General features: G+C 63.6%; 58 protein-coding genes (2 of these 58 only partly in view). 26 read left to right on the top strand and 32 right to left on the bottom strand.

Translation table 11 applies throughout. The annotated features are described in order from the left end of the window. From NCS28_RS20510 to phnG, 8 genes are all read right to left on the bottom strand, one after another. Positions 1-549: the 5' portion of an MFS transporter gene (locus tag NCS28_RS20510; RefSeq protein WP_250515604.1), read on the bottom strand. 816 nt of this gene lie to the left of the window's left edge; 549 of the gene's 1,365 nt are visible here — the first part of the coding sequence; its start codon is at positions 547-549; the stop codon falls past the left edge of the window. Positions 550-826: 277 nt separating this feature from the next. Further along, positions 827-1,960, bottom strand: a complete 1,134-nt coding sequence (locus NCS28_RS20515; protein WP_250515605.1) for an alpha-D-ribose 1-methylphosphonate 5-triphosphate diphosphatase — start codon at positions 1,958-1,960, stop codon at positions 827-829. Next, complete coding sequence (gene phnL / locus NCS28_RS20520; RefSeq protein ID WP_250515606.1) at positions 1,954-2,721, bottom strand: phosphonate C-P lyase system protein PhnL; 768 nt, start codon at positions 2,719-2,721, stop codon at positions 1,954-1,956. Before phnL ends, NCS28_RS20515 begins: the two co-directional genes overlap by 7 nt. A gap of 10 nt (positions 2,722-2,731) precedes the next feature. Further along, on the bottom strand, positions 2,732-3,502 hold the full coding sequence (gene phnK / locus NCS28_RS20525; RefSeq protein WP_250515607.1) for a phosphonate C-P lyase system protein PhnK: 771 nt from the start codon (positions 3,500-3,502) through the stop codon (positions 2,732-2,734). Next, positions 3,499-4,353 carry an alpha-D-ribose 1-methylphosphonate 5-phosphate C-P-lyase PhnJ gene (locus NCS28_RS20530; protein WP_250515608.1) on the bottom strand — a complete coding sequence of 285 codons (855 nt, stop codon included), beginning with the start codon at positions 4,351-4,353 and terminating at the stop codon, positions 3,499-3,501. The genes phnK and NCS28_RS20530 overlap by 4 nt, the downstream gene beginning before the upstream one ends. Beyond that, positions 4,350-5,450 carry a carbon-phosphorus lyase complex subunit gene (locus NCS28_RS20535; protein WP_250515609.1) on the bottom strand — a complete coding sequence of 367 codons (1,101 nt, stop codon included), beginning with the start codon at positions 5,448-5,450 and terminating at the stop codon, positions 4,350-4,352. Before NCS28_RS20535 ends, NCS28_RS20530 begins: the two co-directional genes overlap by 4 nt. After that, positions 5,450-6,073, bottom strand: coding sequence for a phosphonate C-P lyase system protein PhnH (phnH, locus tag NCS28_RS20540; RefSeq protein WP_250515610.1), 624 nt, complete (start codon positions 6,071-6,073; stop codon positions 5,450-5,452). Before phnH ends, NCS28_RS20535 begins: the two co-directional genes overlap by 1 nt. Then, positions 6,070-6,552 (bottom strand): phosphonate C-P lyase system protein PhnG, encoded by a 483-nt coding sequence (gene phnG / locus NCS28_RS20545; protein WP_250515611.1) that lies wholly within the window; start codon positions 6,550-6,552, stop codon positions 6,070-6,072. The genes phnH and phnG overlap by 4 nt, the downstream gene beginning before the upstream one ends. Positions 6,553-6,714: 162 nt before the next feature. Here phnG and phnF point away from each other — a divergent pair, with 162 nt between their 5' ends. The 3 genes from phnF to phnN are packed head-to-tail and all read left to right on the top strand — an operon-like array spanning position 6,715 to position 8,719. Then, positions 6,715-7,473 carry a phosphonate metabolism transcriptional regulator PhnF gene (phnF, locus tag NCS28_RS20550; protein WP_250515612.1) on the top strand — a complete coding sequence of 253 codons (759 nt, stop codon included), beginning with the start codon at positions 6,715-6,717 and terminating at the stop codon, positions 7,471-7,473. Then, complete coding sequence (locus NCS28_RS20555; RefSeq protein ID WP_250515613.1) at positions 7,470-8,162, top strand: DUF1045 domain-containing protein; 693 nt, start codon at positions 7,470-7,472, stop codon at positions 8,160-8,162. The genes phnF and NCS28_RS20555 overlap by 4 nt, the downstream gene beginning before the upstream one ends. Next, positions 8,159-8,719, top strand: coding sequence for a phosphonate metabolism protein/1,5-bisphosphokinase (PRPP-forming) PhnN (gene phnN / locus NCS28_RS20560; RefSeq protein ID WP_250515614.1), 561 nt, complete (start codon positions 8,159-8,161; stop codon positions 8,717-8,719). Before NCS28_RS20555 ends, phnN begins: the two co-directional genes overlap by 4 nt. 10 nt (positions 8,720-8,729) lie before the next feature. Here the strand turns inward: phnN and phnE are convergent, their stop codons facing one another. The 3 genes from phnE to phnC all read right to left on the bottom strand — a co-directional run bounded on the left by phnE (position 8,730) and on the right by phnC (position 11,389). Then, a complete protein-coding gene (gene phnE / locus NCS28_RS20565; protein WP_250515793.1) occupies positions 8,730-9,464 on the bottom strand; it encodes a phosphonate ABC transporter, permease protein PhnE in 735 nt (244 codons plus the stop codon). An 83-nt stretch (positions 9,465-9,547) separates the two neighbouring features. After that, positions 9,548-10,519, bottom strand: a complete 972-nt coding sequence (gene phnD, locus NCS28_RS20570) for a phosphonate ABC transporter substrate-binding protein (protein WP_250515615.1) — start codon at positions 10,517-10,519, stop codon at positions 9,548-9,550. A gap of 33 nt (positions 10,520-10,552) precedes the next feature. Continuing rightward, the gene (gene phnC / locus NCS28_RS20575; RefSeq protein ID WP_250515616.1) at positions 10,553-11,389 is read right to left on the bottom strand and encodes a phosphonate ABC transporter ATP-binding protein; all 837 of its coding nucleotides are present in this window, start codon (positions 11,387-11,389) and stop codon (positions 10,553-10,555) included. Between the two features lie 227 nt (positions 11,390-11,616). Between phnC and NCS28_RS20580 the strand changes: the two genes are divergently transcribed. Beyond that, on the top strand, positions 11,617-13,005 hold the full coding sequence (locus tag NCS28_RS20580) for a dihydrolipoyl dehydrogenase (protein WP_250515617.1): 1,389 nt from the start codon (positions 11,617-11,619) through the stop codon (positions 13,003-13,005). 142 nt (positions 13,006-13,147) lie between these two features. After that, positions 13,148-13,891 (top strand): Pr6Pr family membrane protein, encoded by a 744-nt coding sequence (locus NCS28_RS20585; RefSeq protein WP_250515618.1) that lies wholly within the window; start codon positions 13,148-13,150, stop codon positions 13,889-13,891. Between the two features lie 57 nt (positions 13,892-13,948). On the opposite strand, the gene NCS28_RS20590 is transcribed toward NCS28_RS20585, so the two are convergent. From NCS28_RS20590 to NCS28_RS20630, 9 genes are all read right to left on the bottom strand, one after another. After that, positions 13,949-14,257 (bottom strand): EthD family reductase, encoded by a 309-nt coding sequence (locus NCS28_RS20590; RefSeq protein WP_250515619.1) that lies wholly within the window; start codon positions 14,255-14,257, stop codon positions 13,949-13,951. A gap of 50 nt (positions 14,258-14,307) precedes the next feature. Next, positions 14,308-15,240 (bottom strand): MBL fold metallo-hydrolase, encoded by a 933-nt coding sequence (locus NCS28_RS20595; protein WP_250515620.1) that lies wholly within the window; start codon positions 15,238-15,240, stop codon positions 14,308-14,310. Continuing rightward, complete coding sequence (locus NCS28_RS20600; protein ID WP_250515621.1) at positions 15,237-16,103, bottom strand: quinoprotein dehydrogenase-associated SoxYZ-like carrier; 867 nt, start codon at positions 16,101-16,103, stop codon at positions 15,237-15,239. The genes NCS28_RS20595 and NCS28_RS20600 overlap by 4 nt, the downstream gene beginning before the upstream one ends. 20 nt (positions 16,104-16,123) lie before the next feature. Next, the gene (locus tag NCS28_RS20605) at positions 16,124-16,969 is read right to left on the bottom strand and encodes a quinoprotein relay system zinc metallohydrolase 2 (protein ID WP_250515622.1); all 846 of its coding nucleotides are present in this window, start codon (positions 16,967-16,969) and stop codon (positions 16,124-16,126) included. Positions 16,970-17,052: 83 nt separating this feature from the next. After that, positions 17,053-18,027, bottom strand: a complete 975-nt coding sequence (locus tag NCS28_RS20610) for a LysR family transcriptional regulator (RefSeq protein WP_250515623.1) — start codon at positions 18,025-18,027, stop codon at positions 17,053-17,055. A gap of 216 nt (positions 18,028-18,243) precedes the next feature. Beyond that, a complete protein-coding gene (locus NCS28_RS20615; protein WP_502801223.1) occupies positions 18,244-18,990 on the bottom strand; it encodes a hypothetical protein in 747 nt (248 codons plus the stop codon). Continuing rightward, entirely contained in the window at positions 18,987-19,898 is a 912-nt protein-coding gene (locus NCS28_RS20620) for a substrate-binding domain-containing protein (RefSeq protein ID WP_250515624.1), read from the bottom strand. Before NCS28_RS20620 ends, NCS28_RS20615 begins: the two co-directional genes overlap by 4 nt. A gap of 44 nt (positions 19,899-19,942) precedes the next feature. Then, entirely contained in the window at positions 19,943-20,362 is a 420-nt protein-coding gene (locus NCS28_RS20625) for a c-type cytochrome (RefSeq protein WP_250515625.1), read from the bottom strand. Between the two features lie 105 nt (positions 20,363-20,467). Further along, positions 20,468-22,276 carry a methanol/ethanol family PQQ-dependent dehydrogenase gene (locus tag NCS28_RS20630; protein WP_250515626.1) on the bottom strand — a complete coding sequence of 603 codons (1,809 nt, stop codon included), beginning with the start codon at positions 22,274-22,276 and terminating at the stop codon, positions 20,468-20,470. A 334-nt stretch (positions 22,277-22,610) separates the two neighbouring features. Between NCS28_RS20630 and NCS28_RS20635 the strand changes: the two genes are divergently transcribed. From NCS28_RS20635 to NCS28_RS20675, 9 genes are all read left to right on the top strand, one after another. Next, positions 22,611-22,994 (top strand): 4a-hydroxytetrahydrobiopterin dehydratase, encoded by a 384-nt coding sequence (locus NCS28_RS20635; RefSeq protein ID WP_250515627.1) that lies wholly within the window; start codon positions 22,611-22,613, stop codon positions 22,992-22,994. A gap of 806 nt (positions 22,995-23,800) precedes the next feature. Then, the gene (locus NCS28_RS20640) at positions 23,801-24,832 is read left to right on the top strand and encodes a beta-ribofuranosylaminobenzene 5'-phosphate synthase family protein (RefSeq protein WP_250515628.1); all 1,032 of its coding nucleotides are present in this window, start codon (positions 23,801-23,803) and stop codon (positions 24,830-24,832) included. A gap of 57 nt (positions 24,833-24,889) precedes the next feature. Then, entirely contained in the window at positions 24,890-25,819 is a 930-nt protein-coding gene (locus NCS28_RS20645) for an NAD(P)-dependent methylenetetrahydromethanopterin dehydrogenase (protein WP_250515629.1), read from the top strand. After that, positions 25,816-26,991 (top strand): ATP-grasp domain-containing protein, encoded by a 1,176-nt coding sequence (locus tag NCS28_RS20650; protein WP_250515630.1) that lies wholly within the window; start codon positions 25,816-25,818, stop codon positions 26,989-26,991. The genes NCS28_RS20645 and NCS28_RS20650 overlap by 4 nt, the downstream gene beginning before the upstream one ends. After that, positions 26,988-27,986, top strand: coding sequence for a methenyltetrahydromethanopterin cyclohydrolase (gene mch, locus NCS28_RS20655; protein WP_250515631.1), 999 nt, complete (start codon positions 26,988-26,990; stop codon positions 27,984-27,986). The genes NCS28_RS20650 and mch overlap by 4 nt, the downstream gene beginning before the upstream one ends. Beyond that, a complete protein-coding gene (locus NCS28_RS20660; protein ID WP_250515632.1) occupies positions 27,983-28,921 on the top strand; it encodes an ATP-grasp domain-containing protein in 939 nt (312 codons plus the stop codon). The genes mch and NCS28_RS20660 overlap by 4 nt, the downstream gene beginning before the upstream one ends. Beyond that, complete coding sequence (locus NCS28_RS20665; protein ID WP_250515633.1) at positions 28,908-29,777, top strand: triphosphoribosyl-dephospho-CoA synthase; 870 nt, start codon at positions 28,908-28,910, stop codon at positions 29,775-29,777. The genes NCS28_RS20660 and NCS28_RS20665 overlap by 14 nt, the downstream gene beginning before the upstream one ends. Positions 29,778-29,948: 171 nt before the next feature. Next, a complete protein-coding gene (gene fae, locus NCS28_RS20670; RefSeq protein WP_250515634.1) occupies positions 29,949-30,458 on the top strand; it encodes a formaldehyde-activating enzyme in 510 nt (169 codons plus the stop codon). Positions 30,459-30,531: 73 nt separating this feature from the next. Then, positions 30,532-30,921, top strand: a complete 390-nt coding sequence (locus tag NCS28_RS20675; protein ID WP_250515635.1) for a hypothetical protein — start codon at positions 30,532-30,534, stop codon at positions 30,919-30,921. A gap of 107 nt (positions 30,922-31,028) precedes the next feature. On the opposite strand, the gene NCS28_RS20680 is transcribed toward NCS28_RS20675, so the two are convergent. Beyond that, the gene (locus tag NCS28_RS20680) at positions 31,029-31,532 is read right to left on the bottom strand and encodes a dihydroneopterin aldolase (RefSeq protein ID WP_250515636.1); all 504 of its coding nucleotides are present in this window, start codon (positions 31,530-31,532) and stop codon (positions 31,029-31,031) included. 298 nt (positions 31,533-31,830) lie between these two features. On the opposite strand from NCS28_RS20680, the gene NCS28_RS20685 reads away from it, so the two are divergent. From NCS28_RS20685 to NCS28_RS20695, 3 genes are read left to right on the top strand one after another with little or no spacing between them, the layout of a single operon-like run. Beyond that, entirely contained in the window at positions 31,831-33,873 is a 2,043-nt protein-coding gene (locus NCS28_RS20685) for a sigma-54-dependent Fis family transcriptional regulator (RefSeq protein ID WP_250515637.1), read from the top strand. Beyond that, a complete protein-coding gene (locus tag NCS28_RS20690) occupies positions 33,870-34,469 on the top strand; it encodes a flavoprotein (RefSeq protein WP_250515638.1) in 600 nt (199 codons plus the stop codon). Before NCS28_RS20685 ends, NCS28_RS20690 begins: the two co-directional genes overlap by 4 nt. Further along, positions 34,448-35,848, top strand: a complete 1,401-nt coding sequence (locus NCS28_RS20695; protein ID WP_250515639.1) for a DUF6513 domain-containing protein — start codon at positions 34,448-34,450, stop codon at positions 35,846-35,848. The genes NCS28_RS20690 and NCS28_RS20695 overlap by 22 nt, the downstream gene beginning before the upstream one ends. Here NCS28_RS20695 and NCS28_RS20700 read toward each other — a convergent pair. The 8 genes from NCS28_RS20700 to NCS28_RS20735 form a co-directional block, all read right to left on the bottom strand. Then, positions 35,845-36,393 (bottom strand): thioredoxin family protein, encoded by a 549-nt coding sequence (locus NCS28_RS20700; RefSeq protein ID WP_250515640.1) that lies wholly within the window; start codon positions 36,391-36,393, stop codon positions 35,845-35,847. The genes NCS28_RS20695 and NCS28_RS20700 overlap by 4 nt on opposite strands. A 28-nt stretch (positions 36,394-36,421) precedes the next feature. Further along, positions 36,422-37,459 carry a class II fructose-bisphosphate aldolase gene (fba, locus tag NCS28_RS20705; RefSeq protein WP_250515641.1) on the bottom strand — a complete coding sequence of 346 codons (1,038 nt, stop codon included), beginning with the start codon at positions 37,457-37,459 and terminating at the stop codon, positions 36,422-36,424. Positions 37,460-37,488: 29 nt separating this feature from the next. Continuing rightward, positions 37,489-39,531: a transketolase gene (tkt, locus tag NCS28_RS20710; protein WP_250515642.1), complete on the bottom strand. Its 2,043-nt coding sequence runs from the start codon at positions 39,529-39,531 to the stop codon at positions 37,489-37,491. Between the two features lie 36 nt (positions 39,532-39,567). Then, complete coding sequence (locus NCS28_RS20715; RefSeq protein ID WP_250515643.1) at positions 39,568-40,440, bottom strand: phosphoribulokinase; 873 nt, start codon at positions 40,438-40,440, stop codon at positions 39,568-39,570. A 50-nt stretch (positions 40,441-40,490) separates the two neighbouring features. Continuing rightward, positions 40,491-41,585 (bottom strand): class 1 fructose-bisphosphatase, encoded by a 1,095-nt coding sequence (locus NCS28_RS20720; protein WP_250515644.1) that lies wholly within the window; start codon positions 41,583-41,585, stop codon positions 40,491-40,493. Between the two features lie 17 nt (positions 41,586-41,602). Beyond that, the gene (gene cbbX / locus NCS28_RS20725) at positions 41,603-42,517 is read right to left on the bottom strand and encodes a CbbX protein (RefSeq protein ID WP_250515645.1); all 915 of its coding nucleotides are present in this window, start codon (positions 42,515-42,517) and stop codon (positions 41,603-41,605) included. Between the two features lie 15 nt (positions 42,518-42,532). After that, the gene (locus NCS28_RS20730) at positions 42,533-42,949 is read right to left on the bottom strand and encodes a ribulose bisphosphate carboxylase small subunit (RefSeq protein WP_250515646.1); all 417 of its coding nucleotides are present in this window, start codon (positions 42,947-42,949) and stop codon (positions 42,533-42,535) included. Positions 42,950-43,081: 132 nt separating this feature from the next. Further along, a complete protein-coding gene (locus NCS28_RS20735; RefSeq protein ID WP_250515647.1) occupies positions 43,082-44,572 on the bottom strand; it encodes a form I ribulose bisphosphate carboxylase large subunit in 1,491 nt (496 codons plus the stop codon). A 392-nt stretch (positions 44,573-44,964) separates the two neighbouring features. Between NCS28_RS20735 and pqqA the strand changes: the two genes are divergently transcribed. The 3 genes from pqqA to NCS28_RS20750 all read left to right on the top strand — a co-directional run bounded on the left by pqqA (position 44,965) and on the right by NCS28_RS20750 (position 46,435). Next, positions 44,965-45,039 (top strand): pyrroloquinoline quinone precursor peptide PqqA, encoded by a 75-nt coding sequence (gene pqqA / locus NCS28_RS20740; RefSeq protein WP_008354335.1) that lies wholly within the window; start codon positions 44,965-44,967, stop codon positions 45,037-45,039. Positions 45,040-45,117: 78 nt separating this feature from the next. Continuing rightward, the gene (locus NCS28_RS20745) at positions 45,118-45,684 is read left to right on the top strand and encodes a DUF447 domain-containing protein (protein WP_250515795.1); all 567 of its coding nucleotides are present in this window, start codon (positions 45,118-45,120) and stop codon (positions 45,682-45,684) included. A 37-nt stretch (positions 45,685-45,721) separates the two neighbouring features. Next, on the top strand, positions 45,722-46,435 hold the full coding sequence (locus NCS28_RS20750; protein WP_250515648.1) for a (5-formylfuran-3-yl)methyl phosphate synthase: 714 nt from the start codon (positions 45,722-45,724) through the stop codon (positions 46,433-46,435). Positions 46,436-46,533: 98 nt separating this feature from the next. Here NCS28_RS20750 and NCS28_RS20755 read toward each other — a convergent pair whose 3' ends face one another. From NCS28_RS20755 to NCS28_RS20765, 3 genes are all read right to left on the bottom strand, one after another. Further along, positions 46,534-47,121: an amino acid kinase family protein gene (locus NCS28_RS20755; RefSeq protein WP_250515649.1), complete on the bottom strand. Its 588-nt coding sequence runs from the start codon at positions 47,119-47,121 to the stop codon at positions 46,534-46,536. 84 nt (positions 47,122-47,205) lie between these two features. Continuing rightward, the gene (locus NCS28_RS20760) at positions 47,206-48,336 is read right to left on the bottom strand and encodes a hydantoinase/oxoprolinase family protein (protein WP_250515650.1); all 1,131 of its coding nucleotides are present in this window, start codon (positions 48,334-48,336) and stop codon (positions 47,206-47,208) included. Then, on the bottom strand, positions 48,333-49,373 hold the full coding sequence (locus NCS28_RS20765) for an ATP-grasp domain-containing protein (protein WP_250515651.1): 1,041 nt from the start codon (positions 49,371-49,373) through the stop codon (positions 48,333-48,335). Before NCS28_RS20765 ends, NCS28_RS20760 begins: the two co-directional genes overlap by 4 nt. 13 nt (positions 49,374-49,386) lie before the next feature. Between NCS28_RS20765 and NCS28_RS20770 the strand changes: the two genes are divergently transcribed. The 6 genes from NCS28_RS20770 to NCS28_RS20795 form a co-directional block, all read left to right on the top strand. Beyond that, positions 49,387-50,121: a HisA/HisF-related TIM barrel protein gene (locus NCS28_RS20770; protein WP_250515652.1), complete on the top strand. Its 735-nt coding sequence runs from the start codon at positions 49,387-49,389 to the stop codon at positions 50,119-50,121. 253 nt (positions 50,122-50,374) lie between these two features. After that, a complete protein-coding gene (locus tag NCS28_RS20775; protein WP_250515653.1) occupies positions 50,375-51,637 on the top strand; it encodes a molybdopterin-binding domain-containing protein in 1,263 nt (420 codons plus the stop codon). Next, a complete protein-coding gene (locus NCS28_RS20780; RefSeq protein ID WP_250515654.1) occupies positions 51,634-53,328 on the top strand; it encodes a formylmethanofuran dehydrogenase subunit A in 1,695 nt (564 codons plus the stop codon). Before NCS28_RS20775 ends, NCS28_RS20780 begins: the two co-directional genes overlap by 4 nt. A 3-nt stretch (positions 53,329-53,331) precedes the next feature. Beyond that, positions 53,332-54,273 carry a formylmethanofuran--tetrahydromethanopterin N-formyltransferase gene (gene fhcD / locus NCS28_RS20785; RefSeq protein ID WP_250515655.1) on the top strand — a complete coding sequence of 314 codons (942 nt, stop codon included), beginning with the start codon at positions 53,332-53,334 and terminating at the stop codon, positions 54,271-54,273. After that, on the top strand, positions 54,270-55,091 hold the full coding sequence (locus tag NCS28_RS20790) for a formylmethanofuran dehydrogenase subunit C (RefSeq protein WP_250515656.1): 822 nt from the start codon (positions 54,270-54,272) through the stop codon (positions 55,089-55,091). The genes fhcD and NCS28_RS20790 overlap by 4 nt, the downstream gene beginning before the upstream one ends. Positions 55,092-55,137: 46 nt before the next feature. Further along, a protein-coding gene (locus tag NCS28_RS20795) for a cytochrome b (protein ID WP_250515657.1) crosses the window boundary here: on the top strand, positions 55,138-55,260 show its 5' portion. 450 nt of this gene lie beyond the right edge of the window; 123 of the gene's 573 nt are visible here — the first part of the coding sequence; the start codon lies at positions 55,138-55,140; its stop codon lies off the right edge, out of view.

Consider the following 55,260-nt stretch of genomic DNA (forward strand, 5'->3'; position numbering starts at 1 on the left):
GAGCATCAGCACGCTGCGCCAGCCGAAGTGCGGAATCATCCACGCCGCGAGAAAGCCGCCGAATGCCGCGCCGAGCGGAAAGCCGCAGAACATCAGATTGATGAGCGTTGCGCGGCGGTTGTCGGGGCAGAACTCGCTCATCATCGTGACGGCGTTCGGCATGGCCGCGCCGAGACCAACGCCGGTGATGAAACGCAGCGCCGTCAGTTGCGTGATGTCCGCGGCGAACGACGACGCGAGACACGCGACGCCGAAAAGCAGCACCGACGAAAGCAGCATCGCGCGGCGGCCGAGCTTGTCCGACAGCGGCCCGGAAAGCAGCGCGCCCGCGGCGAGCCCGAAGAGCGCCGCGCTCAGAACGGGCGCGAGCGCGGGCCGGCTGATGTGCCATTCGTTGACGAGCGAAGGCGCGATGAAACCGATCGCGGCGGTATCGAAACCATCCAGCAGGACGATCACGAAGCACATCACGAAGATGAGCCACTGAAACGGCGAGAACGGATGCTCGTTGATGAACGTCTGTACGTTCACGGCAGGACTTCTACTCACTTCATTCCCTTTTCTATGATGGACACGCGCCTTTCGAGGTCGCAATCCTGAAACTGAAACCGCTTCCCGCCGGCGTTTTTATCGTTGTCGTGCGAGCCGCAGACCCGGGTCGTCGCATGGAAATCGGCGTGAAATGTTCGTTAGACGAACAGCGATTCACATAGCGAACACGCGTGTGAGCGTACTGAAGAAGCTTGCGCTTCGTCAACGCGGGCTTACCCGCGTATGACGAAGCGCTGACGTGTGGCTGTCGGAGAAGGAAAAGAAGCGCCGCGCGTCAGGCTACGCGCCGTCCCGCGCGATAGGTTTCGCGCGGAACCTGCAGGCCGTCCACAGACGCGACGCGCACGAGGTCCGCGCGCAGGCCCGTCGTGATCGCGCCGCGGTCGGTCAGACCGGCCGCATGCGCCGGCGCCCACGACACCGTCGCGACCGCGCGCGGCAGCGGCCAGCCCGCCTTGGTCACGAGATCGAACACGGCGATCAGCAGACTCGACGGCACGTAGTCCGACGACAGAATATCGAGCAGCCCTTCGCGCGCCAGTTCGAGCGCCGACACGTTGCCCGAATGCGAGCCGCCGCGCACCACGTTCGGCGCGCCCATGATCGTCGCGATGCCGTGCTCGCGCGCGGCGCGGGCGGCGTCGAAGGTCGTCGGAAATTCGGCGAGCGCGATGCCGTCGCGCGCCGCTTCCTCGACGTGCTCCACGAGCGTGTCGTCGTGGCTCGCGAGCGAAATGTTCAAGCCCTTGCAACGCGCGACGATATCCGCGCGATGCTTCGCCGCATAACGCGCCTGATGTTCCGCCAGTTCGGCGAGGATCTTGTTCGTGTGCTCGTCGCTCCATTTGCCGTGACGCTCCTGATACTTGCGCCACTTCTCGTGGTCCTGCCATTGGCGCTGCCCCGGCGTGTGATCCATCACCGACGCGAGCCTGAAAAGCGGATGCGACGAGAGCGAATCGAATACTTCGACGACATCCGTCGTGCCCACTTCGCAACGCAGATGCAGAAAGTGATCCGCGCGCAAAAGATCGCGCTCGACGAATTTGCCGATCGACTTCGCGCATTGCACCTGAAGCTCCCGGCCGCGCACGCCGTCTTCGGGACGCGAACCTACGCCGAGCGCATCGAACACGGTCGTGATCCCTGCGGACGCCACCTGCGCATCATGGACGATGATCGCCGCTTCGTGATTCCACAGCACGCCCGGACGCGGCGCGAGATGCTTTTCGATGTTGTCCGTATGCAGTTCGACGAAGCCCGGCAGCATGTAATCGCCGTCCCAGTCCACGGCTTCGCGCGCCGCCGTATTGCCCGGCGCGATCTCCGCGATGCGTCCGTCCTCGACACGCACGGTGCCCGTGAACTCCTCGTCGCGCGTCACGATGCGCGCATTCTTGATCAGCATGTCTGCAACACTCCCGAATCGTTTTGAACGGATGCGGCGCTGGCGTTTTCGAGCCGCACGATGCGGGTCGCGACGCGCTCGCGCGTGTCCTCGTCATGAAAGATGCCCACGATCGCCGCGCCTTGCCCGCGCGCATCGACGATCAGATCGGCGACCACGTCGCGGTTTTCGGCATCGAGCGACGCGGTGGGCTCATCGAGCAGCAAGAGCGGATGCGCCGCGATCAGCCCGCGCGCGATGTTCACGCGCTGCTGCTCGCCGCCCGAGAACGTCGCGGGCGCGAGCGCCCACAGGCGTCGCGGCACGTTGAGGCGTTCGAGCAATGCGCTCGCGCGTTCGCGCGCTTCGTCTTCATCGACGCCGCGCGACACGAGCGGCTCCGCGACGAGATCGAGCGACGACACACGCGGGATCGCGCGCAGGAACTGGCTGACATAGCCCATCGTCGTATTGCGCAAGCGAATGATCTCGTGCGGCGCGGCTTGGGTCAGCACGATATGGCGCGATGCACGGCTATCGTCGCGAATCGCGATGGCGCCGCGCGTCGCGAGATAGTTGCCGTACATGCAGCGCAGGAACGTGCTCTTGCCTGCACCGGATGCGCCCGCGAGCACGACACATTCGCCGCGTTCGACATCGAGCGAAACGCCCGACAGCGCGGCGATACGCACGCCGCCCTGCTGATGCAGCGTGAAAGTCTTTTCGATGCCGCGGGCCTGCAGCATCAGCTTGTCGTTCGTGACAAAGGCATTCATGGTCATGTCTCGCACCTCAAACGGGCAGCACGGACGCAACGAGCGTCTGCGTGTAAGGATGTTGCGGATCGTCGAGCACCTGGTCCGTGAGACCGCTCTCGACGACGCGTCCGTCCTTCATCACCATCAGCCGATGCGCGAGCAGCCGCGCGACGCCGATGTCGTGCGTGACGATCACCGCGGCCAGATGCAGCTTGCTCGTCAACGTGCGCAGAAGATCGAGCAGACGCGCCTGAACGGACACATCGAGGCCGGCGGTCGGCTCGTCCATGAACACGAGGCGCGGACCCGTCACCAGATTACGCGCGATCTGCAAGCGCTGTTGCATCCCGCCCGAAAACGCGGAAGGCAATTCGTCGATGCGCGCCGCATCCAGTTCGACGCGGCTCATCCAGTCGGCGGCGGTGTCGCGCAGGCGGCCATAGTGGCGCGCGCCGATCGCCATCAACGGCTCGCCGATGTTCGCGCCCGCCGATACGTTGCGGCGCAGGCCGTCGCGTGCGTTCTGATGCACGAAGCCCCATTCGGTGCGCGACAGAAGACGCTTGCGTGCTTCGGCAAGCGTCAGCAGATCGAGCGCTTCGCCTTCGCGCGTGGTGTACATGAGCGCGCCGCCGTCGATATCGCTGCGCAACGCGAGCGCATTCAGCAAGGTCGATTTGCCCGAGCCCGATTCGCCGACGATGCACAGCACTTCGCCCGGATAAACCTCGAGATCGATATCGACACAACCGCCGCGTCCGTCGTAGCGCTTCGTCAGGCGCGTCGCTTTCAGCAGTGCATTCATCGCACCACCTCTTCATGGTCGCGACGGCTGTGACAGTAATCGCTGTCGGAGCAGACGAACATGCGCGTGCCCTGATCGTCGACGATCATTTCGTCGAGAAAGCTATCGTGCGAACCGCACAGCGCGCAGGCGTGTTCCCACTTCTGCACGCTGAAAGGATGATCCTCGAAATCCAGGCTCTTTACCTTCGTATAAGGCGGAATCGCATAGATGCGCCGTTCGCGGCCCGCGCCGAAGAGCTGCAATGCGGGGTTCATGTGCATCTTCGGATTGTCGAACTTCGGGATCGGCGAGGGCGACGTGAGATAGCGGTCGTTCACCAGCACCGGATAGTCGTAGGTCGTAGCAATGCTGCCGTGCTGCACGATATCCTCATAATATTTCACGTTGATGAGGCCGTAGTCCGCGAGCGCGTGCAATTTGCGGCACTCGGTCACGCGCGGCTCCAGACGGAACAGCGGCTCGGGCATCGGCACCTGATAGACGATGATCTGCTTGTCCGTCAACGGCGTCTCGGGAATGCGGTGACGCGTCTGCACGATGGTCGCATCGGCGGTGCGCGTGGTGGTCGCCACGCCCGCGGTGCGCGCGAAGAAGCGGCGAATGTTCACCGCGTTCGTCGTCTCGTCGGAGCCTTGATCGATGACCTTCAGCGTATCGCTCTCGCCGATGATCGCCGACGTCACCTGCAAGCCGCCCGTGCCCCATCCATACGGAAGCGGCATTTCGCGCGACGCGAACGGCACCTGATAACCCGGCACCGCGACTGCCTTGAGCAGCGCGCGACGAATCATGCGTTTGGTCTGCTCGTCGAGATACGCAAAGTTATAGCCTTCGGTGATCGCGTTCATGCCGCATTCTCCTTGTTGTCATCCGCGCCATGCGCCGCGCGCAGGCGGCGAAGCAATTCCAGCTCGGACTGAAAATCGACGTAATGCGGCAATTTCAGGTGCTGCACGAAGCCGGACGCTTCGACGTTATCGCTGTGATACAGCACGAACTCGGGATCCTGCGTGGGCGAGCCGACGGACTCGCCCAGTTCCTCGGCACGCAATGCGCGGTCCACCAGCGCCATCGCCATCGCCTTGCGCTCCGAATGACCGAAGGCGAGGCCATAGCCTTGCGTGAAGGTCGGCGGCACGTCGCCGCTGCCCGCGAACTGGTTGATCATCTGACACTCGGTCACTTCGATATCGCCGATATCGACCGCGAAGCCCAGTTCATCGACGACCATTTCCACCGACACTTCACCGTGACGAATCTCGCCCGCAAACGGATGACTGTGTGCATAGCCGCGCTGCGTCGCATAGCCGACTGCAAGCAGAAAGCCTTCGTCGCCGCGCGCGAGATTTTGCAGACGCGTCGAACGATCGGCGGGAAACGACAGCGGCTCGCGCGACAGATCGCCCGGTGGCGGCGCGTCAACGTGCGCGCGTTCCTGCTCGATGAGGCCTTCCTTGTCGAGCATGGACAGCACGCGCGGCATCGCGCTCTCATCAAGCGTCTTATCAGCGATAGTCGCATCGCTGACTCGTTCGCCTTGCGCGAGCAAGGTGAAATCGAGCAGGCGCTGCGTGTAATCGTAGGTGCCGCCAAGCATCTGGCCGCCGGGGATGTCCTTGAACGCCGCCGAGATGCGGCGCTCGACGCACATCGCTGCCGTATCGATCGGCAGCGTGTAGCCGAAGCGCGGCAATGTCGTGCGATATGCGCGCAGCAGAAAGATCGCTTCGACGAGATCGCCTGCCGCCTGCTTGATCGCGAGCGCGGCGAGGTCTTCATCGTAGATGGAGCCTTCTGTCATCACGCGCGCGACGGCAAGACGCATCTGCTCCCGAATCTGCGCGACGGAAAGCTCGGGCACGGCGACATCGCCGCGACGCTTCCTCGCGAGCACGTCCCATGAACGTTCGATGGCGCGTTCGCCACCCTTGACCGCGACGTACATCAGTTCACCTCCACGTGCGTCGTGCGCGGCAGGCCGACGAGCGAGCCCCCCGCGACGAAGTAGCAATCGATGCCGCAAGGAAAGAGCGCCGTGAGCGCCGCCCGCTCGCGCCAGAACTCGCGCGACAGGCCCGCAATGCCGACCGTGCGCGAGTCCGCAATACCCGGACCGCGCCATGCGAGCGGCTCGCCTTCGGTGAGCGACGGCACGCGGATGAACAAGGTCGCGGAATCCTCGGGCGATTCGGGATCGCCGTGCGAGAACGCATCGAGCGAAGGCATGTCACGCGCGTCGTCGATATAGGCAAACGCTGCCTCGCGGCGATCGCGCGTCAAGGTTGCGCTCGCGTGGAAGCGCAGCGCATCGCCGAGTACGTCGTCTTCACGTTCGATGAAAACCGGCGTCGAATAATCCGTCAGCGCGAGCAGCGATGCAAACGCCGCGAGCGGCACGCGTCCGGCGAGCGCATCGCGCATGGCGTGATTGTTCGGCAGCGCGGCGTCGATCGCGACGATGCTGCCCGGACGCGACAACGCATCGAGCAACGCGCGGAACACGCGCTGCGCGTCGTGCACCGTGTCGTTGAAGCCGGGCACGAGCCGGGTCATGTCGATTCTCATCATTCGCCTCTCACCATCGTGAAGAACTCGACCTTGGTCGCGGCCGCTTCGGTTTGCTTGCGGCGCCGTTCATCGGCGATACGCGCGGCCAGCGGTGCGACCAGTTGCGTCTGCAACTTGGCCGCATAGCGAGGCATCTGCAGAAGCGCGTCGGCGAGCGCGGCGAGCGTCGCGCGCTCCTTGTCGCGGCCCATGTGCACGGCGACGCCGACCGGCGCACTGCCGTCGTCCAGCATGAGACGCAGCGTGGCGCGCGTGACGGTCGTTTCGCCGAGATTGAACGCATCGCCCGTGCCGCCGATGCGCCCGCGCACCATCGCAAGCCCGATATCCGGCGCGCGCAGCCACTCGTAATCGGGCGCCTTCGCGCCTTCGAGCGCCGCGTCGAGCGCCTGTTTCAGCGCGTCGCGCGGCGTGCGCGCCAGCACCGCCATCCATTCGCGGCGCGCCCGAATGTCCCGCGACTCCATTGAATTGCTCATCGCTTTCCCTATGTTCGAAAGGATTCGGTCGTCATATGCTACTCGTCGTCTTATCTAGTCGTCTAGACGTTTGGTCATGTAGTGAGGCTTTCACATTTCCATCACGAGTTGCGCACTACAATCCGATAGAACGATATTCAAACCGACAGGAATGACAGCGCAATGACATCCACTGAAAATGCCGCGCCGCTACATGCGGTCGAGCGCGGCGCGGGGGTCGCGGTCTGGCGGCAGATCGAGCAGATCCTCGCCGCCGAGATCGCCGCGAAGAGCTTCGGCGACGAAGGACGTCTGCCGAGCGAGGCCGAGCTCGCCAAGCGCTTCGACGTGAATCGTCATACGGTGCGCCGCGCGATGCTGCGGCTCGCCGCGACGGGCCTCGTGAGCGTCGAGCAGGGGCGCGGCACGTTCGTGCAGCCGGGCGCGATCGACTATCAGATCGGACGCCGCACGCGTTTCACCGAGAACCTGCGCCGCCAGAAGCACACGTCGGCGGGCGTCGTGCTGAGCTCGGAACGCGTGAAGGCCGATCCGGCCGTCGCGAAGGCGCTCGGCGTGCGCGCGGGCACGCTCGTCTATCAGATCGAGACGCGTCACGATTCCGACGGCATTCCGATGACCTACGCGCGCAACTGGTATCCGGCCGCGCGCTTCAGCGACCTACCGGCGGCCATCGAAGCGGCGGGCGGCGTCAGCGCAGCGCTGGAGACGTTCGGCGTGAAGGATTACACGCGCAAATGGAGCCGTATCGGCAGTGTGCTGCCTTCGTCGGACGTGGCGCGACGCCTGCAGATCAATCGTCAGCAGCCGGTGCTGTGGGTCGAGAACGTCGATGTCGACGAGGACGGCGTGCCGATCAAATACGGCATCACGCATTTCGCGGCGGATCGCGTGCAGTTGATGGTCGAGCACGATCTATGAACGCCGCCGCACATCCGCGCGTGGCGCTCTATTACGCGCCGCCCGCATCGTCCGCATGGTGGCGCGACGGTTGCGAATGGCTCGGGCGAGATCCCGAAAGCGGACGCGAGACCGCGACGGCCGCGCATGACGTGACGCGCGCGCCGCGTCGTTACGGCTGGCACGCGACGCTCGTCGCGCCCTTTCACATGGCGCCCGGCGTCGAGCTCGCGGACGTGCTCGCGAGTGCTCGCGCGTGGGCCAGCGCCGTGCCGCGCTTCGAGATGCGCGTAAAGGCCGCCGAAATGGGCCGATTCGTCGCGCTGCGGCCCGCCGAAGCCAGCGGCGACGCGACGCTTCGCACGCTCGCCGCCAGCGCGCTGCAAGCCCTTTCAGCGCTGCGCGCGATGCCTTCGCAGGAAAGCATCGAACGTCGTATCGGGGAAGGCATGAGCGCGCGGCAGATCGAGCTTCTGCGAACGTGGGGGTATCCGTATGTGTTCGACGAATATCGCTTTCACATGACCCTTTCCGATTCGCTCGACGACGCGAACGCGCGCGCGTCGATCGTATCGCAATGGATGCGGCGCATCGACATGCTCGGGCCCTTGCCAATGCATGGCGCGGCGCTTTTCATCGAACCTGAGCCGGGCGCGCCCTTCACGCTATGGCAGCGCCTGCCGTTCAACAACGCACAGGATGTGGCATGACCGAAGTCGATGGCACGAAACTGATCTACGTGATGGGACCATCGGGCGCGGGCAAGGACTCGCTGCTCGGCTTCGCGCGCGAACGCATCGGCGCGCAGGTGATGTTCGCGCATCGCTACATCACGCGCGCGGTGGCGGACGGCGAGAACCATATCGCGCTGACGCATGACGAGTTCACATCGAGGCTTTCATATGGCCTCTTCGCGATGCATTGGGAAAGTCTCGGGCTGCGCTATGGCATCGGCATCGAGCTGGATGCGTGGCTCGCGCGTGGCGTGTCCGTCGTCGTGAACGGCTCGCGGCAACATGCGGGAGTCGCGCTCGAGCGTTATCCCGACGCGCGCTTCGTGCATATCGATGCAGCACCCTCGGTTCTGGCCGCGCGTCTCGCGCGTCGCGGACGCGAGGATGCGCGGCAGATAGAAGCGCGTCTTGCGCGCCGCCCCGCGTTCGAATTGCCGTCGCACGCGAACGTCGTGAAGATCGACAACTCCGGCATGCTCGCCGACGCGGGCACGCAATTGCTCGACGTGCTCGCGTCGGCGGGCGGCATCTGACTCGGATGACTCAGATCACGCGCTCGCGCACCCAGCCCGACGCGAGATCGATCAACGACACGATCACGATGACGATCAGCATCACCGCCGACGTCTGCGCATAGTTGAACGAGCGAATCGCCTCGTACAGCACGACGCCGATCCCGCCCGCGCCCACCATGCCGACGACCATCGCGGAGCGCACGTTCGACTCGAACCGATACAGCGCGAACGAAATCCACAGCGGCAACACTTGCGGCAGCACGCCGTAGACGATTTCATCGAGACTGCTCGCGCCGGTCGCGCGCACGCCTTCCGCGGGCCTCGAATCGACGGCCTCGACCGCTTCGGCGAAGAGCTTGGCGAGCACGCCTGTCGTATGCACCCACAGCGCAAGGACGCCTGCGAATGGTCCAAGCCCGACCGCGACGATGAACAACATCGCAAAGACCATTTCGTTGATCGCGCGGCATGCGTCCATCAGGCGACGCACCGGTTGCGAGATCCACACCGGCGCGATGTTCTGCGCCGAGAGCAAGCCGCACGGCACCGCGCATATCAGCGCGAGCGCCGTGCCCCACACCGCGACCGCGAGCGTCACGATCATTTCATGCGCATACGTGCGCCATTCGCTGAAGTCGGGCGGAAAGAAGTCGCGCGCGAACTGGCTCATGTTGCCCGATGCGCCGAGCAGATCGAGCGGGCGCATGTCCGCGCTCTTCCACGACAACCCGAGCACGGCGATGACGGCGATCCAGCCGAACATCGACGTCCAGCTGCGCTTGGGCGCGCTCGCCTTCACGGGCCGGACGACGCCGGCCTCGAACGTGGTTACGTCGAGCGGCTTCATTACTTTGCCGCCGTGCTGTCGAGCGCGGCGATCTTTTGATCGAGCGCTGCGATCTGCGCCTTCTTGTCGTCGGCGTCGAGATGCGCATCGTTCTGTACTTGCTCCTTCTTCTGAAAGAGCGCCATCTGACGAATGGGCACGAGTTGGGCGTTCGACGAATCCGCGAAGCCTGAGTAACCCGAGATCGACGCCATCACGGCCTGCTCGCGCGGATCTTTTTCAGCGTAGTGATCGAAGAAATTGCGCAGCTTATCCTTCGTCGCTTGCGGCAGATCGCGGCGCCACACGAGCGGGTCCGACGGAATCAGCGGCGACTTCCACAGCACGCGCACTTTCGGATACAGCTCCGGATGCTGCGTCTTGATGGTGTCGAGCATGTCGGTGTTATTGGTCGCGACGTCGATCTTGTCGTTCACGACCGCGAGCATGTTCGCCTCGTGACTCGACGGCAGCACGCTCTTGAACGCGCGTTTTGCATTGATGCCGTTCTTCGCGAAGAGATAGTACGAAGGCACGAGCGTGCCCGAAGTCGAGTTCGGATCACCGAAGCCGAGATTGATGTCCTTCGTGTTCTTCAGCACCTGATCGAGCGACTTCCACTTGCTGTTCGCGTTCGTGATGAGCAGCGAGTAATAGCCCGCTTCGCCGTTCTTGTACTTAACCTTCGCGAAGACTTCGCCGTTCGAACGATCGACCGCTTCGATTGCCGACGCATTGCCGAAGAAGCCCATCTGCACCTTGTTGAAGCGCATTGCTTCGATGATGCCCGCATAGTCGGTCGCGAAATAAGCCTTCACATCGAGACCGGTCTGCTTGTTCAGATCGTCGATGAGCGGCTGCCAGCGCTGCTTGAGCGCGGCGGACGAATCCGTCGAGATGATGCCGAAGTTGATCGTCTCGGCAAGAACGTTCTGCGTCAGAAGGCAAGACGCGAGCGCGGCGCCAGCCAGGAAGAAACGGGCTGTTTTCATGATGCGATCCAGGGTTGATGTCGGGTTCGAAATTCAAATGCTCGCGGCCGATGCGAATGCCGGCGAAGCTTGCGTGTTTGCGATTTTCGCGCTGTGATGCGTGAGCAGTTCTTCCGCCGACGAGCCGTACAGCTCGCGCAGCACGGCGGGCGTGAGGCGCTCGCTCGCGCCGTCGAACACGACGCGGCCATCGCGCAACGCGATCGTGCGCGGGCAATACTTCATCGCGATATCGACCTGATGCAGCGACACGACGACCGTCAGCTTGTGCTCGCGGTTGAGCTTGTGCATCAACTCCATGACGCGGCGCGCGGATTCGGGATCGAGCGATGCGATCGGCTCGTCGGCGAGCACGATGCGCGCGCGCTGCACGAGTGCGCGTGCCAGTGCCGCGCGTTGCTGCTGACCGCCGGAGAGATTGCTCGCGCGTTCGAACGCGTGCTCTCCGATGCCCATCGCGGTGAGCGATTCCATCGCAAGCGAACGCTCGCCGCGCGGAAAGCGGCCCGCGAGGCGCCGCCACAGCGACACGCGCGACAACGCGCCGATCAGCACGTTGGTCATCACCGAAAGGCGTCCGACGAGATTGAACTGCTGAAATACGAAGGCGACGTCGCGGCGGATCGAACGCACTTCGCGCACGATCTTGCCGTTCTGCTGGATCGGCCGGCCGAGCAGCGTGACGTGCGACGGCGCGGGGTCGGATGCCGTGAAGCCGGCGATGTGGCGCAGGAGCGTCGACTTGCCCGATCCCGATGCACCGATGAGCGCGACCATCTCGCCCTCTTCCACGCGCAGATCGACGGAGTCGAGCGCCTTGCGGCCATTCCTGAACGTCTTGGTGAGACGCTCGATGCGAATTGCGTCCATAGCTTCCCTCGATGGGCGCGCTTAAACGGCGCGCTGAAACGTTCGGGAGATTCTAGGAAGCGAACATGACGAGACAGTGACGCGCATGAGACGTCTAGATGAATACATGACTTAGGCCGGCCGTCGTCTGAGACGATCGAGCGGGAAATCGATCCGAACGAGCATTCACGTTTCGCGTGCCGCGCGCCATGATGATTGCAAACGCAACAACCATTCGGGAGTTCATCATGAACACGATCCATACGGATGTCGCCATCATCGGCGCGGGCAGCGCGGGACTTTCCGCGTATCGCGCGGCGAAGGCGGCGGGCGCTTCGGCGGTTCTCATCGAAGGCGGCGCGCACGGAACGACGTGTGCGCGCGTCGGCTGTATGCCTTCGAAGCTGCTCATCGCGGCGGCCGATGCCGCGTATCACGCGAGCCACGCGGATGCATTCGGCGTGCATATCGACGGCGCGGTGCGCATCGACGGACGCGAGGTCATGGCGCGTGTGAAGCGTGAGCGAGATCGCTTCGTGAGCTTCGTCGTCGCGGGCGTCGACGCGATGCCCGACGCGGACAAGCTCACCGGCTACGCGCGTTTCATCGACGACAGCTTGCTGCAAGTGGGCGAGCACACGAGGGTGCGTGCGAAGAGCGTTGTGATCGCGACGGGATCGAGCCCCGTCATGCCCGCGATGTATCGCGCGCTCGGCGATCGCGCGGTCATCAACGACGATGTGTTCGCGTGGGACGACTTGCCGAAGCGCGTCGCGGTTATCGGCGCGGGGGTTATCGGGCTGGAACTCGGTCAGGCGTTGGCGCGGCTCGGCGTGCGTGTGTCGGTGCTGGGGGCGCGCGGACGCGTCGGGCCTCTGAGCGATCCGGATGTACGTGCTTATGCCGAACACTTGTTCGGCGATGCGTTTCATTTCGAGCCGCGTGCGTCAGTCGAAGCGGCCTCGCGCGAGGGCGACGAAGTGCGGCTGCGTTATGTTTCAGGTGCGGGCGAGTTGATCGAGGATACGTTCGATTACGTGCTCGTGGCCGCGGGACGCAAGCCGAATGTCGGCGGGCTTGGTTTGCAAAATACGTCCCTTACGCTCGATGAAAACGGCTTGCCTGTGTATGACGCGCTGACCTTGCAGGCGGGCGCGCATCCGGTGTTCATCGCGGGCGATGCGAACGGCGTGCTGCCCCTGCTTCACGAAGCCGCCGATGAAGGCCGTGCGGCGGGGACGAATGCGGCGCGTTATCCGCATGTCGTTGCGGTCGAGCGTCGCGCGCCGATCGCGATTGCGTTCACGGACCCGGGTATCGCGATGGTCGGTGCGCGGTATGTGGATCTGACGCAAGGCGCTTTCGTGACGGGCGAAGTGAGCTTCGAGGATCAGGGGCGCAGCCGGGTGATGCTGAGGAATCGCGGGCTGATGCACGTGTATGTCGATCGCGCGAGCCGGCGCTTTGTCGGGGCGGAATGGATCGGGCCGGATGCGGAGCATATCGCGCATCTGCTTGCGTGGGCTTTGCAGATGAGCCTCACGGTCGATGAGATGTTGCGGATGCCGTTTTATCATCCGGTGGTCGAGGAAGGGCTGCGGACGGCGTTGCGGGATGCGGTGGGGAAGCTTGGTTGAACGTTTGAGGTGGAGGTAAGCGTCGAAGCCGCGCAGCTTTTCTCGCGTGCACGTGTGAAGCGTTTTCGAACACACGCGGCCGTATCCAGCGCAAGCACTCCGGCATTACCGGCCACGGTCGCCACACACGTAAAATGGCGTCATGCCGAATGCACTTTCCCCACCCCCTCAGCAAGAACCCGAGTTGCCGCTTCACACGCCGAGCACCGCATCGCTCGCGGTCGCGGCAGCCATCGCGATGATCGCGTGGCTCGCGTTCGCCGCGCAGACGGATATCACCATCGCGCGCGTCGTGCATCGCGGCCTTACCGTGTTCGACGGCATCGCTCGCATGAGCAGCTATCTGACGAATCTGACGGTGCTGCTGACCGCGCTCTGCTTCACATGCGTGGCGACGCGCGCACAATTCCCAATCGCGCGATTCTTTCGCAAGCCGACGGTGGTGACGGCGGTCGTCGTATATATCGTGTTCGTCGGCATCGCCTATAACGCGTTGCTGCGATATCTATGGACACCATCGGGTTATCGCGCGCTCGTCAACGAATCGCTGCATACGATCGTGCCCGCGCTCGCGGCCTTGTACTGGTTCCTGTTCGTGCCGCGCTTTCATCTCTCATTGCGACGATGTGCGCTGTGGCTCGTCTATCCGCTGTCTTATCTTTGCATCACGTTATGGCGTGGGAGACTTTCCGATTTCTATCCCTATCCGTTCATCGACGTCTCGGAGCTAGGCTATGAGCGCGTGCTCATCAATGCCGCGATGCTCGTGGTCGCGTTTCTCGTGTTGATGAGCGTATTTCTCGCGATCAATCATCGGCGCGAAGATCTGAGCGTGGCGGATCCGGAGACCGAATCCGTCGACTCGTCTTCCGGCCGGATCGATTAGGTTTGCACGCGCCTGTCACTGCCCGAATGCCGATGCGTCCCCAAGGTGCAAGCGGTGTCAGGCTTCTTTCGAATCGAACATCAATAGCTCGACGCCGGCCTGCGCGAAGTTGGCGAGATCGCCGGCGGTCTTCTGGCCTTCGGGCGAGCCGAGCGCGCTCTGTATCGCTTCGAGCGAATTGAACTGCAGCAACGCGACGAGGTGATACGGCGACTCGCCCGATGCGGACACGACCGGCCCCGTGCTGATCTCATAGCGCCGCAAGCCCGGCAACGTCTTCGCGAGCGGCGCATGGGTCGAAGCATAGTATTCGTCGAATGCCTTCGGGTCGGACGGATTCTTGTATAGCGCTACGAGCTGGGCCATCGTCGTGTCTCCTGGTGTTGTACGGCGTGAAGGAAGCGTGCGGCTACGCGTTAGGGCTTTTCGAGTTGAAGATAGATGCGCTGCACGTTCTGCGGCTGCGCGATCGCATAGAGCTTGTCGTTCCTGAACGCGGGGACTTGCACGGTATGCATCGCCTCGGTGAGGCCGACGCCGTTCTTGTAAGCCTGCTTCACCGATGCATCCAGCTCGCGAAGATAATCGCCCGTGCGCATGATGTCGTCGCCGCGCAAGGGCGCACCGAAACCGGGGACGATCATCTTCAAATCGAGCGCGTGCAAGTTCTCCAATGCGCCGAGCCAGCCGGGAATCTGCTCGTTGCGCAATTCGGGGATGCGTCCGTTCGAGACGAGCCCGCCCGCGAAGAGCACGCCGGTTTGCGTATCGAGCACCGCCAGATCGCCGGGCGTGCTCGCGGGCCCGAAGTGCAGCAGTTGCAGCTTGCGCCCGCCGCTCTCGATTTCCGTCGTGCCGTTCACCGTTTTCTCGGGCACCGTCACGCGTGAGCCGGCCATTTCATCTTCGCCGAGCGTCTTGCGCAGATTCGCGAGGCAGATCGAGCAGCGCTCGCGAATCAGTTGCGCGGCGCGCGCGTGCGCGAGGATCGGCACGTCGTCGTCACGAAACGCGGCCGCGCCGAACACGAACTCGGGCGCCTGATGCGTGATGATGACGAGCTTCACAGGCAGCGGCGTGACCTTGCGGATGGCTTCGATCATCGCGCGGCCATAGCGATACGACGGCCCCGTGTCGATCACCGTCACGCCATCCGTTCCGACTATGAAGCCATTGTTCGCCACGATGCCGCGATTCGCGGGTGCGACCGCATCGTTATCGCCGATGAACGCGTACACGCCTGGCGCGATCGCGACGGGCGCGGGCATGCCGCTCATCGCCGCGTGCGCGAACGTGCTCAGCGCGAAGAGCAGCGTGCAGACGAACGCCCGCCATCGGCGCGCCGTCATTTCATCGCCGATGTTTGCGCGCCGCCCGGTTGCGCGCTGACCGCCACGGCGCCGTCCCACTGCTTGTTCTTCGTATCCTCGATATGCGCCTTCAATTCGCCGTTCCCGCCCGCCACGAAATAGAAGCGGAAATTCGGGTTCTCGCTAATCGAAAAATTGACGTTCGCGGTCATCACGGGTTTATCGGCATACGTGACCGACACCTTGCGAACGAAATACGCCGAAGCATAGTTGCGCGTGATCTGGTTCATCGCCATGCCGGTGCGGTTCGGATGGCGCACCATCAGTTGCACGAGCTCGGGCTTGCCCGCGACGGCCTGCCCTTCGGCCTGAATCTTCACTTGTCCCGCGGCGCGTTCGGCGGCGTCGTCGTCCTTGTCGGCGGGCGCGGAGCAGCCGCCCGATGCCTTCACGAAGCGAACCGCGCTATAGAGCTTGCCGTCGTTCGTCTCGGCAATCACGCGCATGAACGTGTAGTCCTCCACGCGCACGCGCGTCTCGATCGTCGCGAGTCCGCTCTCCGGCGTGAACTCGAACGAGCCTGCATACGGCTCGGGATTCTCGTCGATGAAAAGATAGAGCGTTTTGATGTAATGCGTGGGCGTCTGCGGGAATTGCGCGTTGACCGCGATCGGCACGACAGCGGCGTCCGCTGCGCGCGCGGGCGCATCGAGCTTGATGACCGCATCGCCATGCGGGTCGATCGCGCGGCCCTTGAACGTGCCTTCCTTGAAGTCGAGCCAGCGCGCCACCTTGTCGGGATCGTCGTCCGGCTGCGCCGCTTGCGCGGCATACGGCGCGAGGACCGCTGCGGCGAGACTCGCGATCGTCATCGCGCGCGCGCCGGACCATGTCGTCTTCATGATGTCCCTCCAATGCTGCACTACTGCTCCCACTCGAGCTCCGCATAAGCGGCCGTCACATTGCGACGGTGATAGATGTCGACGAGGAGCCACTTGTCCTTCCCGTCGATGCCGATGCTATCGACGGCCTGCCGGATCGTTTCGCCGTTCTTGATGGCCGCACGCACATCGCGCGCCAGATCGGCGAGATAGCGTTCCTCGGCATCGAGCGATTGCGGCCACGGCGGATCGAGCGGACCGTGTCCCGGCACGACATGACGCGGATTCATCTGCCGAATGCGGGCGATGTCGTCGAGCCAGCCGGTCACGCTGCCATCGATCACGGGAATGCAGCGAACGAATAAAAGATCGCCCGTCCACAACGTGCCGCTCTTCTCATCGTATACCGTCAAATCGTTGTTGGTATGCGCGGTTTTCCATGTGCGCAGCGTAAGCGTGCGTCCGCCGATGTCGAACGTGCCCACGCCGTCGATCGTCTTCGTCGGCGCGACGATCTCGCTGCCCGCCGCCGCGCTGCCGAGTTCGCGATTCAGCGCGCGCATGTAGTTGTCCGCACGCGATGCTTCGGCTTGCGCGAGCGCCGCGCTGCCGACGAACTGCGGATGATCGCCCTTGAATGCCGCATTGCCGAAGATGTGATCCGGATGCATGTGCGTGTTGATGACATAGCAGACCGGCAGCGGCGTGACCGCGCGTATCGCCGCGCGCAGCGCGCGGCCTTCGGCGAGCGTGCCGCCTGTATCGATCACCGCGACGCAGCGTGTTCCCACAATGAAGCCCACGTTCGCGATATCGCCGCCATTTTCTGGCGTGGCGACATCGTCGTGACCGCGATGCGCGTAATTGCCCGGCGCGATCCGCTGCATTGAGAGCGCGGTCTCGCCACACGCGATAGTTGCGCATGCAAATAGTATGACGAACACGGCATGACGTGATGCGGATGCGAAGCTCATCGGACGCTGTCCGCTTCGGCGAGGCGTCTGGGTCTGCGCAGCCCGAACTGCGCATATTCGCGCTCGAGAAACGGCTCGGCGTTTTCGAGGAGGAAGCGGCGAAACGCGAGACACGTAGGCGAGAGTTGTTTCGAACGTGAATGCACGAGTTGCCAGGTCCGTTCGACGGGCGTGCCGTTCACATCGAGCACGGCGATTTCACCGGTGCGTAATTCGAGCGACAACGTGTGCAGCGAGATGAGACTCACGCCCATTCCTGCCATTACGGCCTGCTTGATGGTCTCGTTGCTGCCGAGCGTGACGCTGTGCGCGGGCACGAAAAGGTTTTGCCGGAACACATGCTCGACGACCGCGCGCGTGCCCGAGCCTGGCTCGCGCAGGAGGAACGTATCGTTCGCGAGTTCCTGCAAATCGAAGGCCTTTGCATGACACAACGGATGCGAAAGCGGCGCGACGATCACATGCGGATGATAGGCAAGCGGCTCGGCCGTCGTGCCGAGTTCGGGCGGCGGCCGGCCCATGATGGCGAGGTCGGTCGCATTGTCTTGCAGCAAACGCAGAAGCGTTTCGCGATTGCCGACGGAGAAATGCACGTCGACTTTCGGATACTGCTGCCTGTAGAGCGCAAGGAGCTTGGGGGCGAAGTATGTCGCCGAGCTGACGATGCTTACCGCGATCGAGCCGCTGTCGGCTTGCGTGAGGGACATCATCGCGTCTTCGGCGTCTTTTATTTCGCCGAGTATGCGGGTTGCGTGATGCGAGAGTCGTTCGCCTGCTTCCGTCAGGGCGAGACGGCGAGCGACGCGTTCGAACAACGGCAGACCGATGGCCTCTTCCAATTGGCGGATTTGCATCGATACCGCCGGTTGCGTCAGGTGCAGTTCCTCCGCTGCGCGGGCGAAGCTCGGACAGCGGCTCGCTATCACGAAGATTTGTAGCTGGCGCAAGGTTAGGGAACGGATGAAATTCACAGTGGGGGTTGGGGGAATGGGGTTCGCTTGTGGTTCTATGGAATCCTGAATTGGTATCGGTCTATTTGCCCTGCCCTCCTCGGGGCGGGGGTTACTTTCTTCGGCTAGCGTGTCTATACACAGCAGCAACGAAAGTGACTGCGCCCCGCACAGGGGCATCGCCAATAAACCAAAAACAAAACGGGGCCCGGCGACAAATCCAAAAAAAACAAGACCTCACCGACTAGCCCGCGGCGCATTCGCCGCTTTCCCCGGCTGCCCCATATTCTTCACCGTCCCCTGATAAGCAATCGTCTCCTTCTGCATAGGATGGGCAAAATCATTCCCTTCCCCCGGCACTTCGGTGCGAATCAAGAGCAACCGCCCGGGCACGTCATCGGCCATGACGAACGTATAACGCTTACCTGTGTACTTGGCAAAACGCTCCGCATTAGGATCGTTCAAATACGGCTGAATGACGATCTGCCGAGCCTTCTCATGCTTGCCGAGCCCGAGCGATTCGCTCGACACCGGGGTAATCGCCGGCCCCGCCGCAAGCGCCATCCGCACGCGCTGCTGAAAATAGCGCCGCTGACCGCCCGTCAGTTGCTCCATCTCCCCGATGTCATGCTCCAGAAAATAGATGATCGCCGGATTGCACGGCAGCCCGCCCGGCACATTGACATCGCCGGTACGATCCGACACATGCGCATCGTTCTTGCTGTTACCCGGACTCACGACGAGCACGCGCAGCGTATCCTTCACCCTCGACGGCGGCCCGGAATAATCCACCGCGTAATCGAGTTCGGTCTGCGGCTCGACACCGTTCATATGCGGCTGCATGAAGAGCAACTGCTCGGCCGGCTTGATATCGGCGGCCGGCGCCGAAGCCGGAGCATCCGCCGCCATCGCACCGACCGACATCGTCAACGCAGCGCAAGCAACGGCCCATGCGCGAAGCGAACCCGCGTAAGTTCGCTTCATTGCGCGCTTACCGGCTGCAACGGCAGCAATGGAACCTGATAGCTCGACAGTATCTGATCGATCTTCGGCTGATTCGCCGCGATCCAGTTATCGACCTTGTCGCGCCACGCCTTTTCGCCGTATCGCACGCCCATCGAGATTTCGTAATCGAAACGGATCGACTGACCCGCGGGGAACGGCACGAGGCGCACCTTGTTATCGGAGCGATTCGCGAAGTAGCCCGCGATCGGCCCCCATACGAAAGCCGCATCGACGTTGCCTTGCGCCAGATCGCGTTCGATCATCTCGCCCGGAAACGCTTCGGGATCGCCGCTTTGCCCCTGATACGACACCGCCTGACTGATCAGATCATGGCTGAGCAGCCAGTCTGTCGCGGGGCTCTTCACGAAGATGCCGAGCTTCATCTTCTTCAACTGCTCGGGCGGCAGATTCATCAGGTCCGACGGCGATTTGATGCTCGCGTATTCGGGCTTGTTCGGAAACACCATCGCGTAAGTGGAATGCAGATACGGACGCGTGGTCGCGGTGAGCTCGTAGCCCTTCGGCACGCCGATGATCAGATCGCATTTGAAGCGCTCGGTCTGCGGCACTTTCTCGCGCAATGTATTGCGCACGAAGCCCATGCGCTGCGGCCAGTATGTGTATTCGAGCTTGTAGCCGAAATCGCTCGCCATCTGACTCGCGATCTTGTTCTCGTAACCCTCACCCTTCTTGTTCGAGAGCGGCATGTTGTTGGGATCGGCACATACGCGCAGCACGCCGTCCACGCCATCGTTGTTCGGCAGGTCGGGGGGCGGGCCGCCCGCGCCTTGTGCGAACGCCTGTTGCGCCGAGAACGTCGCGAATGCCGCGCATAGCGCAGCGATGAATCGGAACGAAGCGGCGCGGCTTGCATTACGATCAGACATCGACACCTCCGGGAAATAGAGCAATCATCGGTGATGCAACGTCCTTATTTTGCATCGATTGCCTGCAGGTCGCCCGGGTTGATCTTGCCGTCGGAGCGTCCCTTCAGATAGGCGAAGAGGTTCTCCCAGTTCTTCTGCATCATCTGACTGGAACTGAAATCGGGCATGCCCTTGTCCACGCGGCCGCCGAATACCGTGCGATGGAACTCGTTCTTGTCCAGCGTCTTGAAAGCATCGATCAGCGACGGGCCGACCATCCCTTCCTGCTTCGCGCCGTGACACCGTTCGCACGCCAGCGCGCGCCAGGTCTTCCAGCCTTGCAGCGTGTCGCTGTCGACCTTGTTGCCATCGACGACCTTGTACGCGACCGGCTTCATCTGTCCCGTGCCCGAAGGCGTCTGGGCAAGCGAAGCGGACGACGCACCGAGCGTCATCATCAGCAGCAAGAGTAAGCGGCCTTTCATACGTCTGACTCCTTGAGCATGTCTTGTATATGGGGTATTTCGACGCGGCGGCCATTGAGGCCGCCGCGCATTGCCGCGATCAACAGAAGTGCGAACCGAAGCGCATCAACCCGGGATCGCGAAGATGAACAACGTGCCGCCGAGCGCCGTGTACTTCGCGAGGTCCTTATAGCCGCCGACCGCGCCCAGACCTTCCGTCGACTTCTCGAGACCCGCCGCCATGCCGATGCCGGCCCAGCCGCCGATACCCGAGTACACGCCGACATACTGCTTGCCCTGGTACTGGTACGTGAACACGTTGCCGATCACACCGGACGGCGTCTTGAACTTCCACAGCTCCTTGCCGTCCTTGATGCGCACTGCCTTGATATAGCCTTCGAGCGTGCCGTAGAACACGACGCCGCCTGCGGTCGCGAGCGCGCCGGACCATACCGAGAACTTCTCCGGCTTGGACCACACGATCTTGCCCTTGGCCGCATCCCACGCGATGAAGTTGCCCATCGCGCCGTTCTCGTTCGGGCCCGGATACATCGAGAGCGTTGCACCGACGAACGGCTGACCCGACACGTAATCGACCTGGAACGGCTCGTAGTCCATGCAGACGTGATTCGTCGGCACGAGGAACAAGCTGGAGTTCGGATCGAATGCGGCCGGTTGCTGGTCCTTCGAGCCGAGCGCCGCGGGGCAGATGTTTTTGACGTTGTGATCGGGACCGGCCTTCTGCGTCGAATAGCTCGCGTTGCGGATCGGCAGACCGCTCTTCAGATCGACGCTGTCGGCCCAGTTCACCGCCGGGTCGTACTTCTGCGCGACGAGCAGTTCGCCCGATTCGCGGTTGAGCGTATAGCCGAAGCCGTTGCGGTCGAAGTGAACGATCGCGGGCACCTTCTTGCCGCCGATGTTCAGATCGGAGAGGATCATCTCGTTGACGCCGTCATAGTCCCACTCGTCGTGAGGCGTCATCTGATAGACCCACTTCGCTTTGCCGGTGTTGAGATCGCGCGCGAAGATCGTCATCGACCACTTGTTGTCGCCCGGACGTTGCGTCGGATTCCACGTGCCCGGATTGCCCGAGCCGTAGTACACAAGATTGAGCTTCGGATCCCATGCGTACCATCCCCATGTGGTGCCGCCGCCGTACTTCCACTGATCGCCCTGCCAGCTCTTGAGCGACGAGTCCGCACCGACAGGCGCCATCTTGCCGTCGGTCCAAGTCATCGTGGCTTGCGGGTCCATCAGCATTTCGTTGTCGGGACCGGTGCTGTAGGCCTTCCAGACTTCCTTGCCGTCCTTGATGTTGTACGCGATGATCCGTCCGCGCACGCCGAACTCGCCGCCGGAGATGCCGGTCAGCACCTTGTCGCCGAACACGTGCGGCGCGTTGGTGTTGGTTTCGCCCTTCTTCGGGTCGCCGTTCTGCGCGGTCCAGACGACGTCGCCGGTTTTTGCGTCGAGCGCGACGAGCTTCGTATCGGCTTGCTGGAGGAAGATCTTGCCGTCGCCATATGCAAGGCCACGGTTGACCGTATCGCAGCACATCACCGAGATGACCTGATTGTCCTGTTTCGGCTGGTATTGCCAGATGAAGGTCTGATCCTTCAGGTTGATGGCGATAACCTTGTTGGGAAATGGCGAGTGGATGTACATCGTGTCGCCAATGACGAGCGGCGAACCTTCATGGCCGCGCAGCACACCGGTCGACATGGTCCAGGCAACCTGTAGCTTGCCGACGTTGTTTTCGTTGATTTGCTTGAGCGTGCTATAGCGGTGATTCGAGTAATCGCCCGCTTGCGCCGCCCAGTTCGAGGGATTCTTGATCAGGCTGTCCAGTTGCGAGTCGGCCTGGGCCACATATGAATTCAGGCCAGCCGTCGCGACCACCGCCAGTCCAAGAACCAGGGTGCGTAAGTTCATGTCTCCTCCAGAATGGTGATGCCTCCGACCCAGGGATGACCACGCTACCAGGTTGCATCGTGCGCGCCTTCAAATGCAGGTAACGAGCTTCGCTTGGGGTCCGGTACATAGCCGGACTCTTGCGTAGAGAGGCCAATTGCATATTCCATGCCGGTTTAACTGCAATGCTTTAAAACGGGAATTGGGCGGGGGAAGGTGTCGTGAGCGGACAGGTTCTTGTCGGGTGGCGACACATACTGTGTCAAATACGCGAAAAAGATCATGTGACATGACGCGATGCAGCATGTTTTTATCGGCGCATACTAGGGTTCTTCTTTTAGGGAGCCTTTTTGCCATGGCACAAGCCGAGAAGGTTTATTCAGACGATGAAATCAAGCAGCGTTTGACGGGCGCGCTCAAGCATTGGTATGTGGAAGATGGGTGGCTTCGGCGCAAGTTCAAAACCGAAAGCTGGAAAGGGACGCTCATGGTCGTCAATACCGTGGGGCATCTCGCGGAAGCGGCGTGGCATCATCCGGATCTCACCGTTTCTTATGCTTTTGTCGTCGTCAAGCTCAAGACGCATTCGGCTAAAGGCATTACGGATAAGGACTTTGCTCTGGCTTCTAAAATCGAAGAAGTTATCCAGTGGCAGCCGGGGAAGGAAGATGGGCCTCTTGATGGGACGCCTTCCGATGATCAGCGGTTTCGCTATATCAAGTATGACGAGGCTTCGTAGGGCTTTTTTGCTTTCGGCGGGACCCGTTTTGGTGTTGGTCTATTAGCACTGCCCCTTTGCGGGGCGGCAGTCGCTTTCTTTGCTGCTGCGAAGAACGGCTTTCGCCGGATCCCGTTTTGTTTGTGGTCTATTAGCACTGCCCCTATGCGGGGCGGCAGTCACTTTCTTTGCTGCTGCAAAGAAAGTAACCAAAGAAAGCAGCTCGATAGGCCCGCGGTCACACGCAGTTTGGCCATGCTTGCCAAGTGACCGTGGGCTGCCTAAGTGTCGCCCTCAAAGGTTTAACCGGGCTTGGATCGCGCACGGTCTGTCGCCTCGCGTCGCATGGCCGAGCGGTTCAGCACCAAATGGCTCCGGCCCGCTTCGCGGCCGTTGGGTCAATCGGTCCGTCGGTCCTTCCTTGTGGGCGCTTCCATTTCGCTGCATGTGCGATAGGTTGGTTTCCCTGGTAGACCCGGCGGCAGCGCGTAGCGCTGTGCCGGTGCTATTTGGTGCTGAACCAGCTTCTTACGAGTACTAGCTTGTCAGACCGTGCGCGAGCCAAGCCCGGTTGGGCCTATGAGGGCGACACTTAGGCAGCCCACGATCGGCTGGCACGCGTGGCCAAACTGCGTGTGACCGCGGGCTTAACAAGCTGCTTTCTTTGCAGCAGCAAAGAAAGTGACTGCCGCCCCGCACAGGGGCAACGCTAATAAACCAAAATGAATACGGGATCAGGCGAAAAAAAACCCAAACCCTCCTGGTACAGGATTTGCCTATCCAAAAGGCCGCAAAAAAAAACCGCGCTTAAGAGGAAGCCCACACCGATGCCGACCACCTCCCGACGCATATCGCCCGCGGCGATCACAGTGGAATCCCCATCGCGCTTGCATCTCGGCTTCATCGATCCGAACGGTTCGCTGGGCCGCGTCTTCGGCAGTGCGGGACTTGCCATCGACGTTCACGGCACGCGTATCACCGCGCGGCACGCACAGACATCGCAACGCAACGCGATGATCGAAGGCGCCGCAACCGACGCCCAGCGCGAACGCATCGAACATTATCTTGCGCAACTCGAAGCGGCCTTCGGCAACGGCCCGACGATCGACATCGAAATACACGAAACACCGCGCCCTCACACGGGCCTGGGCTCGGGCACCCAACTGGCGCTCGCGCTAGGAACCGCATTCGCCCGCGTGCGCGGCCACGCGGCCACCACCGCCGACATCGCAAGAATCCTCGCGCGCGGCGCGCGTTCCGGCATAGGCATACACGGCTTCGATCACGGCGGGCTGATCGTCGACGGCGGACGCAACGCCTCCACCACGACACTTCCCCCGCTCATCGCGCGTCAGCCGTTCCCGGAAGCATGGCGGGTGCTGCTCATCGACGACACCTCGCGCGAAGGCCTGCACGGCGACGAAGAAAAACGCGGCCTCGCATCGCTCGCGCCCTTCCCCGCGACGCTCGCTGCGCATCTCTCACATCTCGTACTGATGCGCATTCTTCCCGCCGTCGCCGAAAGCGATTTCGACACCTACGCCGACGCCATCTGCGACCTGCAGCAGACCATCGGCGAATACTTCGCGCCCGTGCAAGGCGGCGTGTTCGCCAGTCCCGCCGTCGCGCGGGCGCTCGAAGCCGTCGCCGCCGAGACGAAGGCGGGCATCGGCCAGACGTCGTGGGGTCCGGTCGGCTTCGCGTTCGTCGCGAGCGCGCAGGACGCCGAACGCGCGCTCGCGGCGGCGCGACGCGGCTCGCCGGGCGTGCCGCTCACGTTCACCGTCGCCGCGGGACGCAATCGCGGCGCGACGTGGCGCGCGGCCGATCATCGTCATCACGGCGCGAACGCGGCCTGAGCACGCAGCGCGCATCGACCGATTCAATCGACATCAACGCCCAACGAGTCCATTGCCATGCCCGAAGCCACCGAAAGACCCTACGTCCTGCACATGTTCACCAGCACGCCGCAAATGAGCCCGTTCGACGTGAACATGGCCGCCGACGCGGGCTATCAGATCCTCGTGCCCTACTGCAATGTCGACGAGGACAGCGTCGTGCAGCTCACGCAGGACGCGATCTTCTCGCGCGGACCAAAGGGCGTGTCGCGCACCGGCATCTTCATCGGCGGACGCGACGTGATGCTCGCCGCCGACATGCTCGAAAAAGCCCGCAACGCAATGGTCCCGCCCTTCGAAGTCTCCGTCTTCGCCGATCCGAGCGGCGCATACACGACGGCCGCCGCCCTCGTCGCGCTCGCGGAAAAGCATTTGCGCGCCGCGCATTCGGTCGATCTCGGCGGCAAGCGCGTGCTGATACTCGGCGGCACCGGCGCGGTCGGGCGCGTGGCCGCGGCGATGGCCGCGTCGCTCGGCGCGGATGTCGCAGTCGCGAGCCATTCGAGCCATTCGCGCGCGACGCAGGTGAGCGACGAGATCAATCGCCGCTTCGATATCGCGACTTCGGGCGTCGCGACCGGCTCGCCGGAGCAACTGCATCGCGAACTCGCGCGCGCGGAAGTGGTGTTCGCCACCGCCGTGGCGGGCGTGCAGATAATGACCTCCGCCGATCTCACGCACGCGAAGAACGTCCTCATCGCCGCCGATGTCAACGCCGTGCCGCCCGAGGGCATCGCCGGCGTCAACGTGATGGACGACGGCAAGCCGCTTGCGGGCGCCGCGCGCGCGGACGCGGTCGGCATCGGCGCACTCGCGATCGGCAACGTGAAGTATCAGGCCGAGCATCGGCTCTTCCTGCGCATGCGCACGGGCGGCAAGCCCGTCTATCTCGGCTTTCCCGAAGCGTTCGACGAAGCCCGCGCAATCGTCGGCGGACAAAACTCATGACTTCAGCCGATGCCGCCCGCGCGCCGCGCATCGCCGTTGCGGGATTGTCGGCGCGGCTCGTGGCGCAATCGGCGGCGCGCGCGGGGCTGAACGTCGTCGCGCTCGATATCTTCGGTGACCGTGACACGCGCGAACACGCGGGCATGTGGTTCGATATCGGCGGCACTGGGCTTTCGATCGATCGCGCGCGTCTCTACGATGCGCTCGAACGCGCGGCGCGCCTGCCGCGCATGCTCGGTCTCATCGTGACGAGCGGCCTCGAACCGCTCGCGGGCGAACTCGCGCGCGCGCCGCGCGTGCCGCGTTTCATCGGCAACGGGGCGCAAGCGGCGGCGGTGCGCGATCCGCGGCGTTTTTTCGCGTTGCTCGACGAGGAGCGGATCGCGCATCCGGAAATGCGCTACACGCCGCCCGCGGATTGCAACGGCTGGCTCGTCAAGCGCTCGGACGGTTGCGGCGGCACGCATATCGAATGGGCCGTCGATGTCGAGCGCGTCACCGCCGACGCGTATTTCCAGCGGCTCGCGCAAGGCCGATCGATGTCCGCGCTCTTCGTCGCCGCCCATCGGGAGGCCGCGGTGATCGGCTTCGCGGAGCAACTGACGGTCGAGGCGGGACGCCTGCCCTTCGTGCACGCGGGCTCCCTCGGGCCGGTGCAGTTGCCGCGGCACATCGCGGCGCGCATTGTCGAGGCCATCGACAGGATCGTCTGGCAAACCGACCTGAGCGGCCTGAACAGCATCGACTTTCTGCTCGACGGCGACACCTTCAGCGTGCTCGAAATCAACACGCGCCCGTCCTCGACAATGGCGCTCTACGAAGCCGCATGGCCCGACGCGTGGCCGCGCGGCTTGATCGGCGCGCATCTGGACGCGTGTCTGCACGGGGAGTTGCCGCACGCGCCCGACACTGCTACGCGAACGCCGCCGCTTTATGCGGGGCAGCGCGTCGTGTTCGCGCGCGAAGGCTTCACCGCATCGCGCGCGTTCAGCGACGCATGCTTCGACGATCCCGCGTGCCATGACGTGCCGCTCGCCGGCGCGCGCATCGAAGCGGGCCAGCCGGTCTGCACGATGACCGTGTCCGCGCCCGCGTTCTCCGACCTGCGCGACGCGCTGGACCGCGAGCGTGTGCGCATTCTGCAACGCATCGGGACCCTATCGACATCATGACTTCGACTTTTCAGGCGGATGGCGCGTTGAGCGTCAACGCATCGAGCGCGCGGCTCGTCGCGCGTCTCATCGACGATGCCGCGCGCCTTCACGTCGATGTGACGCGCACGGACGGCGGCACCGTCATCGTCGATGCGGGCGTGAACGCTAAAGGCAGCGCCGAGGCCGGCGTGCTGATCGCGCGCATCTGCATGGGCGGGCTCGGGCGCGTGGCACGACGCGTCGCCTTCGATAGCGCGCCGCTCTGGCCGGGCTTCATCGAGGTGCATACGAGTAATCCGGTCCTTGCATGCCTCGCGAGCCAGTACGCGGGCTGGAGCCTGTCGGCGACCAAGGAGCAGACGGGCGGCAAGAAGTTCTTCTCGCTCGGCTCGGGGCCGGCGCGCGCGCTCGCGTGCAAGGAGCCGCTCTTCGACGAACTCGGCTATCGCGACCGCCACGATCGCGGCGCGCTCGTGATGGAAGTGGATCGTCTGCCGCCGCAGGTCGTCATCGACAAGGTGCTCAACGATTGCGGCCTCGCGCCGGAACGACTCGTGATCGCCGTGACGCCGACACAGTCTGTTGCGGGCACGGTGCAGGTCGTCGCGCGCGTCGTGGAAGTTGCGCTGCACAAGACACACGTGCTGGGCGTCGATCTCGCGGAAATCGTCGAAGGCAGCGGCAGCGCGCCGCTTCCGCCGCCCGCGCCCGACGCCATCGCCGCGATGGGGCGCACCAACGACGCGATTCTCTACGGCGGCCGCGTGCATCTGACCGTGAAGGGCGATGCGGTCGCGAAGCGCCTCGCCGCCGAATTGCCGTCGTCGAATGCGCGCGACTACGGCCGTCCGTTCGCCGACATCTTCACGTCGTTCAACTACGACTTCTATCAGATCGACGCGGCGCTGTTCGCGCCCGCCGAAGCGTGGGTGTCGAGCCTGGAGAGCGGCGCGACGTATCACGGCGGCAAGGTCGATAAAGCGCTGCTGGATAAGCAATGGAGCGCGTCATGAGCGTGCCGGGATTGCGTGTGGCCGTCATGACCGATGAAACCGGCTGGCACACCGGCCGCCTGAAAAAAGCCTTCCGCGCCCGCGATGTGGACGCGCGCTGCGTCGATCTCGCGGATTGCCGCATCGACACGACATGGAAGCCGCACGGCCTCGCGATTCCCGGCTTCGGCCACACGCTGCCCGACGCGGTGCTGGTGCGCGGCATCGCGGGCGGCACCTTCGAGCAGGTGACGTTGCGCCTCGGCATTCTGCACGCGCTGCGCGAATGCGGCGTCCCCGTCTATAACGATGCGCGCGCGATCGAACGCAGCGTCGACAAGTCGATGACGAGCTTTCTGCTCAATCGCTACGGCGTGCCGACGCCCGCGACATGGGCCGGCGAATCACCCGCGCATGCGCGGCGCGTGCTGATGCGCGAAGCCGCCGCCGGGCGGCAGGTCGTGATGAAGCCGCTTTTCGGCTCGCAAGGCAAAGGATTGAAGAAACCCGGCGTGAGATTGCCGTCGCTCAAATCCTTCAGTCAGGTCGCCTATCTGCAGCGTTATGTCGATGCGGGCACGCTCGGCTTCGACTGGCGCGTGCTCGTGATCGGCGGGCAGGCGGTCGCGGCGATGAAGCGCGTCGGCGGCGAGGACTGGATTCACAACTTCGCGCGCGGCGCCCGATGCGAGGCGGCGGAACTGTCGCCCGCGCTCGCGGACATCGCCGTGCGCGCGACGGCGGCGCTCGGGCTGGATTACGCGGGCGTCGATCTGATTCCGTCCGAGGGCGAACGCCCGGTCGTGCTCGAAGTAAACGGCGTCGCGGCGTGGCGCGGCCTGCAATCGGTGACGACGGCCGATATCGCCGCGCTCATCGTCGACGATCTGCTCGATCGCAAGCTGCCCGCATCGAAGGGCGCGCTCGCGCTCGCCAGCGGCGATGAACGCTTCTGACACGGCGCTCGCCGTGCGCGCGCGCACCGCGTTTCTGCGCGCGTGCCGGCTCGACGTCGAGACGAAAAAGCCGGGCAACGTGAGCGTCGCGAGCGCGGGGCACGGCATGACGTCGGCGCAATTCATCGCGAGCGCAGGCACGGCGGCGGCGGGCCTTTTCACGCCGCACGCGCGGGTGGGCGTGCGCATTCTCGAGGCCGTGCGCCGCACGTTCGATGCGGTCGGCTGCAATACGAATCTCGGCATCGTGCTGCTCGCCGCGCCCTTGTGCGCGGCTCTCGATGCTCTCGATGCGAACGCATCGATCGATGCGGCGCAATGGCATCGCGCGACGCAACGCGTGCTCGCCGAACTCGACATCGACGATGCGCGCCTCGCCTATCGCGCGATTGCGCTCGCCAATCCGGGCGGTCTCGGCGACGCGCCCGAGCAGACCGTCCACGCGCCGCCGACCGTGACCTTGCGTGCGGCGATGACGCTCGCGGCGGATCGCGACAGCATCGCGCGTCAATATGAAAACGGATTCGCCGATGTCTTCGGCGCAGCGGGCGCAGCGGGCGCAGTCGCGCCATCGACGGAACATCGCGCGATGCTCGACACGTTCCTTACATTTCTCTCGAACTGGCCCGATTCGCACATAGTGCGCAAGCACGGCGCGGCGGTGGCGCAAAGTGTCACGCGCGACGCGGCGCGGCATCGCGCGAACTGGCGCATGGCGGGCTGTCCCGTCGAGTCGGCGGCATTCGACGACTGGGACGCCGAACTGAAGGCGCGCGGCATCAATCCGGGCACGAGCGCGGATCTCGCGGTGGCGGCGCTCTTCGTCGCGCTGGCGGTGTCGTCGAAGAATGCATGAAGTCTGCCCGCGCGGACAAAAAATTGGCACGGAACATGTTAGGAAGTTCGCGGTTGAGCGGTCGCATCGGCACATCGGTCGAACCGCGAGCCTTGCGCGGCCTTGGGTCTTACGTCGCGAGTTGAGAGCAAGTCGCTAGTCCCTGGAACCACACATCACTGGAGGAACAGCATGGCCAAGATCAACCGCGTCATGGTGGGAGAATCGCTCGTCGGCGATGGCAATGAAGTCGCGCACATCGACTTGATCATCGGACCGCGAGGTTCCGCTGCCGAGACCGCGTTCTGCCACGCGCTCACGAACAACAAGGATGGCTTCACGTCGCTGCTCGCGGTGGTCGCGCCGAATCTGCTGACCAAGCCGAACACGATTCTCTTCAACAAGGTGACGATCAAGGGCGCGAAGCAGGCGGTGCAGATGTTCGGCCCGGCGCAGCGCGCGGTGGCGATGGCCGTCGCCGACAGCGTGGAAGGCGGCGTCATTCCCGCCGATGAAGCCGACGATCTATTCATCTGCGTCGGCGTGTTCATTCACTGGGAAGCGGACGACGACCAGAAGATCCACGACTTCAACTATCAGGCGACGAAGGAAGCGATTGCGCGCGCGGTGGCGGGCGAGCCATCCGCGCAGGAGGTAGTATCGAAGAAGGGATCGATGTCGCATCCGTTCTCGCCGAGCTGATGTGCGTGGCCGGTGCGCTCGTGTCGTTCGCGTGCCGGCTCTTCTGGATCAATATAACTACGAGGCTCATCGCATGACCCCACGTTGCTGCGCGTTGACGGTGCTTACTTGCCTCTCGCTGATTTCGCCGCTTTCGATTGCCGCGACGGGGGGCGGTGGGGGTGGCGCGCCCGCCAAGAGTCACGATTATCCGACCGAAGGGCGCGTGGAATATGTCCTCGGGTGCATGGACGACAATGGGCACGATTTTGCCAACGTGTACAAGTGCTCTTGTGCGATCGACAAGATCGCCGAGGTGCTTACTTATGATGACTTCGTCGAGCAGTCTACGTTTTCTAAATACGCCACCTTAGGCGGCGAAGGCGGGGCGGAATTTCGTGTCGATCGGGCGAAGGCGCAGACGAGGAAGTTTCGGGAGTTGCAGAGGGGCGCTTATAAGGCTTGCGGGATTGTGGGCAAGTAGGTCGGTTTGCGCTCTCGCCGAAATCCGTTTTCCGGTTGCTCTATTAGCGATGCCCCTGTGCGGGGCAGTGCTAATGAACCAATACGAAATCGGGATTCAACAAAAAATCACCCAGGCACATACCCCCGCCCAATCCAGGCAAGGCTAACCGGGCTGCCCGCCCTGTCACCCCTAAGCCGACGCTCAATCACTACCCCCACAGCATCGACATCATCAAATTTGGCGGGCTTTGCAAGCACGACCCTGACCCAATGCGCCCCGAAATCCGCGATGACGAGCTGCGCAATGCGTTCCGCCAGCGCTTCGAGCAACTGCAAACCATGCGACGCGAGCAGCGCAAGAATCGCCTCCCGCACCGCCGCATAATTCACCGTATCTTCGATGCGATCAGTCGAGCAAGCCCGAATCGAAGGCACTCCTATCGCAAGGCTCAACCGCACAGTCTGCGGATCATGCAATTCGCTCTTGTCGATGCCGATGACCGTCTGCCCGGTAAGTCCCTCGATATACACGATATCCATCGCAGCAGTGCGCCCGTCGGAAAATGCAGGTTGCGGCGCAACATACACCGCTTCGCCAATCGGTTCAAGTCGGGGTTCGAATCGGCCCATGTGCTTGTCACCTCGCCAAAGTCATCCGAAAGCCACAAGCAAAAACCGGGCAAGTTGGCCCTACTCTATGCGACTACTTATTGAACCTATGCGTCTAAGGATGTACAGTTTTTGAGAACCGGGCCGGATCGGGTTCCAGACAGCGCGTGAACCATCCCGACTACCCGGCACGAGGCGCGCCTGAGATCGAACCAGGCGAAGAAAGCCACAGCGCCAGCGTAAAACACAAACAGATTCGGCGCCGGACGGCCGCGCGACCCGCGCGCACCGGAATGCGGCGCAACGGAGACTTGCCCCCATGTCGTCGCTTGCTGACGTAGACACGCATGTCCGGGAAGTGCTGAACATCGTCAATAATCCGCTGGCCGCGCGTCGCGCCAGCGATTCGGTCGCGCAATCGTGGCTGCGGTGCCTCACGGAATTCAGGCTCGATCCGGGCCGCTTCGTCATGCCGCCCGTGCTCACGCAGCACGAGTTGAACGATCGCCGTGAAGCCGCAAGCGATCTCATCGCGTGCTCGAAGCTCGAAATGACGACCTTGTATCAGCAACTCGCCGATCCGGAACTCGCCGTCGTGCTCGTCGATGCGGACGGCGTGATCGTGCATCAGGTGTCGTCGGTGCCGTTCGGCGAAGCCGTCGCCGCCGATGGCCTGCGCGTCGGCGCACTGTGGAGCGAACGCGAGGCCGGGACCAACGGCATGGGCACATGCCTCATCGAGCGCGATTGCATCGCCGTGTGCCAGCACGAGCACTTCTATCCGCGCTATACGTCGCTCACCTGTTCGGCCGCGCCGATCTTCGACGAGCGCGGCACGGTGGTCGGCGTGCTCGACGTGACGAGCCGCTCGAAGCTCTTGCAGCAGCATTCGCTCGTGCTCGTCGGCATGTCGCGGCAGATGATCGAAAATCGTCTGATCGATGCGCGCTACCGGCACGCGAACATGATCCACTTCCACAGCCGTCCGGAGTTCGTCGGCACGCTGCACGCGGGCAAGCTTGCCGTCAGCGACGACGGCGTCGTGCTCGCCGCGAGCCGCAGTGCGCTCTTCCAGCTCGACCTGCGCTCGCCCGGCGAACTGTGCGGCAAACGCATCGAAGAAGCGTTCAATGCATCGCTCGAAGACATGATCGCGCGCAGCATTCGCGGCTCGTTCCATCCGGTGACGGTCTACAGCGCGAAGGCGAACAGCCGCTTTTTCCTCACCGCGCAGACGCCGCGCGAAGGCGCGAGCGGCGCGACGCGCATCCTGATGAACGATCCGGTCTCGCGCAATCTGTCCGGCGCGAAAGCGCAGAAGAAAGACGCGCGCGAACCGGCCAGCGCCGGCCGTCTCGACAAGCTCGCGCATCTGGAATTCGGCGATCCGCGCATGGCCTCGCAGATCCAGCTCGCCGCGCGCGTGATCCAGCGCAAGATCCCGATCATCCTGCGCGGCCAGACAGGCACCGGCAAGGAAGTGTTCGCCAACGCGCTGCACAGCATCAGCCCGAACGGTGGCGGCGCGTTCGTCGCGGTGAATTGCGCGTCGCTGCCGGAGAACCTGATCGAAAGCGAGTTGTTCGGCTATCGCGCGGGCGCGTTCACCGGCGCACAGCGCGAGGGACGGCGCGGCAAGATCGTGCAGGCGAACGGCGGCACGCTCTTTCTCGATGAAATCGGCGACATGCCGCTCGCATTGCAAGCGCGTCTGTTGCGCGTGCTCGAAGAGCACGAGGTCACGCCGCTCGGCGCGGAAACCACCGTGAAGGTGGACTTCCAGTTGATCAGCGCGAGCCACCGCAATCTCATCGAGCTCGTGCAGACCGGCATGTTCCGGGAGGATCTGTATTACCGGCTGAACGGTATCGAGATCAATCTGCCGCCGCTGCGCGAACGCGCCGATGCGCTCGCGCTCATCGCGCATATTCTCGAAACCGAATCCGACGATCCGCCCGCGCTCTCCGCCGAAGCGCGGCAGGCGCTGCTGTCATACCCGTGGCCGGGCAACATCCGGCAGTTGCGTCATGTGCTGCAGATGGCGATCGCGCTCTGCGACGGCCCCGAGATCCGCTGCGCGCATCTGCCGGCCGAGATCGCGAACGGCGCGAGTGCGCAGGCGGCCCCGCGCGCCCCGGGCGTAGCGAACAATGCGCCCCTCATGCATCTGGCCGAAGATGCCGATACATCGTCGCTCAACGCCATTCAAGTGAAGGAGCGCGAGACCGTGTTGCAATTGCTCGACGAGCATCGCTGGAATGTGAGCAATGTCGCGAAGGTGCTGGGCATCAGCCGCAACACGCTGTATCGGAAGATGCATCGGCTGCATATACGCCTGTCGCACGACACGCCCGACGCATGACGCAACCCACGCCTGCCCGCCGGCTCGACGAGTTCAAGCCCGACGCGCGCTTCGCGTGGTGCGTGACCGGCTCCGGCCATATGCTCGACGAATCGATCGCGCTCGCGCGGCGTCTGCCCGGCGTCGATCTGTTTCTTTCCGCTGCCGGCGAGGAAGTGCTGCCGCTCTACGGCTGGACGGTCGCGAAGCTGCGCGAGCACTTCAAGGTGTTTCGCGACAACAGCGCGAGCAGCGTGCCCGTCGGCATGATCTACAACGGCGAATATCACACGGTCGTGATCGCGCCCGCGACGAGCAACACCGTCGCCAAATGCGCGTTCGGCATCTCCGATACCTTGCCCACCAATCTCTATGCGCAAGCCGGCAAGCAATGCGTGCCGGGCATCGTGTTCGCATGCGATACCGCGCCGAGCGTCATCACACAGACCCCGCACGACTGGGTCGAAGTGAGGCCGCGCGCGATCGAGTTCGAGAACGTCGAGCGGCTCGCGCGCTTCGCGCACACCACCGTGGCCCGCTCGCTCGACGACCTCGAAGCCGCGCTCGATCAACGCCTGTCGGACCTGAAGCTCGCATGGAACACATCGTCTTCCTGACGGGACGGCTCGCGCAAACGAGCCTTCATCAGGTACTCGAAAGCATCGCGCCCGCCGCCACGGGATCGCCCTTCACGTGGGAAATCCGCGAGATCGGTCTGCAGGTCGCGGGACTGATGACCGCCGACATGATCCGGCGTCGCGTCGCGACGCCTTTGAGCGAAGGCACGAGCCGCATGATCGTTCCTGGGCGATGCCGTGGCGATCTCGATGCCTTGAGCGCGCATTACGGCGTGAAGGTCGAGCGCGGTCCCGAGGAAGTGAAAGACTTGCCGCAGTTTTTCGGGCGCGAGGCGCGCCACGTGGACCTGTCACGCTACGAGACGGAGATCTTCGCGGAGATCGTCGATGCGCCGCGCCTCGATCTCGATGGCATCGCGGCACGCGCGCGGGAGTACAAGCGTCAGGGCGCGGATGTAATCGATGTCGGCTGCCTGCCGGAGACCGCCTTTCCGCATCTCGAAGACGCGGTGGCGATGCTGAAGGAGCAGGGCTATCGCGTGAGCGTCGATTCGATGCGCGATGAAGAACTCGTGCGCGGCGGACGCGCGGGCGCGGACTACGTGATGAGCCTCAACGCCGACACGCTATGGATCGCCGATGAAATCGCCTCGACGCCGATCCTCGTGCCGCGCGAACCCGCCGATGCCGCCTCGCTCGATGCCGCCATCGAAGCGATGACGAAGCGCGGCCGCCCCTTTCTCGCCGATCCGATTCTCGATCCGATTCCGTTCGGCCTCGCGGCGTCCATCGCGCGATATGTGTCGTTGCGCGAGCGCTATCCCGATGTGGCGATCATGATGGGCGTCGGCAACGTGACCGAGCTGACGGAGGCCGATACGAGCGGCATCAATGCTGTGCTGTTCGGCATGGCGGCCGAACTGCGCATCGCTGCCGTGCTGACGACATCGGTGAGCCTGCATGCGCGGCGTGCCGTTCGCGAAGCCGATGTCGCGCGGCGCGTGATGCATGCCGCGCGCGAAACGCAGACGCTGCCCAAAGGTATTTCCGCCGATTTGTCTGCGCTGCATGCAAAGCGGCCGTTTCCTTATGACGCGGACGAGATCGCCGCCTTGGCCGCTGAGATACGGGATCCTAACTATCGCGTACAGGTGTCGGCGCAAGGCATTCATGTCTATAACCGCAATGGTCATCATGTCGCGATCGATCCGTTCGCGCTCTATCCCGATCTTGAAGTCGAGACCGATGGCGGTCATGCGTTTTATCTCGGCGTGCAGCTTGCGCGCGCGGAGATCGCGTGGCAGTTGGGCAAGCGATTCGATCAGGATGAGCCGCTCGATTGGGGATGCGAAGTCGACCGGCCCGACGAGGATTTGATGGCGTGGCATGCGCCCGGCAGCACGAAGAAGAAAAGCTAGGGCTTCCACTTGATCGAGCATCCGAGCGCGGGATATTGCGTTTCGGGTGCTTCACCGTTTTGCGCTATTGCGCGCATCGCTTCGTAGAGATCGCGACGCGCATCGGGCAACGCTTCCTTGCGCGATGCATCGATCCGGCCGCGATATCGCAAGCGCAGATGGGCATCGTATCCGAAGCATTCCGGCGTGCAGACTGCACCGTACGCGCGCGCGATCTCCTGCGTTTCATCGTGCAGATAGGGGAACGGCAAATGCCATTCTTTCGCGAGCGCAACCATGCGATCGAAGGCATCGTCGGTATAGACGATGGCATCGTTCGAATTGATGCCCGCCACGTTGATGCCGATGTCCTTCAGCGCTCGTGCATCCCGGATCAGATTCGGCAGCGCGGCCTTCACGTAAGGACAGTGATTGCACATGAACACGATGACGAGACCGTTCGCGCCTTTCAGCGAGCCGGGCGTGTAGGACTGGCCGCCGGTCGCGGGCAGCGCGAATTCGGAGGCGGTCGCGCCGAGTTCGGCGGTTGGAGATTCGGTTGGCATGAGATAGCTCGCAATGGTCGCAGTTCAGTCAGTGATACCGTTTCGCCATCACCTCCAACGCCATAGGCCTGATCCGATCCGCCTGCCCCGCGCAACCGAACGCCTCGAAGCGCTCGATACACAAATCGCGCGCCGCCGCCGTTGCCGCCTTCAACGCATGCCGCGGATCGAACTCCGATTTCGCCGACGCCATCGCCCTGCGCATCGCGCCTGTCATCGCGAGCCGGATATCCGTGTCGATGTTCACCTTCCTCACGCCGTTCGCGATGCCGCGCCGAATCTCCTCCACCGGCACGCCGAACGTCGCCGGAATCTCGCCGCCGTGCTCGCGGATGATCGCCAGCCATTCCTGCGGCACCGACGACGATCCGTGCATCACGAGATGCGTATCCGGAATGCGCGCGTGAATCTCGGCGATGCGATCGATTGCGAGGATATCGCCGGTCGGCTGGCGGCTGAACTTGTACGCGCCGTGCGATGTGCCGATGGCGATCGCGAGCGCATCGATGCCCGTCGCCTCGACGAACGCGCGCGCCTCGTCGGGATCGGTCAGCAACCGGTCGTGGCTCAACGCGCCTTCTGCGCCGACTCCGTCCTCCTCGCCCGCGCGCCCCGTTTCCAGCGAGCCGAGACAGCCCAGTTCGCCCTCGACCGACACGCCCACGGAATGCGCCGCCTCCACGACACGCCGGCTCACGTCCACGTTGTACTCGTATTCGGCCGGCGTCTTCTGATCGGGCATGAGCGAGCCGTCCATCATCACGGACGTGAAGCCCGAGCGTATAGCCTGCTGGCACACGGACGGGCTCGCGCCGTGATCCTGATGCAGGACAACGGGGATATCCGGATGCGCCTCGACCGCCGCCAGCACCAGATGCCGCAGATACGGCTCGCCCGCATACTTGCGCGCACCCGCCGACGCCTGCAGGATCACCGGGCTCTTCGTCGCCTCGGCCGCCTGCATGATCGCGTGCACCTGCTCCATGTTGTTGACGTTGAACGCCGGCACGCCGTAAGCATGCTCCGCCGCGTGATCCAGCAACTGCCTCAGTGCGATGAAGGCCATCGTGATATCTCCATGCAGGGTGCGAAAATTCAAGCCGCCACGCGGCGCGCTTCATCGACGAGCGCCGCGGTGGTCACGCCGAAACGGGCGAACAACTCATTCGCGGGCGCGGATTCGCCGAAGCGATCAATGCCGATCACACCGCCGTTCAATCCGACGTACTGCCGCCAGAACGGCGTGACGCCCGCCTCGATCGCGACGCGCGGCACGCCCTCGGGCAACACGCGTTCGCGCCACACGTTGCATTGCCGATCGAACACGGTCGTCGATGGCATCGACACGACGCGCGCAAGAATGCCCTCTTCCTTCAGCGGCTCGACGGCCGCGAGCGCGAGCGCCACTTCCGAGCCGGTCGCGATCAGCACGACGCGGCGTGCATCGCGTTCGCATGTGGATGGCCAGTCGACGAGCACGTAGCCGCCGCGCTCGATCCCGTCGATCTGCGCCTCATCGCGCGGCACGAAAGGCAGATTCTGGCGTGACAGCAGCAGGCACGAAGGCCGGTCGCGCTCGATCGCGCTCACCCATGCCTGCATCGTTTCGACGCTATCGCAGGGACGCCAAACGTCGAGGCCCGGAATCATGCGCAAGCTCGCGGCGTGCTCGATCGGCTGATGCGTCGGACCGTCTTCACCCAGGCCGATGGAATCGTGCGTGAAGACGAACACCGCGCGCGTTTTCATTAGCGCGGCCATGCGCAACGCGTTGCGCGAGTAGTCGGAAAACGTGAGGAACGTGCCGCCGAAGGGCAGATAGCCGCGATGCAGCGCGACGCCGTTCAGCACCGCGCTCATGCCGAACTCGCGCACGCCGAAGTGAATGTAATTGCCCTTTTCCGGCGATGCGCTCACATCGATCGCATCTTTCCAGCGCGTGAGATTCGATCCAGTGAGGTCTGCCGAGCCGCCGAGCAGTTCGGGCAGCGCGCGCGCGAGACCTTCGATCGCGAGTTGCGACGCCTTGCGCGTCGCGATCGTTTGCCGCGCGCGGTCCGCGTCGCGCACGAGCGCATGCGCCGTGTCGCGCCAGTTCGCGGGCAGCGCGCCGCGCACGCGACGCTCGAACTCGGCGGCCTCGTGCGGAAACACGCGGCGATACGCGTCCATGCGGCGATTCCAGCTCTCCTGCGCCGCCGCGCCCGCCTCGCGCGAATCCCACAGCGCGCGTATCGACGACGGAATCTCGAAGGGCGCGTGCGTCCAGTCGAGCGCGCGGCGCGTCGCTTCGACTTCGGCGGCGGGAAGCGGCGCGCCGTGAACGTCGTGCGTGCCGGCCATATTGGGCGCGCCCAGGCCGATCACCGTCTTGCAGCAGATCAATGTCGGACGATCCGACTCGCGCGCTGCCTGCAATGCGCGCGACACGCCGTCGACATCGTGGCCGTCCACCGCACGCACGACATGCCAGCCGTACGATTCGAAACGCTTCGGCGTATCGTCGGTGAACCAGCCGTCGACATGGCCATCGATCGAAATACCGTTGTCGTCATAGAGCACGGTGAGCTTGCCGAGCCGCAACGTCCCCGCGAGCGACGCCGCTTCATGCGACACGCCTTCCATCAGACAGCCATCGCCTGCAAAAACATACGTGCGATGATCGACGATCTCATGCCCCGGCCGATTGTATTCGCGCGCGAGCAAGGCCTCGGCGAGCGCCATGCCGACCGCATTGGCCAAGCCCTGACCGAGCGGCCCGGTCGTCGTTTCGACGCCGGGCGTCACACCCGCTTCGGGATGTCCCGGCGTCTTGCTGTCCATCTGACGAAAGCGCTTGATCTCGTCGATGGACAAGTCATAGCCGCTCAGATGCAGCAGGGCATAGAGCAGCATCGAGCCATGACCGTTCGACAGCACGAAGCGGTCGCGATCCGGCCAGTCGGGATCGGCGGGATTGTGCTTCAGATGACGCCCCCACAGCGCGACCGCGATTTCCGCCATGCCCATCGGCATGCCGGGATGACCGGAGTTGGCCCGGCTCACGGCATCGATGGCGAGCATGCGTAATGCGTTCGCCATCTGCCGCGTAGCCGGTGAACGATGAAGTCCGGGCAAAGCCTCAGCGACGGCATTCATGAGATGCCTCCTTGCTTACGATGATGAGAAACCTTTCTATGCACGCGCGCATCGGTCGCGCAACTGCAGGATCATCGGCGTGAAGATGAGCTGCATGGCGAGACCCATCTTGCCGCCGGGCACGACGATCACGTTCGGCCGCGACATGAACGAGTCGTGCAACATAGTCAGCAGATACGGAAAGTCGATGCCCTTCGGCTTCGCGAAGCGGATCACGACGAAGCTCTCGTCAGGCTGCGGAATTTCACGCGCGGTGAACGGGTTCGATGTATCCACGGTCGGCACGCGCTGGAAATTCACATGCGTGCGCGAGAACTGCGGACAGATGTAATTCACGTAATCGGGCATGCGGCGCAGGATCGTGTCGACAACGGCTTCATGCGAATAACCGCGCATCGTCTGATCGCGATGCAGCTTCTGAATCCATTCGAGATTGATGATCGGCACGACGCCGACGAGCAGATCCGCATGACGCGCGATATCGACCTTGTCGGTGACCGCGCCGCCGTGCAGGCCTTCGTAGAACATCAGATCCGTGCCGGACGTGATGGCTTCCCACGGCGTGAAGGTGCCCGCGTCTTGCTTGTAATGCGCGGCTTCGCCTTCATCGTGCACGTAATGGCGAAACTGTCCGCCGCCCGTCTCGCCATAGCTATGGAACAGGCTTTCGAGTTCTTCGAGCAGATTTGCTTCCGGCCCGAAGTGGCTGAAATTGACGAAGCCGTCGCGCTCGCTCTGCTTCATCGCCTCGCGCATGCCGAGACGATCGTATCGATGAAACGCATCGCCTTCGACGATCTGCGCATTGATTTTCTCGCGCCTGAAAATATGCGTGAAGCTCTTCATGACGGTGGTGGTGCCGGCGCCGCTGGAGCCCGTCACCGCGACGATCGGATGCTTGACTGACATGCGCTTGCCTCCCTGCCATAAATGTAATGAGCGCTGTTTCAGATGTCGATTCACGCTTCCGTTTCCGGCAGGAACAACGAGCGTTCCTTGAACAACGGCGACGTGAATGGCTTGTCCTCGCCGCGATCGTATTCGCCGTGATAGCGCTGAATGCGGTCGACTTCATTGCGCGAGCCGAGTATCACCGGCACGCGTTGATGCAACGCTGCCGGCTCGACATCGAGGATTCGCTCGCGCCCCGTGATCGACAGCCCGCCCGCCTGCTCGACGATGAAGCTCATCGGGCTCGCTTCATACAGCAGACGCAGGCGCCCTTCCATCTCGGGCGTCTTGAAGTCGCGCGGATACATGAACACGCCGCCGCGCATGAGGATGCGATGCACTTCCGCGACCATCGACGCGATCCATCGCATGTTGAAGTCCTGCGCGCGGCAACCGGTGCGGCCGTCCTTGCATTCCTGCACGTAGCGGCGCACGGGCGGCTCCCAGAAGCGCTCGTTCGACGCGTTGATCGCAAACTCGCATGAATCGTCGGGAATGCGGATATCGGAATGCGTGAGCACGAAATTGCCGACGTCGCGTTCCAGCGTGAAGCCGTGCGTGCCGTTGCCGACGGAGAGCACGAGCATCGTCGATGGACCGTAGATCGCATAACCCGCCGCGACCTGTTCGCGTCCCGGGCGCAGGAACGATGCGTCGTCCGGTGCGCCGCTTTCATCGCTTGCGCGTCTGATCACAGAGAAGATCGAGCCGACCACGCCGTTGATATCGATGTTCGACGAGCCATCGAGCGGGTCGAACGCAAGCAGGTATTCACCGCGCGGATACGGCTCGGGAATCGCATAGACGCGCTCCATCTCTTCCGAGACCATGCCCGCGAGCAAGCCATCCCACTCGCAATGCTGACGGAAGATATCGTTGGTCACGAGGTCGAGCTTCTTCTGTTCCTCGCCATGCGTGTTGATAGATTGCGCCGAGCCGTGCTGTCCGCCGAGCGCGCCGCGTGTCAATGCGGCCGCGATCGTCTTGATCGATGCGGCCACATCGATAAGAAGCGCGGACAAACCGCTCGCCGCTTCCGGACCGGGCTTGCGGTCCAGCGTGTCGATCAGGAACTTCGATAAGGTCGTGCGTCCATCCTGCATCGTGCTCTCCTTTTGCGTCATGAATCGGTGAACACACGGCTCGCGCGGATATCGCTCGCATCGAGTTGCATCAATGCATCGGCGTCGGCGATGCCATTGCCGCTTTCGGCCGCGGCGAACAGACGATTCGCCTGACGCAGGCGCGCGCGATCCAGCGCATTGCGCACCGAGCGCGCGTTCGCGAAGCTCGGCTGCCTGATGCGATGCGCGAGATACGCTTCGAATGCGCGCCGCGCGTCATCGTCGAAGCGGTAGCGCATGTCGGTCAGCATGTGCTCGGCGATTTGCAGCAGCTCACCGGGCGCATAGTCGGGAAACACCAGGTGATGCGCGATGCGCGAGCGAAAGCCCGGATTGCTGAGAAAGAACGTCTCCATGCGCGATTCGTATCCCGCGAGAATCACGACGAGATCGTCGCGCTGGTTCTCCATCGTCTGGAGCAGGATCTCAATGGCTTCCTGCCCGTAATCGCGCTCGTTCTCCGGGCGATACAGGTAATAAGCCTCGTCGATGAAGAGCACGCCGCCCATCGCACGCTTGAGCACTTCGCGCGTTTTGGGCGCGGTATGGCCGATGTACTGGCCGACGAGATCGTCGCGCGTCACCGAAACGAGATGATTGCGCCGGACATAGCCGAGCCGATGCAGCACCTGTGCCATGCGCAGCGCAACCGTGGTTTTTCCGGTGCCGGGATTGCCGGAGAAGCACATATGCAGCGTGGGCGCACCCGACGCGATACCGAGCGTCTTGCGCGCGCGCTCCACGAGCAGATGCGCGGCGATTTCGCGGATGCGCGTCTTGACCGGTGCGAGCCCGATGAGATCGCGGTCCAGTTCCGCCAGCACTTCGCCGATGCGCGATTCGCGGTAGAGCGCCATCAGATCGGCTGTGGTTTGAAGAGGCGCTTCTGCGAGCGTGGCTTCGGCGCTCATGATCGATCCTCCTCATCAATAGCGCTCGCCGCTCGGGCGATCGGTTGCGTAGGTGCGGATCGCGTAGCGCTGGATGCGGCTTCTGTCGTCCTGACGTTCGAGGCGGAAGCCTCGCTCCTCTTCCGGGCGGTTCACGATGAACGACAGACGCATCGTTTCGAAGCCGCGCACCGAGTCGAAGGCGTTGACCTTGATGTAGTGATGCGGATACGTCTTGCGGCATTCGTTCACTTCCATCAGCACGCCGGCGGCATCGTGGAGATCGAACATTGGTTGGGACCACATTTCCCAATACGTGTTGCGGGGGTGGGGATCGTCTGTGAATTCTATTGAGCAGGCCCAGCCCTGGTTTAGCGCGTAGTGAATCTGCGCGGAGATTTCTTGATCGCTCAACGGGGGAAGGAATGAAAACGTGCCTTGGGTTATGTTCATTTCGATATCCTTAGTTTTCGTTTTGCTTTTTGTGAAATCCTGATTTCGTGTCGGTCTGTTTGCTTTGTCCCTGTGCGGGGCGAAGCTAATCAACCAACACCGATACGGGATGCGGCGAAAACAAAAAAACCTCTATACCGCCGTAGCAGTAACAGCAAAATCCGGCGTATCCGTCGACGCATAGTTGAAGGTGACATCGCGCCAGGTATCGAGCGCCTGCTTCAAGGGCGTACAAGACCGCGCTGCGGCTTCCAAAACATCCGGGCCCTCGTTAGCAATATCCCTCCCTTCATTCCGCGCCTTGACCATAGCTTCGAGCGCAACCCGATTGGCCGTCGCCCCGGCCTGAATCCCTTGCGGATGCCCGATCGTCCCGCCACCGAATTGCAGAATGCAGTCATCGCCGAACAGATCGAGCAACTGATGCATCTGCCCAGCGTGAATCCCGCCCGACGCCACGGGCATCACCTTCCGCAACCCCGCCCACGGTTGATCGAAGAAAATGCCGCGCGACAAATCCGGTTCGTTGCGAGCCTCGCGGCACACGTTGTAATAGCCCTGCACCGACAAGGGATCGCCTTCGAGCTTACCGACCGCCGTCCCCGCATGCGCATGATCGACACCCGCCATGCGCAGCCACTTCGCGATCACGCGAAACGAAATGCCATGATTGCGCTGGCGCGTGTACGTGCCATGTCCCGCGCGATGCAGATGCAGGATCATGTCGTTGCGACGCGCCCATTTCGACATCGACTGAATCGCGGTCCATCCGATCACCAGGTCGATCATCACGATGCACGAGCCCAACTCCTTCGCGAATTCGGCGCGTTCGTACATGTCTTCCATCGTGCCGGCCGTCACGTTCAGGTAATGGCCCTTCACTTCACCGGTTTCCGCTTGCGCGCGGTTCACGGCTTCCATCGCGAAGAGATAGCGGTCGCGCCAGTGCATGAAGGCTTGCGAGTTGATGTTCTCGTCGTCCTTCAGGAAGTCGAGACCGCCTTTCAGTCCTTCATACACGACACGTCCGTAGTTCTTGCCCGACAAGCCGAGCTTCGGTTTCACGGTCGCGCCGAGCAGCGGGCGTCCGTATTTATCGAGCCTTTCGCGTTCGACGACAATGCCCGTCGGCGGCCCTTGAAACGTCTTCAGATACGCAACCGGAATGCGCATGTCCTCGAGACGCAGCGCCTTCAGCGGTTTGAAGCCGAACACATTACCGATGATGGACGCCGTCAGGTTCGCAACCGACCCTTCCTCGAACAGATCCAGCTCGTAAGCGATGTACGCGAAATATTGCGGCTCGTCGGCGCGTGCGTTGGGCACCGGCTCGACGCGATACGCCTTCGCGCGATACATGTCGCACGCGGTGAGGCGATCGGTCCACACGACGGTCCACGTCGCCGTCGACGATTCGCCTGCCACGGCCGCGGCCGCTTCTTCCGGTTCGACGCCCGCTTGCGGCGTGATGCGAAAGAGCGCGATCACGTCCGTATCCTTCGGCGTGTAATCGGGCTGCCAGTAGCCCATCTCGCGATACTTCATGACGCCGGCCGCATAGCGCGAGCGCGGATCGGACGGATTGCGCGCCGCCTCGACGGCAGCCTTGCTGAAGTCGTTCATTCCGTTTCCTCGACAGTGAGATGAGAGTGACGTGCGCCTCGATGTCTTTATGCGACCGTCGCGCTTGTGTTGCCCGCTGTGATTCCAGACTACGCACTGGCCGCGAGGAAAGGAATTCACGAATTACTTGCCGGACCATAAGCGATGCCTTAGTCGGGATTAGCCCTGATGCGTTTGTGACCGCGCGAGTGGGACACTTTGTTCTGATTTCGTCACAGTCGGCGCGCACGGTGAGCAAGCGAAGTTCTTCGGCATCCGCTTCATGCGATTGGCATGACGCTTGCATCGTCGAAGAGCCGGCCCCCTCCCGGCCGCCAGGCGGATTCGTCCGCATCGGCAAATCATTGAAGCGGTAACCGAGGCATCAACCCGACTCACACGGAGTAACGCGCATGCAATGGACTACGCCCAGCTTCACCGATATGCGTTTTGGTTTTGAAATCACGATGTATATCGCCACCCGCTGATGCGGGACAAACCCGCACGAGGCCGTGTCGAAGTGATCGCGGCTCTTCGTGCGGCTACAAATGCTTCGGCCGACCATCATGATCTACGAGACCATCGTCACGACCGCGGATCGCGATGGCCGGCCGCACATCGCGCCGATGGGCGTGCGTTTCGACGATGGCTTCGCGATTCTCGCGCCCTTTCGTCCATCGACGACACTCGACAACGTCCTCGCGACGAAGAGCGCCGTCATCAACTTCACGACGGACGTGCGCGTGTTCGCGGGCTGCGTGACGGGCTATGCGCGCGACTGGCCGACGATCGTCGCGGACACGGTGCCGAGCGTGCGGCTTGCATCGCCGCTCGCGCATACCGAGCTCCGACTTGCTGAATTGCTCGACGACGAATCACGTCCGACCTTGCGTATGGAATGCGTGCATCGGGCGACGCATGCGCCGTTCGCGGGCTTCAATCGCGCGCAGGGCGCTGTCATCGAAGGTGCGATTCTCGTGAGCCGGCTGTTCATGTTGCCGCCGGAGAAGGTGGACAGCGAGATCGCGTACCTGAAGATCGCGATCGATAAAACCGCGGGCGACGCCGAGCGCGAAGCATGGCAATGGCTCTTGCAGGCAATCGAGGCGCATCGCGCGAAGGCGCTCGTCTGACACGTCTTTCCGTGGCCTTTCCAATGGAGTTTCGACGATGACCGCACTGCTCGCGAGCGTCCGCTCGTCCGACGAAGCATTCGATGCCGCGGACGCGGGCGCCGAACTGATCGACCTGAAGGAACCGGCCGCAGGCGCGCTGGGGGGCGTCGCGATCGGCGATATCGCGCAAATCGTGAGGATGTTGCGCGCGCGCTATGCGGTGCGTCCGATCAGCGCGACCATCGGCGATTTGCCCAACGATGCGCTGGACGAGATGACCGCGCGCGTGCTCGATGTCGCCGCGACGGGTGTCGATTATGTGAAGGTCGGGGTGACGCCTGGCCGGGGCGCTTTTGCTTGCCTGCGACATCTGGCGAGCTTGCCGGCGGCGGTGGTGCCGGTGTTTCTTTCCGACGAAGGCGTCGATCGCGAGCTGGCTATGCTTGCGGCGCAATTGGGGTTCGTCGGCATCGTGTTCGATACGGCGAGCAAGAACGGGCGCACGTTGTTCGATTGCGTCGATGCGGAGGTGCTTGGGTCTTGTATCGCCGATGCGCGTGAACGGGGAATGATGGTGGCCGTTGCCGGATCCCTCGGCTGGGGCGATCTTGAGCGGATTCTCATGTTGTCGCCGGATATTGCTGGCTTCAGAGGGGCTTTATGTGATGAACATTCTGGAAGGGGCGGGAGGCTTGATCCTCGACGTGTGGAGAATTGGGTTCGGGCTTTGCATCGGGGGGGTGGGATGGGGTTTAGTCGGGCGGTTTAAGTTATCGCTGGATCCCGTATTGGTGTTGGTTTGCGGTGCTAATAAACCGACACCAATGCGGGATCCGGCAACAACACAAGCGAAAGCGAAAGCGAAAATCAAACCGCCACATTCAACAACCGATCCCGCATAACTCCAGCATCCCCCTTACTAAAAATCTCGACAATATAATTCGCATCCCGCACATAAGCGGGAAACCGCCGATCCACGATGCCCCGCGCGGCAAGCGCCTCCAGCGGCGCACCCGCATCGACATCGCAAGACTTAACGATCATCAACCGCTCGGCATTGAGCAAGCTAGAAAGCCAGGCCGCCAGGCTATCCGAAGTCGTATCCCAGTTAGTCATGGAATCGGGCGTCGCCCGCATGAGATCGGTCGGAACCCAAACCGCAACACGCCCATCCCGCAATGCCCGCCGAATGCGTTCCTCGTTCGACGCAAGGACGAGCTCCGGCACCACGCCTTGCATCAGAATCGCGTATTGCGCCATCGCGAGCAGACACATGTTGTGGGCCGCGAGATCGTCGAAATGCCATTCGTGCTGATACTGCCGCACCACGTCCGCGAAATCGCCGCCGCCCGGCACGATCACGACGCGCCCTCCGCCCACTTCCCAGAGCCGCGTCAGCCACTCGCGCAGCGCCGGGTCGTGGCTGAGGCTACCCCCGATCTTCACCACCCACATGTTCCTGTCCTCGTTCGATGATGCCGCCGGGCCACGCACCCGGTTTCGATACTCCGTCGTCACTCCGCGATGTTCCGCACGCTATCACGCCGCGCGCGCCGGTGCATCGTCGTGCGAACGGGCTTCGTTGCCTGCCGCGCTCTTCGCCGCCGTCGACGCCAGCAGCGCGACCGCCACGCTCGGCGCGCAGGTCGAGATCCATTCGGCGCGCGTCGCATCGTCGTCCGCGACGCCCGCGAGCCGCGCGAAATCGATGTAACCGCGCGCTTCCTGCCGCGCCATCGCCGCCGCCAGAAAACGCCCGCAGCCCGCGCCCACGATCGGCGCAGCGGCCAGCGCCGCATCCCGCGCGATCACGCGCGCGAGATTCGCTTCGAGCGCGCGCAGCTGCTCGTGCCGCCAGGTCTGCGCGAAACGCCGCCATTCGGCATCGCTCGCATCGGCGGCATCGCGGCCGATCATCCGCGCGATACGGGCACGGCTCGCGGCTTCCGTCTTCGGCCCGTTGTCGGCGCTCGGATGCTGGTCGTGCTCGGGCCACAGCTCGCCCGTCAGACGGTAGACATCCGCGGTCGTCGCGAACCATTCGTTCATCACACCGGTCGTCTCGCCGCGAAACGCGATGCGATGCGCGATCCCGCACAACGGCGTGCGCACGATGCCCTGATAAACCAGTTCCCCGCTGACGAGCCGCCCGGCGTCGTTCGCGCCGCGCGCCACGACACGGCCGCCGACGATCGGGACGATGTCCGTCGTCGTGCTGCCGATATCGATGAGCACTGCGTCCGGCATGCACGTCGCGACCCATTGCGCGGTCGCGAGCCAGTTTGCCGATGCGACCTGGCGCCAGCCGTCCGCGCATGCCGATCGCGCGAGCCAGCCCGCGTCGCCGGCGAAGAACATCGTGCGCGGTCCGAGCCGCTGCGCGAGCGTGCGCGTCAACGTGCGCACGCCCTCGGCGCGATCGGCGAAAAGATCGACCATTTCGCCCGTCATCGTGACGGCGTGACGCGCGGCGGCATCGGCGGCGGCGGGCCAGCGCTCGAACATCGCGTCGATCACGCGTTCCAGATGCGCGATGCCCTGCCACAGCGGACACGCCCATTGCGCGACATCGGCAAGCACGCCCGCGCGCGTCGCCATCGACACCTTGACGTGCGCGCCGCCCACGTCCCAGCCGAACACCGGCGCATCCGCCGATCTCGACGCCGTCATGACGCCGCTCCGCCGCAGGCGCGCAGCAATCCGGCATCGCTATCGAAACCGGGCACGCGATGCGCCGCCAGCAGTTCCGCCGCGAGATTCCTGCCGCCGCGCCGGCTCAATTCCGCATACGCGACGGTCAGGCGCGGATTCACTTCGACCACGACCGGCCCGCGCTCCGGATGCCATACGACATCGATGCCCACGAAGCCGCGCAAACCCGGAAACGCTTCGGCGACACGCAACGCGAGCCGTTCCAGCGCGCGCCCTTGCGGACCATGCCGGTCGATGCGATCGACGTCGACGCCATCGAACTGCACGATGCGCGCGCGTCGTTCCGATCCCGCCGCATCCGACAAGCCGATGCGCTGACGATTGACGCTCACGAGCCGCGACAGCCTTTCGCGGCAGATCAGCGAAAGACTCAGCGGCTCGCCGTCGATCCATTCCTGCAAGACGGGATTGCGTCCGGCTTGCGCGCGCGCTTCGTATTCGGCGCGCGCGGCGGCGAGATCGTCGTAGACGTAGGTGTCGAGGCCGCCCGCGCCGTCGTCGGGCTTGACGACCCAGCGTCGCCCGATGCCGGCGACCGCGTTCTCCGGTTCGAGCGCGGGCGTCGCGGGAATGCTGCGCGCGGCGAGCGACGCGGCCGTCGCGCTCTTGCTCGACGCCGCGCGGATCGCTTCCTTCGCGCAGCCGAGCCAGCGCGCCTGGCCGACGGCATCGTGGAGCTTGAGCAGCAAGCCGTCGCACTCGGGCGCGACGATGCAGGCATAGTCATGCTCGCGCGCCGTGCGGGCGACGAAGCGCAAGACCGGCTCACCTGGCTGCGCGCGCACGTAGCCTTGCGCGTCGTCGATCTGCTCGAAGCGCGAGCTCGCGACGGTCACCTCGATGCCCGGCAGCGCGCGCAGATCGGCGGCAATGGCGTCGCGCATCACGCGGCCCTCGACGATCAGCGCGGAGAGGTCGGCGAGACTGCCTGCGCCTGCCGCGTCCGGATCGATGCCGCCGCCGGTGAGATACTCGAACACAAAGATCTTGGTCAAAGGAAAGCCATCCATGCAGGTGATACCCGTTCTCGATCTGCTCGACGGCCACGCGGTGCGCGCGGTGCGCGGCGAGCGTTCGCGTTACCGGCCGATCCAGTCCTCGTTGTGCGCCACGAGCGATCCCGTTGCGATCGCCCGTGCGCTCGTCGCCGCGACCGGCGCGCGCACGTTGTACGTCGCCGATCTGGGCGCGATCCTGCAGCGCGGCGCGCACGACCATGCGCTTGCCGCGATATGCGATGCCCTCGGCGACGGCATGCGCATCTGGCTCGACGCGGGCTTCACCGCGTTCGCGCCGATGCGTGCGCTCGTCGAACGCATCGCGCGGCTCACGCGGACCGCGTTGCCCGCTGCGATCGTGCCGGTGTTCGGCACCGAAACCTTGCTCGATATCGGCGCGATTGCGGAAGCATCGGCTTGCGGCTTCGAACCGATTCTTTCGCTCGACTATCACGGCGGGCTCGCGCTCGGTTCGATGCATGCCGAAAGCGCTTGGTGGCCGTCGCGTGTCATCGTGATGACGCTCGATCATGTCGGCGCTTATGCCGGGCCTGATCTTGATACTTTCGCTTCCGTGCGGACGCTTGCCGGCGCGCGTGAACTGATCGGCGCAGGCGGAATCCGCAATGACGATGATCTCGCTCGTGCCGATGACAGCGGCGCGTATGCGTGGCTCGTGGCCTCCGCGATTCACGATGGCTCCGTACGTCGGCGCGATGTGCATCGCGGGGCTTTCGGGCTATGAACTCAATATCCATGCCAAGGGGTTTGGCCACTGATTGTGCTTGTAATCCTTTGGCAAGCACGTGTTGCATTAAGTGATGCACAGGTGACAGTGTGTTGCATTGCGGAGCAGTTTTTTTGGGGTTTGGCTTTTTTCGCCGGATCCCGGTTTCGTGTCCGTTTGTTAGCGCTAACAAACCGACACGATAACGGAATCCAGCGAACCCAAAAAGCAAACCCAAAAAACGGCATAAACCTTGCTTAAAAGCACGACCATGCCCGAGTCCCCCACAACATCGAACCCACAGGCCACAGCAAGAAAACCTTGGACCTGTCCGTTCTGCCCCATGCTATGCGACGACATCACGCTCGCACCAACCGCTGATCGACGGCTCGCAGCACCGTCCACCGCCTGCCCGCGGCTAAAAGCATCCCTTGCAAGCTACGATCCGCAGGACGCAAACCGCAAACCCGCGATCGACGGGCAAGACACCGACCTGGCGTCGGCGCTCTCTCATGCCGCGGCGATCCTGTCGAACGCACATCGGCCGCTCTTCGGCGCACTCGCGACCGACGTGGCCGGCGCCCGCGCGCTCTATGAACTCGCCGCCCAAAGCGGCGCCATCCTCGATCATCTCCACGGCGACACCCTCGCCGACAGCAACCGCGCGCTGCAAGACCGCGGCTCCTTCTTCACGACGCTAGCCGAAGTGCGCTCGCGCGCGGATCTCGTCGTCGTGTTCGCATGCGAGCCCTCGCGACGCTATCCGCGCTTCTACGAACGCGCTATCGGCGAAGGGCGCGACGTGAACATCGTATTCGTCGGATGTGATGTCGATGCAGCAGCGGACACACGCGCCGAATCGATTGTGCGCGATGCCGATCCCTTCGATACGCTCGCGCTCTGGTCCGCGCATGTCGAAGGCGGCCGCCCGGTTTCGATCCCAGAACTCGTTGCACTGACAGAGCGCATCGTAAAAGCGCAATACACCGCGTTCATCTACGAGCCATCGGCGCTGCCGGCGAAACACGCGGCGCTCGCGATCGAAGCACTGCAACGCATCGTCAAAGCGATCAACCGCACAGCGCGCGCAGGCACGCTTGCGCTGACCGGCGACGACGGCGCGACGTCCGTCAATCAGACGATCACGTGGCTCTCGGGCTTTCCGCTGCGCACGCGCGTCGCGTACGGCCTGCCGCTCGATCACGATGCGCATCGCTATCGCACCGAAACGCTTCTGCGCGGCAATGAAATCGATGCGCTGCTCTGGGTGTCGAGCTTCGCGCCCGAGCCGCTGCCCGACTCGCTCGGCGACGACGTGCCCGCAATCATCCTCGGCCATCCATCGACACAAGTGAGCGCGCGCAAAGGCCCGACCGTGTTCATTCCGGTCGCGACGCCGGGCATCGACAGCGGCGGGCATCTGTTTCGTGTCGATACGTCCGTGGTCGCGCAGCTCGCCGCCGCGCGCGATATCGCCTTGCCGACGGTCGCTTCGATCGCCTCGCAACTCGCGCGGGCACGGAGGCCGTCATGAGCCTCGCGCGTCTCAAAGGCGGCACGCTCTACGATCCCGCGAACGGCGTGAACGGCGTGAAGCGCGATATCTATATCCGCGATGGCCGCATCGTCGATGACGCGCAAGGCCAAAGCATCGAGCATGATTTCGATGCCACCGGCATGGTGGTGATGGCGGGCGGCATCGACCTGCATTCGCACATCGGCGGCGGCAAGACGAATCTGTCGCGCCTCCTGCTGCCCGAAGATCATCGCGACGATCCGCGCGCCGTGCCCGATCGACCGGACGAAGGCCGCTATATGCGACTGCCTTCGTGCGGCGTGTGCGCGCCGGGCACGCTCGCCGCAGGTTATCGCTATGCGGAAATGGGCTACACGGCCGCGTTCGAGCCGGCGATGATCGCATCGAACGCGCGGCACGCGCACCTGGAAATGGGCGACACGCCGATCATCGATCACGGCGCCTACGTGATGATGGGCAACGACGAGCTCTTCCTGCAAATGCTCGCCGCGAACGAAGATTTCGAACGCCTGCGCGATTACGTCGGCTGGACGATCAATTCGAGCAAGGCGCTCGGCGTGAAGGTCGTGAATCCCGGCGGCATTTCGGCATTCAAGTTCAATCAGCGCTCGCTCGATGTCGATGAAAAGCACGTGCACTACGGCATCACGCCGCGAGATGTCTTGAAGACGCTCACGCGCGCGCTGACCGATCTGCGCGTGCCGCATCCGCTGCACGTGCATGCGAGCAATCTCGGGGTGCCGGGCAACATCGAATCGACGATCAAAACGATGGACGCCGCCGATGGTCTGCCGATTCATCTGACGCATATCCAGTTTCATAGCTACGGCGCCGAAGGTCCGCGCAAGTTTTCGTCGGGCGCGCGTGCGATCGCCGAAGCGGTGAACGCGCGGCCCAACGTGACGATCGATGTCGGCCAGATCATGTTCGGCCAGACCGTCACCGCATCCGGCGACACGATGATGCAGTTCAAGAACGCACCGATGGCAAGGCCGCGCAAATGGGTGCTCGGCGATATCGAATGCGATGCGGGCTGCGGCGTCGTGCCGTTCAAGTACCGTGAACAGAGCTTCGTGAATGCGCTGCAATGGATCATCGGGCTGGAGATTTTCTTGCTCTTGGACGATCCGTGGCGCGTGTCGATGACCACCGATCATCCGAACGGCGCGCCGTTCACGAGTTATCCGCATCTGATCCGCTTGCTGATGGACAAGTCCTTCCGCGACGAACAACTCGACAAGCTGCACGCCGATGCGAAGACCGCGAGCACGCTCGGCGAGATCACGCGCGAATTCTCGCTCTACGACATCGCGATCATCACGCGCGCCGGACCCGCGAAACTGCTCGGTCTGAAGGATCGCGGGCATCTCGGCGCGGGCGCGGCGGCGGATATCGCGGTATATCGCGACGATGCGGATCGCGAGCGCATGTTCACATCGCCCGCTTATGTGTTCAAGGATGGCGAGCTGATCGCGCGCGACGGCACGCTGCTCGCGACGCCGACCGGCGGCATTCACTACGTGAGTCCGGACTACGATCGCGCGATCGAAAAGCGCGTGCGCGACTATGCGCTGAAGAATCTCGCGACGCGCTTCGAGAACATCGCGATCGGCGACGACGAAATCTGCGCGTGCTGCAACGGCGGGCGGCTCTTGCCCGTCGCGTGCTTCGCGGCGAGCGGGAGTTGACGCATGCGCATCAACGACACGCAGATCGACGACACCTTCGCCGAAGCCTTCCCGATGAAGGCGACGCGCCTCGTCATCACCGCGCATACGCCTACGTGGGCGCGGCATGCGGCCAATTCGCTCACGGGGTTCGCGACGTCCGTCATCGATTGCGGTTGCGAGGCGGGCATCGAACGCGATCTGACCGGCGATGAAACGCCCGATGGCAGGCCGGGCATCGCGGTGCTGATCTTCGCGATATCGTCGAAGGAATTGGCGAAGCAGATCGCGCGGCGCGTCGGGCAATGCGTGCTGACGTGTCCGACGACGGCGGTCTATGGCGGCATCGATCCCGCGAAGACGCGCGCGCCGCTTTCCGACAACGCGCCGCTCGGCGCGGGCCTGCGTTTTTTCGGCGACGGCTGGCAGATATCGAAAGTGCTCGACCGTACGCGTTACTGGCGCGTGCCCGTGATGGACGGCGAGTTCGTCTGCGAAGAGTTCACCGCGACCGTGAAGGCAGTCGGCGGCGGCAATCTGCTGTTTCTCGCGCGCGATATCGACAGCGCCTTGCACGCCGCCGAATCCGCAGTCGCCGCGATGCATCGGTTGCCGAACGTCATCACGCCGTTTCCGGGCGGCGTCGTGCGCTCGGGATCGAAGATCGGCTCGAAGTACGCGGGCGCGACGGCATCGACGAACGATGCATTCTGTCCGACGCTCGTCGGTTTGTCGAAGAAAAGCGAGCTGACGCCCGATGTCGCGTGCGTGCTCGAAATCGTGATCGACGGCCTCACCGACGCCGATGTCGGCGCCGCGATGACAGCGGGCATCGCCGCTGCCACGAAAATCGGCCGCGCGGGCGGCGTGCTGCGCATTTCCGCGGGCAATTACGGCGGCAAGCTCGGACCCTATCACTTCAAGTTGCATGAGCTGTCGAAGGATATCGACGGGAGCCACGCATGAACGCGGTCACGTTGCGCGTAAAAAGTGCGCCGGGCTTTCTCATCGATGGGTCGAAATTGCTGCCTGCCGTTCTTGCGGCGGTGTCGGCGACGGAATTGCCGCGCATCATGCTGCAAGGCGCGGGCGAAACGTGCGCGCTCGGCGATCTCTTCGATATCGCGCTGATCGAGAACGATAAGCCCTCGCTCACGATCGAAGGCGATGCGCGCTGGCTCGATCGCATCGGCGCGGACATGACCGAAGGCACGCTCACGGTGGATGGCAACGCGGGCGATTACGCGGGCATGAAGATGTCGGGCGGCGAGTTGCACATACAAGGCGATGCGGGCGCTCTCGCCGCGTGCGAGATGCAGGGCGGCCGTCTTTCGATCCACGGCAACGCGGGCGATTTCGCTGCGAGCGCGCTGCCCGGCGACATGGAAGGCATGACGGGCGGCACGCTCGCGATCCACGGCAACGCGGGCGCGCGCCTCGCGGATCGCATGCGGCGCGGCACCGTGCTCGTCGCGGGCGATGCGGGCGATTTCGCGGCGTCGCGGTTGATTGCGGGTTCGGTCTGCATCGGAGGGAAAGTGGGCGCACACTTGGGGTACGGCATGCGGCGCGGCACGGTATTGCTGACAAACGCGCCATCTCGCATCCCGCCTACCTTCACCGAGGGCGGGCGCGGCTTCGACGTGTTTTGGCTGCTGTTCACGCGGATGCTCGCGCGTGAGATCGCGCCCTTTTCGTCTTTCGCAGGCGCCATGTTGCCGCGACGCTACGCCGGCGACCTCGCCGTGGATGGACGGGGGGAATTGCTGATCGCCAATTCATAGCCGGGAGATGAACAATGAACTGTTGGCCTTTCACAGGAGAGATGCGATGAGCACCGCGCGGACATCCGCGACCTCGCGCGACGGCGGCATCGACGCCGCGAGCGAGCGTTATGCACGCCCGATGATCGCGTTGCACTGGCTCATCGCGATCGCGATCATCGCGATGCTG

Source organism: Caballeronia sp. INDeC2 (genome assembly GCF_023631325.1).
Taxonomy (GTDB): domain Bacteria; phylum Pseudomonadota; class Gammaproteobacteria; order Burkholderiales; family Burkholderiaceae; genus Caballeronia.

Bases quoted from the DNA above. Each gene is read 5' to 3' on its own strand.
- NCS28_RS20515 (WP_250515605.1), bottom strand. From the start codon at position 1,960: ATGCTGATCAAGAATGCGCGCATCGTGACGCGCGACGAGGAGTTCACG.
- phnL (WP_250515606.1), bottom strand. From the start codon at position 2,721: ATGACCATGAATGCCTTTGTCACGAACGACAAGCTGATGCTGCAGGCC.
- phnK (WP_250515607.1), bottom strand. From the start codon at position 3,502: ATGAATGCACTGCTGAAAGCGACGCGCCTGACGAAGCGCTACGACGGA.
- NCS28_RS20530 (WP_250515608.1), bottom strand. From the start codon at position 4,353: ATGAACGCGATCACCGAAGGCTATAACTTTGCGTATCTCGACGAGCAG.
- NCS28_RS20535 (WP_250515609.1), bottom strand. From the start codon at position 5,450: ATGTACGTCGCGGTCAAGGGTGGCGAACGCGCCATCGAACGTTCATGG.
- phnH (WP_250515610.1), bottom strand. From the start codon at position 6,073: ATGATGAGAATCGACATGACCCGGCTCGTGCCCGGCTTCAACGACACG.
- phnG (WP_250515611.1), bottom strand. From the start codon at position 6,552: ATGAGCAATTCAATGGAGTCGCGGGACATTCGGGCGCGCCGCGAATGG.
- phnF (WP_250515612.1), top strand. From the start codon at position 6,715: ATGACATCCACTGAAAATGCCGCGCCGCTACATGCGGTCGAGCGCGGC.
- NCS28_RS20555 (WP_250515613.1), top strand. From the start codon at position 7,470: ATGAACGCCGCCGCACATCCGCGCGTGGCGCTCTATTACGCGCCGCCC.
- phnN (WP_250515614.1), top strand. From the start codon at position 8,159: ATGACCGAAGTCGATGGCACGAAACTGATCTACGTGATGGGACCATCG.
- phnE (WP_250515793.1), bottom strand. From the start codon at position 9,464: ATGTTCGGCTGGATCGCCGTCATCGCCGTGCTCGGGTTGTCGTGGAAG.
- phnD (WP_250515615.1), bottom strand. From the start codon at position 10,519: ATGAAAACAGCCCGTTTCTTCCTGGCTGGCGCCGCGCTCGCGTCTTGC.
- phnC (WP_250515616.1), bottom strand. From the start codon at position 11,389: ATGGACGCAATTCGCATCGAGCGTCTCACCAAGACGTTCAGGAATGGC.
- NCS28_RS20580 (WP_250515617.1), top strand. From the start codon at position 11,617: ATGAACACGATCCATACGGATGTCGCCATCATCGGCGCGGGCAGCGCG.
- NCS28_RS20585 (WP_250515618.1), top strand. From the start codon at position 13,148: ATGCCGAATGCACTTTCCCCACCCCCTCAGCAAGAACCCGAGTTGCCG.
- NCS28_RS20590 (WP_250515619.1), bottom strand. From the start codon at position 14,257: ATGGCCCAGCTCGTAGCGCTATACAAGAATCCGTCCGACCCGAAGGCA.
- NCS28_RS20595 (WP_250515620.1), bottom strand. From the start codon at position 15,240: ATGACGGCGCGCCGATGGCGGGCGTTCGTCTGCACGCTGCTCTTCGCG.
- NCS28_RS20600 (WP_250515621.1), bottom strand. From the start codon at position 16,103: ATGAAGACGACATGGTCCGGCGCGCGCGCGATGACGATCGCGAGTCTC.
- NCS28_RS20605 (WP_250515622.1), bottom strand. From the start codon at position 16,969: ATGCAGCGGATCGCGCCGGGCAATTACGCGCATCGCGGTCACGACGAT.
- NCS28_RS20615 (WP_502801223.1), bottom strand. From the start codon at position 18,990: ATGAAGCGAACTTACGCGGGTTCGCTTCGCGCATGGGCCGTTGCTTGC.
- NCS28_RS20620 (WP_250515624.1), bottom strand. From the start codon at position 19,898: ATGTCTGATCGTAATGCAAGCCGCGCCGCTTCGTTCCGATTCATCGCT.
- NCS28_RS20625 (WP_250515625.1), bottom strand. From the start codon at position 20,362: ATGAAAGGCCGCTTACTCTTGCTGCTGATGATGACGCTCGGTGCGTCG.
- NCS28_RS20630 (WP_250515626.1), bottom strand. From the start codon at position 22,276: ATGAACTTACGCACCCTGGTTCTTGGACTGGCGGTGGTCGCGACGGCT.
- NCS28_RS20635 (WP_250515627.1), top strand. From the start codon at position 22,611: ATGGCACAAGCCGAGAAGGTTTATTCAGACGATGAAATCAAGCAGCGT.
- NCS28_RS20640 (WP_250515628.1), top strand. From the start codon at position 23,801: ATGCCGACCACCTCCCGACGCATATCGCCCGCGGCGATCACAGTGGAA.
- NCS28_RS20645 (WP_250515629.1), top strand. From the start codon at position 24,890: ATGCCCGAAGCCACCGAAAGACCCTACGTCCTGCACATGTTCACCAGC.
- NCS28_RS20650 (WP_250515630.1), top strand. From the start codon at position 25,816: ATGACTTCAGCCGATGCCGCCCGCGCGCCGCGCATCGCCGTTGCGGGA.
- mch (WP_250515631.1), top strand. From the start codon at position 26,988: ATGACTTCGACTTTTCAGGCGGATGGCGCGTTGAGCGTCAACGCATCG.
- NCS28_RS20660 (WP_250515632.1), top strand. From the start codon at position 27,983: ATGAGCGTGCCGGGATTGCGTGTGGCCGTCATGACCGATGAAACCGGC.
- NCS28_RS20665 (WP_250515633.1), top strand. From the start codon at position 28,908: ATGAACGCTTCTGACACGGCGCTCGCCGTGCGCGCGCGCACCGCGTTT.
- fae (WP_250515634.1), top strand. From the start codon at position 29,949: ATGGCCAAGATCAACCGCGTCATGGTGGGAGAATCGCTCGTCGGCGAT.
- NCS28_RS20675 (WP_250515635.1), top strand. From the start codon at position 30,532: ATGACCCCACGTTGCTGCGCGTTGACGGTGCTTACTTGCCTCTCGCTG.
- NCS28_RS20680 (WP_250515636.1), bottom strand. From the start codon at position 31,532: ATGGGCCGATTCGAACCCCGACTTGAACCGATTGGCGAAGCGGTGTAT.
- NCS28_RS20685 (WP_250515637.1), top strand. From the start codon at position 31,831: ATGTCGTCGCTTGCTGACGTAGACACGCATGTCCGGGAAGTGCTGAAC.
- NCS28_RS20690 (WP_250515638.1), top strand. From the start codon at position 33,870: ATGACGCAACCCACGCCTGCCCGCCGGCTCGACGAGTTCAAGCCCGAC.
- NCS28_RS20695 (WP_250515639.1), top strand. From the start codon at position 34,448: ATGGAACACATCGTCTTCCTGACGGGACGGCTCGCGCAAACGAGCCTT.
- NCS28_RS20700 (WP_250515640.1), bottom strand. From the start codon at position 36,393: ATGCCAACCGAATCTCCAACCGCCGAACTCGGCGCGACCGCCTCCGAA.
- fba (WP_250515641.1), bottom strand. From the start codon at position 37,459: ATGGCCTTCATCGCACTGAGGCAGTTGCTGGATCACGCGGCGGAGCAT.
- tkt (WP_250515642.1), bottom strand. From the start codon at position 39,531: ATGAATGCCGTCGCTGAGGCTTTGCCCGGACTTCATCGTTCACCGGCT.
- NCS28_RS20715 (WP_250515643.1), bottom strand. From the start codon at position 40,440: ATGTCAGTCAAGCATCCGATCGTCGCGGTGACGGGCTCCAGCGGCGCC.
- NCS28_RS20720 (WP_250515644.1), bottom strand. From the start codon at position 41,585: ATGCAGGATGGACGCACGACCTTATCGAAGTTCCTGATCGACACGCTG.
- cbbX (WP_250515645.1), bottom strand. From the start codon at position 42,517: ATGAGCGCCGAAGCCACGCTCGCAGAAGCGCCTCTTCAAACCACAGCC.
- NCS28_RS20730 (WP_250515646.1), bottom strand. From the start codon at position 42,949: ATGAACATAACCCAAGGCACGTTTTCATTCCTTCCCCCGTTGAGCGAT.
- NCS28_RS20735 (WP_250515647.1), bottom strand. From the start codon at position 44,572: ATGAACGACTTCAGCAAGGCTGCCGTCGAGGCGGCGCGCAATCCGTCC.
- NCS28_RS20745 (WP_250515795.1), top strand. From the start codon at position 45,118: ATGATCTACGAGACCATCGTCACGACCGCGGATCGCGATGGCCGGCCG.
- NCS28_RS20750 (WP_250515648.1), top strand. From the start codon at position 45,722: ATGACCGCACTGCTCGCGAGCGTCCGCTCGTCCGACGAAGCATTCGAT.
- NCS28_RS20755 (WP_250515649.1), bottom strand. From the start codon at position 47,121: ATGTGGGTGGTGAAGATCGGGGGTAGCCTCAGCCACGACCCGGCGCTG.
- NCS28_RS20760 (WP_250515650.1), bottom strand. From the start codon at position 48,336: ATGACGGCGTCGAGATCGGCGGATGCGCCGGTGTTCGGCTGGGACGTG.
- NCS28_RS20770 (WP_250515652.1), top strand. From the start codon at position 49,387: ATGCAGGTGATACCCGTTCTCGATCTGCTCGACGGCCACGCGGTGCGC.
- NCS28_RS20775 (WP_250515653.1), top strand. From the start codon at position 50,375: ATGCCCGAGTCCCCCACAACATCGAACCCACAGGCCACAGCAAGAAAA.
- NCS28_RS20780 (WP_250515654.1), top strand. From the start codon at position 51,634: ATGAGCCTCGCGCGTCTCAAAGGCGGCACGCTCTACGATCCCGCGAAC.
- fhcD (WP_250515655.1), top strand. From the start codon at position 53,332: ATGCGCATCAACGACACGCAGATCGACGACACCTTCGCCGAAGCCTTC.
- NCS28_RS20790 (WP_250515656.1), top strand. From the start codon at position 54,270: ATGAACGCGGTCACGTTGCGCGTAAAAAGTGCGCCGGGCTTTCTCATC.